The sequence below is a fragment of the Kribbella rubisoli genome, from assembly GCF_004217145.1.
Classification (GTDB): domain Bacteria; phylum Actinomycetota; class Actinomycetes; order Propionibacteriales; family Kribbellaceae; genus Kribbella; species Kribbella rubisoli.
The window spans coordinates 115,344-171,132 of sequence record NZ_SHKR01000016.1 but is presented as its reverse complement, the minus strand read 5'-3'; the positions used below and the strand labels follow the sequence as shown (position 1 = coordinate 171,132).

Below are 55,789 nucleotides of genomic sequence, written 5' to 3'. Positions count from 1 at the left end.
CCACCGCCTCGGACCGCCACGTCTCGCCCTGCCCACCCGGCAACAACACCGCCGGCTCGGTCAGCCCGAACGCGTCCATCACTTCCTCACAAGGACCACCCATCCCCGCACCCTGCCATCAACAGCGCGCGGGCTCACCAGGTTTTAGGTCCGAGAGCTATAGGGTTCTGCAGTGACTGATCTCGACCTGTTCGGCGACCTCGACAGCGCTGCTCTTCCGGAGCGGCAGCAGCGGATCCTGGTGGTGATTCGCGACTGGGTGACCCGGCACGGGTACCCGCCGAGCAGTCGGCAGATCGGTGATGCGGTCGGGCTGCGGTCCTCGTCGTCGGTGTCGAAGCACCTCGCCAGCCTCGAGGAGAAGGGCTTCCTGCGACGGAGTCCGTCGGTCTCGCGACCGATCGACGTCCGGATGTTCCTGCAGGACTCCAGCACGCAGTCCACGAGCGACGACAACGTGCCGGTCCCGGTCGTCGGTGACATCGCGGCCGGTACGCCGATCTCCGCGATCGAGCACGTCGACGACGTCATGCAACTCCCCCGCGGGCTGACCGGGCGCGGCACCGTGTTCGGGCTGCGCGTCCGCGGCGAGTCGATGATCGACGCCGCGATCTGCGACGGCGACATCGTCGTGGTCCGCCAGCAGTCCGAGGCGCACTCCGGCCAGATCGTCGCCGCGATGATGGACGAGGAGGCGACGGTGAAGGTCTACCGCCGCCGCAACGGCCACGTGTACCTCGAGCCGCGCAACCCGGCGTACGAGGTCATCGACGGTGACAACGCCTCGATCCTCGGCGTCGTCGTGTCGGTACTCCGGAGCGTCTAGCGCTCCAGGTTGGTCTTCAGGCGGGCCATGTTCCGCACCATCTCCTTGCGGGACTGCGGGACCACCATCAGCGGCACGAGTAGCTTGCCGATGCCGTGACCCTCGAAGTCGAGGTCGATCGTCACCGTGCTCGCGTCCCGGCCGGCGATCGGCTCGACCGACACCTTGACCGTCGACCGGATCGGGCCCTCGTCGCCGTGCACCGCCCACGCCCGCGGCGGGTCGAACTCGGTCAGCCGCGACGTCACGTCCCGCTCGCGGCCGCCGATCTTGCGGCGCGTCAGGCACTTCGCGCCGACGACCGGCTCGCCGCCCTCGAGGTGTCCTCCGGTGACGTTTGCCTGCCACTCGGTGAAGTGGTTCGGGTCGGTGACGTAGGCGAACACCTCGTCCGCTGTCCGCTCGACCTCGATCTTCGTGACGATCGATCCCATGGCCCCAGTCTCCTACTCAGTCGGCTGCCTTCGATCTGTTGACGAACGGGGCGGCCCCGGATTCGACACGTTTGACGCCGAACAGGACCGGGACGCCGGGGAGCGCTGACAACAACCACGCCAGGACCGCCGAGACGACAAAGGCTGACGGCAGGAGTACGGCGTACTTCGTCCAGATCGCGGCGTCCCACTGCACGACGAAGTACGCGATCGCGAGGATGACCGGCTGGTGGACGATGAAGTACGGCATCGCGGCGCGAGCGAGTGGGGTCGGGAGCGTGCGCTGGAACGCCGGCGCGCGCATGCCGAAGCCGAGGACGGCGACCAGCCAGCCCCAGACGGCGAACGTGATGAGCGGCGAGTACCAGACGTACTGCCATGAGTACCCGGGGTCCGGCCACCAGCCGTCGAGGAAGTCGATGATCCCGGTGACGACGCCGAGCAGGAAAGCGCCGATGCCGAGGATCAGCCCGGGCACAGCGTCCCGGCGTACCGCTGCCAGCAGCCGCTCGTCGGACATCACCAGATACCCGACGACGAAGAAGTCGAAGAAGAACACGAACTCGCCCCACCCGTGCTCCGGACCGGGCGCGGCGAGCAGCAGCAGATGCACCGGAACCAGCGGTACGGCGAGGAGCAGGATCGAGCCGCGGCGCTGACATCGCTGCGCGATCCAATCCGTCCGACCGCGCAGCAGCATGAACAACGGCAGCCCGAGTACGGCGAACTGGATCAGGTAGATGAGGAACCAGAGGTGGTACGTGTCCCGCAACCACAGCGGCGCATCCCCGGCGAGATCGCTGAAGAACGTTCGTGCGTCGCCGAAGAACGACTGGTTCGACCGGCCCTTGTGGTGCTCCTCGATGAAGTACTGCAGCGGTGAGAGCAGCACGTACGCGACCACGAATGGGATGAGCAGCCGGATCGACCGCTCCTTCAGGAACTGCGCCGCGGTGCGCCACCGCAGCGCCAACCAGGATGCCGATCCGGAGATCATGAAGAAGAAGGCGAGACCCCACAAGCCGAGGAACGCGATCGCGATCGAGATCCCCTCGCTCGTCTGCGCGTTCTTCACATGCCAGTCACCGTCGTCGAACGGCCGCAGGGTGTGGAACACGAACACCCCGAACACCGCCAGCACCCGCAACCAGTCGAGAAACCACAACCGTTCGCCCCGCCCCTGAGCTCCCATGAAGAAAGCATGGTGGCTCAGCGGGCCAGCCGCTCGCGCAACAGGTCGAGTTGCGCCGGATTGGCAGTCAGTTCGGCCGCACGCTTGTCTGCGACGCGTGCTTCGGCGTCGCGGCCGAGCTCACGGAGGAACTGCGCTCGAGTCGCGTGGAACAAGGGGTAGGTGTCGAGGGCGAGCAGGTCGAGCTCGGTCAGAGCGACCTCCGGTCCGTCGACGAACGAGAGTGCGACCGAGCGGTGCAGGCAGGTCACGGGACTCGGCTGGAGCGTGAGAAGCATGTCGTACAGGACGAGGATCTGGCGCCAATCGGTCTCGGCCCAGGTCGGCGCCTCGCTGTGGCAGGCGGCGATGGCGGCTTGCAGCTGGTAGGCGCCGGGCGCGTGGTGACGATAGGCCGTTCTGGTGAGCAGAGCTGTCGCTTCGCTGATCGCGGTGTGGTCCCAGAGAGTGCGGTCCTGGTCTTCGAGCAGGACGAGTTCGCCGGAGGGTGTGAAGCGCGCCGCCGTACGGGCTCGGTGGAGGCGGATCAGGGCGAGCAGGCCGGCGACCTCGGGCTCGTTGGGCAGCAGGCCGTGGAGTAGCGCGGTCAGCCATTCGGCGTCGTCGACCAGGTCGCGCGAGTGCGCGCGTTCCGCCGTACTGGAGAGGTAGCCCTCGTTGAAGAGCAGGTAGATGACGGTCAGTACTTCGGTGAGGCGCTCGGACAGCTCGTCGTCGCGCGGGATCCGGTACGGGATGCCGGCGTCGGTGATCTTGCGCTTCGCCCTCGTGATGCGTTGCGCGACCGCGGACTCGGAGGCAAGCAGGGCGGCCGCGATCTGCCCGGTCGTCAGGCCGCAGACCACGCGCAGGGTGAGCGCGACCTGCGCCTCGCGGGCCAGGGCCGGGTGGCAGCAGGTGAAGATCAGCCGCAGCCGGTCGTCCGGCGCCGGGTGGTCGTCCTGGCGCTGCAACTCCGACAGCTTGGCGCGGTAGTTCTGCTGACGACGCAGTACGTCGAGACCGCGCCGCTTGGCGACCGTGAACAGCCAGGCATCCGGCCGATCCGGGATGCCCTCGACCGGCCAGCGCCTGAGTGCGATCTCGACCGCGTCCTGGACCAGGTCCTCCGCAGCGGAGAAGTCGCCCAGCAGTGAGACCAGCGAACCGGCCAGCCGGCCTGCGTGGTCACGCACCACGCGGGCCAGCTCGTCCTCGGTACTCACATCTCTGCCACCGGACGGATCTCGACCACCGGGCAGGCGGGCCAGGTCCTGACCATCCGCAGCGCCTCGTCGAGGTCCGCGACGTCGATCTCGGTGAACCCGGACACGACCTCCTTGCCCTCGATGAAGGGACCGTCGGTCGTCATCGCCACGCCACCGTCCAGCCGGACCGTCGTCGCGGTCTCCGGACCCTGCAGCTTGTTCCCGCGGTCGGTGATCTTGTCCCGGTGGTCGTCGAACCACTGGTACACCCGCCGGTACGCCTCCTCCCGCTCGGCCGGCCCCTTCGCCTCGAACTCCTTGGCGAACTCCTCGGTCTCGATGAACATCAGCACGTACTTCACACCCGAACCTCCTTCCGGACAGTCTTGCTCAGGACGCGGCCAGGTTGGCGTAGAGATCGACACCGTTCCCGGACGGATCGGCGACGGTCGCGTAACGCATCCCCCACGGCGCGTCGAACGGCTCCTGCAACCCGGTCACACCGGCGGCCACCAGCTCGGCGTACGTCGTGTCGACGTCGGCCGGGCCGTCGTACTCGAAGGTCAGGAACGTCCTCCCCTGCTTCGGCGGCGTCCAGTGCTCGGTGGTCTTGCTCCGCAGGTCCTCGGTGTCGAGCATCAGGTGCAGCCCGTTCGGCAGGTCACAGCCGGCGTGGTTGTCCGGCATGGAGGGGTCGCGGACGAACTCGAGGCCGAGCCGGCCGTAGAACTCGATCGCGGCGCCGAGGTCCGACACGACGATGTCGATGGCTTTCACAGTCGTAGGCACTGCTGTCTCCTAGCGATGATGAACAAACTGTCATCGGGGAGACGATCGGCGGACCCGCGAATGCGACACTCTGACATCATGAAGCACCCGATCTTCGCCCGGATGTACGCGCGCGTCCGCCCCGCCGTGGATCGGGAGGGCGCGGGTGCGCACCGGCGTCGGCTGCTGGCCGGGGCGGCCGGTCGGGTGGTGGAGATCGGCGCGGGTGACGGCGGGAACTTCGCGCATTATCCGGCTGAGGTCGTCAGCGTTCTCGCAGTTGAGCCTGAGCCCTATCTGCGCGCTCAGGCGCGGGAGGCCGCAGTACGCGCGCCGGTGCCGGTCGAGGTCGTTGAGGGTACGGCGGAGCGGTTGCCGGCTGCTGATGCGTCAGCTGATGTGGTTGTGGTGTCGCTGGTGCTGTGTTCGGTGCCGGATCAGCAGGCGGCGCTGGCCGAGGCCGCTCGGGTACTGCGGCCGGGTGGGGAGCTCAGGTTCTACGAGCATGTCGCCGCGGACGGCGGGCGGCTGGAGACGGCGCAGCGTCTCGCGGATGCGACTGTCTGGTCGTTGTTCATGGGCGGCTGTCATGTGCATCGCGACACTGCGGCTGCGATCGAGGCGGCGGGGTTCGTCATCGAGGAGGTCGATCAGTTCGACTTCCCGGCGAACCAGCCCAACCCGGCGCGTCCACACATCCTCGGCCGCGCCCGACGCTGATCTCAATTGTGGTTCGGGCGGCACCATGCAGCTCGACAGGACGTATACCTCCACTATCGGCCACCTCCCGCCCGCGCACGCGTGTAACCAGGCCCGACCACCCGACACCTCCTGTCGAGCTTGCACATCCGCCGCTATCAGGGACCCCCGTGCCGACAACGGCCCTGCCCGGTTCACCGCACGGCATGGGTTAACCCCCGACATGGCCGGTTGCCCCCTGGCATACGAGGTGGACAACCGGCCAACTCAGGGGTTGACCCCTCAGACGGTCCAGCACGACCGGCAGCTGCTGGCGTGCGCGCGCCGCGCTGGCCGACGCCGCCGGCGAGCTCCGGCCGTGGCCGTCCTGGCTCAGGGCATGAGGTCCATCGCCGCCCGGCCCTCGGGGAAGTACGTCGGGACCGATACCTGGTCGTGCACGATCATCCACTGTCCGTCGATCTTCTGCCACGCCGACGTCCAGCGCAGCCAGTAGTCGATCTTGCGGCCGGTGCCCAGGCTCGCGTTCATGTGGTTGAGGCTGTAAACGACCGCCAGGCTGCCGTCGACGAGCACGGTCAGGTCGCGGGTCTCGTACTCGAGCGGCAACTGGAACATGGTGAAGATCTGCTCCCAGTTCGACATCTTCTTCTCCGCACCGAGGTGCCGCAGCGGCGCTTCGATGTCGAACGAGACGATGTTCGGGGCGAAGATCGTCCTCAACGTCTCCAGGTCCCCGGTGCGGACCGAGTCGAGCAGGCTCTCGATACGCTCACGGATATCTACTTCGGCTACTGCGTTGTCTGTGGTCATGATCGCTACGACGAGACAGCGGCCCGGACTGTCAGAGACTGTCAGGCCTCACAGTTCGCCGGGCTGTTCCGTCGTACGGGGTATGGACGAGGAGAGAACCGACATGAGCGAGCCAGGCCTGAGCGCGATCATGAGCGAGCGGCGGCAGCTGATCAACCTCGCCTACCGGCTGCTCGGGTCGCTGGCCGACGCGGAGGACGTGGTCCAGGAGACCTACGCCCGGTGGTACGCGATGACGCCGGCCGAGCAGCAGGCGATCGACAACCCGGCCGCCTGGCTGACCAAGGTCGCCAGCCGGATCTGCCTCGATCTGCTCCGCTCCGCGCGGTCCCGGCGCGAGCGGTACGTCGGTGAGTGGATCCCCGAGCCGCTTCCGGAGAGCACCGAGTGGCAAACCGGTCAGCCGGCCGGTGCCAGTGATCCAGCCGACCGCGTCACGCTGGACGAGTCGGTCAACATGGCGTTCCTCGTCGTACTCGACGCGATGACGCCCGCCGAGCGCGTCGCGTTCATCCTGCACGACGTCTTCCGGTACCCGTTCCCGGAGGTCGCCGAGATCGTCGGTCGTACGCCGGCGGCCTGCCGTCAGCTCGCCTCCTCGGCGCGGCGGCGCATCCGTGACGCGCAACTCCCGGCCGCGCCCTCCCCGCACCGGGCGGAGCTCATCCGGCAGTTCAAGCAGGCCTGGGAGGCGACCGACATCGCCAAGCTTGTCAGCCTGCTCGACCCCGAGGTCACCGCGGTCGCCGACGGCGGCGGCATCGTGACGGCCGCACTCGAGCCGGTGCACGGCGGCACGGACGTCGCGTCGTACTTCGCCGGGCTTCCGGTGTTCATGCTCGGCCGCGAGCTCGTCGAGCGCGCGGTCAACGGCCAGCCCGGTCTGGTGATCCAGTTCGAGGGTGTGATCGAGACCGTGATCGCGTTCGACGTGGACGGCGATCACATCACGAACATCTGGGCGATCAGGAACCCGGAGAAGCTGGGCCCCTGGACGAACTGACCAGCGCCATCACGGTCTCCTGCGCACAGGCCTTGTTCACGCCGATCCCGCCGCGAGCGCCGCGTTTGATCCAGCCCGCCACGTAGTGCCCGGGGTGGCCGACGACGGCGCCGCGGACGTTCGGCACGATGCCGCGGTCCGGGTCGAACGGCAGGCCGTCGATCGGCTTGCCCTCGAACCCGATCGCGGTGAACAGGTTGCCCGCGGCAATCGACGTACCGTCGTCCAACGCGAGCCCTGCGGAGGTCCAGTCCGTAGGCCGCGCGTGGTACCGCAGCTCGACGCGATCCCCGGCCGCGGTCAGCAGCTCCTGCAACGCCGGCTGCGTGTAGGCGGCCTCGTCCGGCCCGCGCCGGCCGAGCAGCACGACTTCCTTGATGCCACTCGCGGCGAGGGTCTGGCGTACCGACTGCGACACGTCCATCCGGCGGAGCCGCTCCTCGTCACTCAGCAGGATCCGGGCGACGTCCAGCGCGACGTTGCCGTTCCCGACGATCACCGCTCGCGGACCGACAAGCTCCACCGGTAGCGCCGCACCCGGCCGCCCGTTGTACCAGGCAACGAAATCTTCCGCGCTACACGCCGCATCCTCGCCATTGATCCCCAGCCGACGACTCCTACGAGCCCCGACGGCATGGATGACCGCGTCGAAACTATCCTGCAGCTCTGTCGCATCGGTGCTCGGCATCCAGCGCACTCGCCGGTGGCGGGCGATTCGCTCGAACGACTCGATTATTTGCTTGGTGCTCGGGTGATCCGGCGCAACGCCGTACCGAACCAATCCGCCGACCTGCGCGAGCCGATCGACCAGCGTCACCTCAGCCGTTGTCCGAAGCAACAACTCGCGTGTCGCATACATACCGGCAGGCCCGGCGCCGACCACCAGCACTCGCCGCGGTCCGCCACCCCAGACCTGGTACGACGGCGCCTCCCAGCTGTCGAGGTCCGTCGCATCCAGCGGCTCCTTCTCGGCGAAGTACGCCGCGTTCCGCTCGACATCCTCCGCGGCAGCCTGCTCGGCCGGCTGCGCAGCATCGACCGGACAGATGTCCGCACAGGCTCCGCAGTCGATGCACGTCCGCGGATCGATGAACAGGCTCGCCCCGGTGCCGAACCCTGGCTCGCCCGGTGACGGATGAATGCTGTTCATCGGGCACACCGAAACGCAGCTTGCGTCCGAGCAGCACTCCCCCGAGATTGCGTAGCTCACAGCAGCCCGGTCCGCCGATACACGCGGGACGCGGCCGGCGTCAGCAGCCCGAGCGACCCGAGGAAGTCCATCAAGTTCGCACAGCTCGTCCGCAGCAACGACCGGTGATGCTCGTTCCGCCGCGCCTCGCGGACCGCCCGATCCACGTCCAGACCGACGTTCGCGTAGACCGCCGGACCGACCATGCTCGACACGATCATGTCGGCCGCGATCGCGATCACCAGCGCGCCCACCCAGCGCCGTCCACGACCGGCCCCGGCAAGCCGCTCCCGAGTCTCCTCGCGAGCGAACACCATGTGCCGCGACTCCTCCACCACGTGGATGTGGTTGACCGTGCGCACCAACGGCTCGACCCGCCGGTCCCGCATCCAGTCACGCTGCATGACGTCGAGGACCTCTTCAGCCACCAGGATCGCGGCGTACGCCGACTCGCCCGTGGCGACCGTCTTGAACATCCGCCCGAGCTCGCGCGCCAGCCACCGCGGCCGGTACGCCGGCTCGACCATCCGCTCGGTCGCCCGCGCGAACATGATCGAGTGCCGGCACTCGTCGGCGATCTCGGTCAGCGCCCACTGGAACTCCGCGCTCCGGGCCGGCTTGTCGTAGACATCGCGAAGTACAAGTTGTTGCAAGATCAGCTCGAACCAGATCCCGGTGGTCGCCACCGACGCGGACTCGTGCCGGGTCAGCTCCCGCTGCTGAACCTCGGTCAGCTCGTCCCAGTACGGCGTGCCGTAGAGCGTGCTCCACTCCGGCGACATCCCGTATCCGTCGCCGATCGGCGCGTCCCAGTCGATCTCCGTCTCCGGATCCCGGGACAACCGGGTCGCCGACCCGAGCAACCGCTGAGCGGTCTCATCCATCCCACACACCTCCGATGCGATATGACATCGTCTATGTAACATAACCGCTGTCCCACCGTTCGGCAAGCCGCCCACCCAGATACCCTCGGGCCTTGTGATGCGGATGTGGCCGCTCTACGCGGCGGGCTTTACGACGGCCTTCGGAGCCCACGCGGTAGCGGCGAACCTCGGCGGATCGTCGGCCGATGCCGTCACCTCGCTGCTCACGCTCGGTGTTCTGCTGGCGTTGTACGACGGTGCCGAGGTGCTGCTGAAGCCGGTGTTCGGGACCATCGCCGACCGGATCGGCGCGCGGCCGGTGCTGCTGCTCGGGCTGGTCGGGTTTGCTGTTGCCTCAGGCGCCTATGTGTTCATCGACCGGCCCGGCTGGCTGTGGGCTGCCCGGCTCGGACAAGGAGCGGCCGCCTCGGCCTTCTCTCCGGCGGCCTCGACGCTGGTCGCGCGCTTGAACCCGGCGAGCAAGCACGGGCGCGCCTTCGGTAGCTACGGGTTCTACAAGAGCATCGGGTACACGGCCGGGCCGCTGCTCGGCGGTGGACTGGTCTGGCTGGGCGGATTCCGGCTGCTGTTCGGTGTCATGACGGTGCTTGCCGCGAGCGTGGCGGTGTGGGCGCTGGTCGCCGTACCCGTCGTACCTCCGTTGCCGCGGACGCGGCAGACCGTGCTCGATCTCGCGCGGCGGATCACGGACCCGGTGTTTCTCCGTCCGACCATGGCGTTGGCGGGCGCGACGGCGGCATTGTCGGTGGGCGTCGGATTCCTTCCGGTCACAGGCGCCTCGGACGGGCTCGGGACGATTGCCACCGGAGCAGCCGTTTCGTTGCTGGCAGCAACGGCCGCGATCGTGCAGCCCCGGACCGGTCGGGCGCTCGACGCCGGACGGCTGACGACCCGGACCGGGATCACGGTGGGCCTGGGCCTGGCGGCGCTCGGCTTCGGCTGCGCCGCACTGCCTGGCGTCGCGTTCCTGCTGATCGCCGCCGCATTGATCGGCGCAGGCACAGGCGTGATCACGCCGCTCGGGTTCGCCGGGCTGGCCGCGAGCACCCCGCCCGAGCGACTCGGACAGACCATGGGTACGGCCGAGCTAGGGCGTGAGCTCGGTGACGCGGGCGGCCCGCTCTTCGTCGCTGCTGTTGCGACGATCGCAGTACTGGACGTCGGCTACCTCGCGCTCGCTGTGCTGCTTCTCGTGGGCCTCGTCATACTCCGCCCGAAACGAAGCTGAACAGGCTCTGCCCGGTGATCAACGGCTCAGGTACGCCGGTGAAGCGGTGCACGCCGACGCCGAACCCAGCGTCGCGGTCGGACAGCCAGACGCGCTCGAAGCCGCGCCCCTCGAACCAGTCACAGATCGACGGCACCAGATCCGGGTCTTCCCGATGGCGGGTCCAGATCACCGTTCCGCCCGTACGACACAACTGCGGGCTCGCGTCGACTGTCCGTCGGATGTCCTCGGCGCTGATGTTGCCGAAGATCCCGCACAGCAGGACGAGCTCCGCCGGCACGAGGCCGACGTACTGATCGGTCAGAGATGCGTCGCCGGTGACGACCTCCACCTGGCCGAATTCCGCGGCGCGTTCCTGTGCGGAGTCGGCCAGCACAGGATCAAGCTCGACGAGTCTCGCCTGCACGTCCGTCCGACGCGGATGGTCGGTCAACACCTGGAGCAGATCCCTGCCTTGGCCGGCGCAAAGGCTCGCCACCGGCACCGGACCAGCAGGTGCTCGGTCCAGCGCCGCGCGGACCTGCTGCTTCACCGCCTCGAGGCGGCGGGACAGCTCGGACTCGGGGTCGTCGTACCGCTCGTGCCACGTCTTCCAATCCATGGCGGGAACCCTAAACGGCGCCGCCGACAGCCACGCTGCGGTCGAGCAGGTCGAAAGCGCGATTGACCAACGCGAGCACCCGCTCCCGGATCTCGTCGGCCTCGAGTCCCTCCTCGGTCCATCGCTCGACCATGCGGAGGGCGAGCGGATGGATGTTGAAGATCTGATGCGCCAGGATCCGAGCGGTCAACTCATCCACCTCTGCAGCCAGAGCATCAGCGACCGCATCCTCGTGCCACGCCCACATCTGCTGGCCCTTGGCCTGCAACAACGGACTGCCGGACAGGACCCGGCGGAAGTGCGCCGGCTGTCCGTTCGGATGGTCCGCGAACCGCCCCAGCGACCGACGCCGTAGACCCGCCAGCAGACTCTCGCCGTCTTGCCGATCGGCGACCGCCTCCAGCCAGCGCTGCTCGATCTCCTCGGCCCGGTCGAAGAACAGATCCTCCTTGGCCGGGTAGTAATTGAAGACCGTCTTCACCGACACATCCGCCGCCGCGGCGACCTCCGCGACCGTGGTCTGGTCGAAGCCGCGCTCGGCGAACAGCCGCAGCGCGACGTCCGCGATCCGTGCGCGGGTCTCCGCCTTCTTGCGTTCCCGCAAGCCAGCCATTGCGGCACCTCCTTGCGACACCAGCTTACATCGAGCTATAACTTTATAGTCGAGTGTAATTTTAGATCCGAGTGTAGGAGAACATCATGACGCGAACTTCGGTGCTGATCGTCGGAGGCGGGCTCGTCGGCCTGTCGGCAGCACTCATGTTGCAGTACCACGGGGTGGATTTCGTCCTGGTCGAACGCCGTACAGGGGCCTCGGTGCTGCCGAGATCGCGCGGGGTGCACATCCGGAGCGTCGAGATGTTCCGGCAGCTCGGCATCGAGGACCGGGTGCAGGAGGTCGCCGCGACGGCGTTGAAGGCCGGGGCCTTCGGCGGCGCCCGCCACGGCCGGAACCTGATCGACTCGGAGGCGCTCGACCTCAAGAACATCCACAAGATGGGCCTCGGTCTCGACCCCAGCCCGTCGAACTTCTGCTTCTGCCCGCAGGTGCTGCTGGAGCCGGTGCTGGCCGACATCGCGCGCGAACGCGGCGGTGATCTGCGCTTCGGCACGGAGCTCACCGAGTTCGGCGCCGGGCCTGACGGGGTGACGGCGACGATCGGCGGTGAGCAGATCGAAGTCGGCTACCTGCTCGCCGCGGACGGCTCCGGCAGCCCGATCCGGACCAAGCTCGGCATCACCGGCTGGACGTTGCCGCCGACCCACAAGTACCTGAACGCGTTCGCGCGGGCCGACCTGACCGAGCTCGTCACCGGACGCACGTTCAGCCAGTGCGATATCGCCAACGAGCTCGTCCGCGGCATGATCCTCGCGAAGAACAACACCGACGAGTGGTCGTTCCACCTCGAGTACGACGACGCTCCCCCGCAGAACGTGCTCGAGCAGATCCACGCCGCGATCGGCAAGGACGATGTCGACGTCGAGATCCTTGCCAGCAGCACCTGGGACACCCGCGTCCACGTCGCCGACGAGTACCGCCGCGGCCGCGTCTTCCTCGCCGGCGACGCCGCGCACCAGCACGCGCCGTGGGGCGGGTACGGCGCGAACACCGGGATCGCCGACGTACACAACCTGACATGGAAGCTCGCGATGGTGCTTAAAGGACACGCTGCACCGGAGCTGTTGGACACGTACGAGCCCGAGCGGCGGCCCCGGGCCGTACTCGCGGCACAGCAAGCCCGCATCCGTACGGACTTCTTCGCGCGCTACGGCATCGAGACGCCGAGCAACGCCGCTGACGTGGCGCAGCAGATCGACACCGGGTCGATCATGAGCCGCTACAACTACACAGATGAGGGGTACGTCGATGCACTGACGGGTCAGGTAGGTACGCGGCTGCCCCACGTCGAGCTGCCCGATGGTCGCTCCACGCTCGATCTCTGCGGGCCGGAGTACGTCGTCATCGCCGGGCCGGACGCACCGGACTTCGCCGACAAGGTCCCGGTCCATCGGATCAGCAACGGCATGGAGTGGGCCGGCCTGCTTGCTGATGGGGCTTTACTGGTGAGGCCGGACCAGCACGTTGCCGCTCGCTCCGATGCCGGCCTGACTCCCGGGACCATGACCTCGTATCTGCCGTAACTATGGCGATCTGTAATCTCGCGGTGACAGAAGGACAGGAACTTCCGGGACCGATGGATAGTTGTCTTTCAGGAGCCCGTGCGCGATCAGAGGAGAGTCATGGCAAGGCGTGTCGAACAGAAGGCTGCGGCCCGGGAGCGGATCGCAGCGCAGCTCGCCGCCCAGCAGGCGGCGGAGCGCCGGCGGCGCCTTCTGCTCGCGGTGGGTGCGGTCGTCCTGGTCGTCGTGATCGTCGGCGGGCTGGTGACGATCCGGCTGGTCGGCGGCGGCAAGAAGACGGCGACCGGTCCGACCGGCGCCGCCGACGCGGCCCTCATCACAGCACTCTCCTCGATCCCGGAGTCGACGTTCTCGACGGTCGGCACAGAAGGCGTGAAGGCGGTGCCGTCCGCGATCACCGCTCCGGCGCTGACCGCGAACGGCAAGCCGAAGGTGCTCTACATCGGCGCCGAGTTCTGCCCGTTCTGCGCGGCCGAGCGCTGGCCGGTGACGGTCGCGCTGTCCCGGTTCGGCACGTTCAGCAACCTGGGTACGACGCACTCGGCGTCCGCGGACGAGTTCCCGAACACGCCGACGCTGTCGTTCCACGGCGCGACGTTCACGAGTCAGTACCTCGCCTTCACCGGCGTCGAGACGACGACGAACGAGCAGGAGGGGAACGGGTACAAGCCGCTCGACACCCCGGCCGCCGACGACGAGAAGACGTTCGAGACCTACAACAAGCCGCCGTACGTCTCGAGTGAAGGGTCGATCCCGTTCATCGACATCGGCGGGAAGTTCGTGTCGTCCGGGGCGACGTACAGCCCGCAACTGCTGGCCGGCAAGACCCAGTCGCAGGTCGCGGACGCGCTGAAGGACCCGAACAACGACATCTCCAAGGCCGTCATCGCGTCGGCCAACGTGTACACGGCGGCGATCTGCAAGATCACCAACAACCAGCCGGCCAACGTGTGCACCAGCTCCGCCGTCACCGCCGCGGCCTCGAAGCTCGGCAGTGGCAGCTGACCGTGAGCGACACAGCACAGCGGTCCTCCCAGACGTCAGTGGGCTGGATCCCATGGGCCACGTTGGTGGTGTCGATCGCCGGCCTGGCGGTCGCCGGGTACCTGACCTATGAACACTTCACGGCGGGGACGACGCTCGCGTGCCCGGACACCGGTGTGGTGAACTGCGCGAAGGTCACCAGCAGTCAGTACTCGAAGGTGTTCGGCATCCCGGTCGCCCTGCTCGGTCTCGGCTTCTTCGTCGGCATGACGGCGCTCTCGGTGCCGCCGCTGTGGCGTACGTCGTCACCGTGGCCGGCTCGGCTGCGCCTGGCCGCCGTACTCGTCGGTGTCGTCTTCATCTGCTACCTGATCTGGGCCGAGCTGTTCCAGATCAACGCCATCTGCTTGTGGTGCACGGTGGTCCACGGCCTGACGCTGATCCTGTTCGCGCTCGTGATCATCCGTCAGGCATTGATCCCGCCGACGTCATGATTTAGCGCCGCCCCGGGTACAAGTGGGTTATGCAAACTGCCGGGGCTGAGAAGTGGGTGCCCCGCGACGGTGGGATGCGGAAGGTTCGCGCCACGCTTGGGGACTGTCGTGGGTGTGAGTTGTGGGAGGACGCCGAGCGGGCCGTCGCGGGTGAAGGGCCGGTCCGCTCGCGGATGATGCTGGTCGGCGAGACGCCCGGTGATCACGAGGACAAGGAAGGCCACGTCTTCGTCGGTCCGGCGGGGCGGCTGCTCGACCGCGCGCTGGAGGAGGCGGGGATCGACCGGTCGGACGTCTACCTGACCAACGCGGTCAAGCACTTCCGGTTCGAGCGCGACGGTAAGCGGCGGATCCACAAGACGCCGTCCGCCGGGCAGATCACCGCCTGCCACCCGTGGCTTGCGCGTGAGCTCGAGCTCGTGAAGCCCGCGCTGGTCGTGATCATGGGCGCCGTCGCCGCACGGTCGTTGCTGGGCCCGAGTTTCAAGGTGACACAGCATCGCGGCGAGAAGGTCGAGCTCGCCGACGGCGGCACCGCGATCGCGACCGTCCACCCCTCCGCGGTCGTTCGCTCACAGGACTTCACCCGCGATCTCGGGCTCTTCGTCGACGACCTCCGCGCCGCGGTCGCGCTACTCGACTAGCGCGGGGTCCACCGCCAGTCCCTGACCTCCGGCAGGTCCTCGCCGTACGTCGTGACGTACTCGTGGTGACGGGCGCGCTGATCGGCGAAGTACTGCCGCGTCGACACCGCCCGGCTGCCCAGCGATGGCACACGGTCGATGACGTCCATCGCCAGGTGGTACCGATCGAGGTTGTTGCGGACGACCATGTCGAACGGCGTGGTCGTCGTACCCTCCTCGAGGTAGCCGCGGACGTGCAGATTGTCGTGCCCATGCCGGCGGTACGTGAGCCGGTGGATCAGCCAGGGATAGCCGTGGTACGCGAAGATCACCGGCTTGTCGGTCGTGAACAGCGCGTCGAACTCGGCGTCCGGCAGCCCGTGCGGATGCTCGCCCTCGGACTGCAGCCGCATCAGGTCCACGATGTTGATGACACGGATCCGCAGGTCGGGCAGATGTTCGCGGAGCAGGTCGACCGCAGCGAGCGTCTCCATCGTCGGTACGTCGCCGGCGCAGGCCATCACGACATCCGGCTCGCCCTCGTCGTTGCTCGCGAACTCCCAGACGCCGACGCCCCGCGCGCAGTGCAGCGCGGCCGCCTCCCAGTCGAGCCAGTTGGGCTGCGGTTGCTTGCCTGCGACAACGACGTTGATGTAGTTCCGGGTCCGCAGGCAGTGGTCCATCGTCGACAGCAGCGTGTTGGTGTCCGGCGGCAGATAGACGCGGACGACCTCGGCCTTCTTGTTCACGACATGGTCGATGAAGCCCGGGTCCTGGTGCGAGAAGCCGTTGTGATCCTGGCGCCAGACGTGCGAGGTGAGCAGGTAGTTGAGCGACGGGATCGGCCGGCGCCACTCCAGCCGATTGATCGTCTTCAGCCACTTCGCGTGCTGGTTCACCATCGAGTCGACGATGTGGACGAAGGCTTCGTACGACGAGAACAGCCCGTGCCGGCCGGTCAGCAGATAACCCTCCAACCAGCCCTGACAGGTGTGCTCGCTCAGGATCTCCAGCACGCGACCGTCGCGGGCGAGATGGTTGTCGGTGTCGAGCAGCTCGGCCTGCCACTGCTTCCCGGTCGTCTCGTAGACAGCGGTCAACCGGTTCGACTCGGTCTCGTCCGGGCCGAACAGACGCAGGTTGTCACGGTTGAGGCGGAAGGCATCTCGCAGAAACGCCCCGAAGACCTTCGTCGGCTCACCATCTTCGGCACCGGGCGACTTCACCGGTACGGCGTACTCGCCGACCGCCGGCAGCTCGAGATCGCGGCTCAGCACACCACCGTTGGCGTGCGGGTTCGACCCCATCCTCAGCTCCGGGCCCGGCGCGAGCTCGACGAGCGCCGCGACCGGACGGCCGTAGTCGTCGAACAGCTCCTCGGGCCGGTAGCTGCGCATCCACGATTCCAGCTGGCGGAGATGGTCGTCGTTCGTCCGTACGCCGGACAGCGGGACCTGATGCGCCCGCCACGTGTTCTCGACCGGCTCCCCGTCGACGACCTGCGGGCCGGTCCAGCCCTTCGGCGTACGGAGCACGATCATCGGCCACGCGGGTCGCGGCGGCGGCTCGGGCGCAGATCGTGCCTCCACCTGGATCTCGTCGATCCGGTCCAGGCACCTGTCCAGCGTCGCGGCCAGCGCCTGGTGCACCTCGGCCGGCTCGGAGCCTTCGACCAGATAGGGCTCGTATCCGTACCCATGCAGCAAGGCAGACAGCTCTTCGTCGCCGATCCGCGCCAGCACTGCCGGGTTCGCGATCTTGTATCCGTTCAGATGCAGGATCGGCAGTACGGCGCCGTCACGTGCCGGGTCGAGGAACTTGTTCGAGTGCCAGGACGCCGCGAGCGGACCCGTCTCCGCCTCACCGTCGCCGACGACACAGGCCACGACGAGCTCGGGATTGTCCGCGGCAGCGCCGTACGCGTGGCTCAGTGAGTAGCCCAGCTCGCCGCCCTCGTTGATCGACCCGGGGACGTCCGCGGCCACATGGCTCGGGATGCCGCCCGGGAAGGAGAACTGCTTGAACAGCCGGCCCATGCCGACCTCGTCCCGCGTGGTGTTCGGGTACTCCGCGGTCCAGCTGCCCTCGAGCCACGTGTTCGCGACGAGCGCCGGGCCGCCGTGGCCGGGTCCGGTGACGAACAGGACCTCGCGGTCACGCTGCCTGATCACGCGGTTGAGGTGCGCGTAGATCAGGTTGAGCCCGGGCGTCGTACCCCAGTGGCCGAGCAGGCGGGGCTTGATGTGCTCGGGCCGCAGAGGCTCACGGAGAAGTGGATTGGCGAGTAGATAGATCTGCCCGATGGACAGGTAGTTCGCTGCGCGCCAGTAGGCGTCGATTCCTCGCAGTTCGTCGTCGGTCAGTGGCGTGGCGTCGGTCTGCTGCACGGGCTGGCTCCCCCAGCTAGCGGCCGACCGCCTTCGCGAGTTCGGCCTTCGTCATCTTCGAGCGACCCTTGACGTTCTTCTGCTTCGCCTCATTGTAGAGCTGCTCCTTGGTGCGCCCCTCGGAGCCGCTGTGCGACCGCAGACCCCCACGCCGGCTCGACGAGATGTCGTGCGTCGACGTACGACTCTTCTCCTTCGCCTCGCCCGACCGCGCGCGCTCCTTGTTCACCGTCCGCGCCGCGATCTCCTCAGCGGTGCTCTCGCTGCGCCCCCGCTTCTTCAGCCCATCCTTGATGTGCTCGTACTGCCTTTCCCGCTTCGGACTCGATCCTGCAGGCATGTCGTTGCTCCTTTCACCCAGTCCGCCAGTACCCGGAGTCGGCCCGGCCAATCGCCGGGTTTCGCAGGCGTTCAGGCGGACACCGGAACCCATGCCGACTGAGCTGCCTACCGCCTCGCCACTCGACACCGGACGTGCGATCGGAGGTCGAGCGCGAGTTCACCAGGTTTGAGTGGTGAGGTTCTTGGGCACCCGTAGGCGGCCGCGCTCATCTGAGCGCACCGGGGTGGGAGGGGTCGATCATGTCTGTCGGCGGCGTTGACACGTATTACGACTACGACGAACGCCAATGGAAGTACAGACGCCTCGGCGGCGGTCCGGTCCGCAAGGCCGCTGTCTGTCCCGAACCTCTGTCAGTAGACGTCGATCAGCAGACACCACCTCGCCGTACGACGCGCACGTCCGCGTCAGCACGGGCGAGGGTCGAGTCGGCGGGCCGGTAGAAGGCCGGCCTACAAGCGCTTCGCGCTGGGCAAGCACAAGGCCAGGCCGAGTGCAGCCAAGCTCGAAAGCCGGGTCTCGTCCTGGCACCCGGGGTTGGGCCCGGCGCGAAGCCCACGAACTCCCCACTGACGGTCGCTCGGACTTCTTCCAGGGCGGCCGGGAACCTCGGACCTCAGGAGCGCTTCTCTGCCAGAAGTTTCAGGCGGCGGAGGGCCTCGGCGTTGCGGGGATGGAGCATCAAGTCGGCCACCGCGTCCGGCAGGAGGGAGATCGGACCGCTGGTGGCCTTCTCGGTCATCACCAGCCGGCAACCGGTAGGGGTCTCGGTGGCCCGGAACTCCACCTCACCGAGTCCCGCCGGCCACACCCGGAGCTGCAGCCGGAGCCGATGCAAGGGCTCGTACTCCAGGACAGTCGTCCGGTCGTCCAGCAAGAACGGCCACGCGCCCACCGAGTGATGGATTCTGCCGCCCGGCTCCGGCCACGGCGGGTCGACATCGCGGATCCTCGATGCCCCCACCACCCACGCGGCGTACGACCACCCGTCGGTGAGAATCGCGAACACGTCCTCGACGCTCGCCTCGATCAGACACTCGTTTTCACTCACGCGCCACCCGGTACCCGATCCCCCATCCCGTCACGCCGGCCTGACCCCATCTCCGCGTGTCGACGGTCTGATTCGGCTCCGGCCGGCGACCACGCTTGAGCAGATCAGGATGACTTGCCGGGCAGGAACTCCTGGACCTTTGATTTCACGCCTTCCTTGACGATGCTGACACGGTCGCTGTCGCCGCGCACGATCGACTCCAGCGCCTTCTCCAACTGGTCCCAGGTCGCGTGCGGAGGGATCGGCGGTACGGCGGGATCGGTCCGGAACTCGACCACGCACGGACGGTCAGCGCGCAGCGCCTCGTCCCAGGCGGGCCCGACCTCCTCCGGCTTCTCGGCGGTCACGCCGTGGAGCCCGAGCAGCCGGGCATACCCGGCGTACGGAAACTCCGGCAGTTCCTGAGAGGGCAGGAATTGGGGCGAGCCTCCCATCGCCCGCAGTTCCCACGTCACCTGGTTCAGATCGTTGTTGTGCAGTACGGCGACCACCAGCCGCGGATCCGCCCACTCCTGCCAGTACTTCGCGATCGTGATCAGCTCGTTGATCCCGTTCATCTGCATCGCGCCGTCGCCCACCAGCGCGTACGCCGGCCGGTCCGGCAGCCCGAACTTCGCGCCGATCACGTACGGCACTCCAGGCCCCATCGTCGCCAGCGTCCCGGACAGCGAGCCCCTCATATCGTCGCGGAACTTGATGTGCCGCGCGTACCAGTTCGCGGCCGAACCCGAGTCCGCCGCCAGAATCGCGTTCGACGGCAGTCGTCCCGACAACTCGTGGAACACCAGCTCCGGGTTGATCGGATCCGCCGACGTATGCGCCCGCCGCTCCATGACCTCCCACCAGCGGGCGACGTTCGACTCGATCCCCGACCGCCAGGACCGGTCGTTCTTGCGCTGGACCAGCGGGATCAGCTCGCGCAGCGTCCGTGCCGCGTCGCCGACCAGGTTCACCTCGAACGGGTACCGCATCCCGATCATCGTCGGATCCAGGTCGATCTGGATCGCCCGCGCCTGGTCGAACTCCGGCAGGAACTGCGAGTACGGGAAGTTCGATCCGACCACCAGCAGCGTGTCGCAATCCATCATCATTTCGTACGACGGCCTGGTGCCGAGCAGCCCGATCGAGCCGGTCACCCAGGGCAGGTCGTCGCTGAGAACATCCTTGCCCAGCAGGGCTTTCGCGACACCGGCGCCGGTCATCTCGGCGAGCGCAGTGACCTCGTCGACCGCACCGCGCGCGCCCTGACCGACGAGGATCGCGAGCTTCTCCCCCGCGTTCAGGATCTCTGCGGCCCGGTCGAGCTGGTCCGCGGCCGGGACCGGCGCCGACCAGCTCAGATCCAGGCTCGACGGCACCATCTTGAACGCGTGCGACGGTGCCGTGTACTCGAGCTCCTGCAGGTCCGACGGGATGATGAGCGCGGTGACGGTACGCCGGGACGCGGCAATCCGCATCGCCCGGTCGAGCACGTTCGGCAGCTGCTCCGGCACCATGACCGTCTCGCAGTAGTCGGACGCGACATCCTTGTACAGCGTGTGCAGGTCGACCTCCTGCTGGTAGCTGCCGCCCATCGCACTCCGCGCCGTCTGTCCGACGATCGCGACCACGGGCACATGGTCGAGCTTCGCGTCGTACAAGCCGTTCAGCAGGTGGATCGCGCCCGGGCCGCTGGTCGCCGTACAGACCCCGACCCGGCCGGTGAACTTCGCATAGCCGACCGCCTCGAACGCTGCCATCTCCTCGTGCCGGGCCTGCACGAACCGCGGCTCGTTGCCCGCCTTCTCCCAGGCGGAGAGCAGACCGTTGATCCCGTCACCGGCGTACCCGAAGACGTGGTCGACACCCCAGTCACGCAGGCGCTGAAGTACGTAGTCGCCAACTGTCGTGCTCATCTCAACCCTCCTGAAGACCCGAAGCCGCCAGTACCCGAGGCATGCCTGGACAAACCGGGTTTCGGCTGCGCCGCCGTGGTCACCGGGAAGGGACACTCCGCGCGCGATCACAGAGGGAGAATCAGGTGGGACAGGTCGTCGTAGTGACCGGGGCAAGCGGTGGGATCGGGCGGGCGAGTGCGGTCGCGTTCGCTCGTCGCGGGGCAAAGGTCGCGCTGCTGGCGCGTGGCGAGACAGGGCTCGCGGCCGCCGTACAAGATGTCGAGAGAGCCGGCGGTACGGCGCTGCCGATCGAGGTCGACGTCGCCGACCACGAGCAGGTGGACCTCGCCGCCGAACAGGTCGAGAGGGACCTCGGCCCGATCGACGTCTGGGTGAACGTCGCCTTCAGTTCGGTCTTCGCGCCGTTCCTGGAGATCGAGCCGGAGGAGTTCCAGCGGACCACGGACGTGACGTACCTCGGGTACGTGTACGGCACCCGCGCCGCGCTGCAGCGGATGAAGCCGCGTGACCACGGCACGATCGTCCAGGTCGGATCGGCGCTGGCCTACCGCGGGATCCCGCTGCAGTCGGCGTACTGCGGGGCGAAGCACGCGATCCAGGGCTTCCACGACTCGTTGCGTTGCGAACTCATGCACGACAAGTCGAACGTGCACGTGACGATGGTGCAGATGCCTGCAGTCAACACGCCGCAGTTCTCCTGGGTGCTCTCCCGCCTGCCCAAGCACCCGCAGCCGGTCCCGCCGATCTTCCAGCCCGAGGTCGCCGCGGACGCCGTCGTGTACGCCGCGGATCATCCGGCCCGGCGCGAATACTGGGTCGGCGCCCCGACGGCCGCCACCATCATCGCGAACAAGTTCGCCGCCGGACTGCTGGACCGTTACCTGGCCCGGACCGGGTACAAGGCGCAGCAGACCGATGAGCCGGCCGAGAAGCCGGCGAATCTGTGGGCTCCTGCCGACGAGGACCGCGATTACGGCGCGCACGGCGTGTTCGACGACCGCTCGACCAGCCGGAGCTACCAGGTCTGGGCCTCCCGCCACCGTGGCATGGTCGGCACGGTCGGCGCACTCGCTGCCGGCGCCGCCGCCGCGACCGTCTACTTCACCCGCAGCCGGCGATAGCCAGCTGCAACGTCCGGGGTGATTGGAGAGCGCGGCATCGGGCACCCGATGAGTAGCGAGTCATCGGAGGTGCGCGTGAAGATCGGATATTTCCTCTCCAGCGAGGAGTACACGCCGGCGGAGCTGATCGAGCAGGCCCGGATGGCCGAGGAGGCCGGGTTCGACGGGTTGTGGATCAGTGACCATTTCCATCCGTGGAACGACGAGCAGGGCCAGAGCGCGTTCGTCTGGTCGACGATCGGCGCGATCTCGCAGGTGTGCGAGCTGCCGGTGACGACGGCGGTGACGTGTCCGACGGTGCGGATCCATCCGGCCGTGATCGCGCAGGCGGCCGCGACCAGCGCCGTACTGCTGAATGGGCGGTTCACGCTCGGGGTCGGGACCGGTGAGGCGTTGAACGAGCATGTGCTCGGGTCGGTCTGGCCGACGGTCGACGTACGGCTGGAGATGCTCGAGGAAGCGGTCGAGATCATGCGCCGGCTGTGGACCGAGGACGGATTCGTCACCCATCACGGCAAGCACTACACCGTCGACACCGCCCGGATCTACACCCGGCCGCAGCAGCCGCTGCCGATCTACATGTCCGGATTCGGGCCTGAGGCAACCGATGTCGCGGCCCGGATCGCGGACGGGTACATCACCACGACCCCGGACCGGGAGCTGCTGCAGCGGTTCCGCGACCACGGCGGCGGGAGCAAACCGACACAAGCCGGTTTCAAGGTCAGCTACGCGCCGACCGAGGCCGAAGGCGTCGACCAGGCCCACCGGATCTGGGGCAACTCGGGCCTACCCGGTGAGCTCTCCCAGGTGCTCCCCTCACCCCGGCACTTCGAGCAGGCCAGCCAACTGGTGACGAAGGAAGCGACGGCACAGTCCGTCGCCTGCGGCCCGAAGGGGGATGTCCACGTCGACGCGTTCACGCCGTACGTCGAGGCCGGCTTCGACGAGGTGTACGTCGCCAACATGGGACCGCACATCGTCGACATGATGAACCTCTACCGCACCGAGATCCTCCCCGAACTCCGCCTCCGCAAGGAGCACTCTCATGAATAACCATGAAGCCTGGACCGTCTGCCCGGCTACCTGCCGTGGCTGACCGAGCTGCACCCGACGGCGGCACGCCCGGTAGAGGCTCATCGTCCGCCTCCGGACCAGCCACGACGACGGCGTCGACGCCGAGCTCGGACAGGTGCTGACGGAGCTCAAGACCACCCTGGAGCATGAGAGCGCGAGGCCGGAGAGCGGCCCGGAAGCCTGATCGCGGAATCGGGTGGGGGCCCAATAGCGGTCGTTGGTGCTGACAGAGGGTAGGATGGATTCTCGATCGCGCATTCAGGAGCGGTGAATTCTGAGCCGTGTTCCTGGGGGACCTTCTGGGCGGCCCACCGCATGTCACTGCGTGGCGTCTCGCCGGCGGTTCGGGTCCTGGTGCGGTCTGGCGTTCCGCCACGGCTCCGTCGTGGCATGACACAGGAGGAAAGTTGGCCCGACGAGGTCAGCGCCAGCCCGGCGCTACCCGTTCCGCTCCCCGTCGCCGGCGTCGTGTCCGCGACGGTGAGTCAGACGGTCTGATCCAGGTCCTCGCACAGGCGGTGCGCGAGGTCGAGGGCGCCGTCACCCGCGGCGCGATGCAGGGTAAGACCGGTCTGGCGTCGACCCGGACGAAGTTCCAGGTCGTCGCTCTGCTGGTCCGCGAGGAGCGGTCCCGGGTGAACGGCGCGGAGTCCGCCACCGAGGCGTACCGCACCGAGCAGCTCCGGCGGCTCGACGGCATCGCGACGATCCTGGCGAAGACTGCCGCGCTCGACCCCACGCTCCTCGGTCTGCTGGCCGAGGACGCGGTGATCTCGGAGGCTGCGGGCGCACTCCGGCGGCAGATGCTCGAGGACGCCGGCATGGAGCTGCCGGAGGAGCCGGAGCCGGTGCAGCCGGTCGCTCCCCCGGACACCCAGACCCGGCGGGTGGTGCCGCAGGCAGTCGTGTCCCGGCAGCTCGCCAACCCGTTCCTGGCCCCGGACTTCTCCAGCGCTCCGTCGCGCCCGGTGCGGACCAGCCGGCTGGCGGGCTGGGAGCTCATCGGGCCGCTGCTGCGATCGTTCGAGCACGCCGGCGCCTCGGCGAGCATGAAGCTGCCCGACCCGACCTCGCTCCAGCTGTCCGGCGGCATCGACGCACTGCGCCTGCGCGGTCTCGAGCTGATGCCGCACCAGGCCGGCGTGATCGCTGCCGCGGCGGCCGGGCACCGGACCTTCCTCCTCGCGGACGAGCCGGGTCTCGGCAAGACCGCCCAGGCCCTGCTCGCCGCCCAGGCTGCCGAGGCCTACCCGCTGCTCGCCGTCGTCCCGAACGTCGTGAAGACGAACTGGGCGCGCGAGGCCAACCTGTGGACCCCCCGCCGTACGCCGACCGTCATCCACGGCGACGGTGACACGATCGACGGCTTCGCCGACATCGTCGTGGTGAACTACGAGGTCCTCGACCGGCACGTCGGCTGGCTCGGCGACCTCGGCTTCCGCGGCATGGTCGTCGACGAGGCGCACTTCATCAAGAACAAGAAGTCGCAGCGGTCACGCAACGTGCTCGACCTGTCGAACCGGATCCGCAACCGCACGGTCCGCCCGCTGCTGATGGCCCTGACCGGTACGCCGCTGATCAACTCGATCGAGGACTTCACCGCGATCTGGGAGTACCTCGGCTGGGTCGACGAGAAGGCGCCGCGCGCCGAGCTCATGGAGAAGCTCGACGACACCGATCTGACCCCGGCCGACCCGGGCTTCTCCGCCGCCGCGCGGGCCAGCGTGATCGACATGGGCATCGTCCGCCGCCGCAAGGTGGACGTGGCCGCGGACATCCCGGCCCGCCGGATCGCCGACCTGCCGGTCGAGCTGGACGGTGCTGTCGGCCGTTCGATCCGGGCCGCCGAGCGTGAGCTCGCCGACCGGCTCGTCGCCCGGTACAACACCGCGCTCGAGACCCGCCGTTCGGGCATCGTCGTGGACGGTATCGACCACGACCTGGTCCGCCAGGTGGCCGGCTGGGAGCGGACCGAGATGGCGGCCAAGAAGACCGGCGAGAACGTATTCAGCCTGTTCCGCCGGATCGGTCAGGCCAAGGCCGGCCTGGCCGCCGACTACGCGGCCCAACTGGCGCAGAACGTCGGCAAGGTCGTGTTCTTCGCCCGGCACATCGAGGTGATGGACGCCGCCGAGGAGCTGTTCGCCGAGCGCGGCATCCAGTTCTCGTCGATCCGCGGCGACCAGACCACGCGGACCCGGCAGAAGAACATCGATGCCTTCGTCAAGGATCCCGACGTGTCGATCGCGGTCTGCTCGCTGCTGACCGCGGGTGTCGGCCTGAACCTGCAGGTCGCCTCGAACGTCGTCCTCGCCGAGCTGTCCTGGACGAATGCCGAGCAGACGCAGGCGATCGACCGGGTGCACCGGATCGGCCAGGACGAGCCGGTCACCGCGTGGCGGATCATCGCCGCGCAGACGATCGACACCCGTATCGCCGACCTGATCGACGCCAAGGCCGGCCTGGCCGCCAAGGCGCTGGACGGGTCCGACGAGGAGGTAGGCGCCTCCGCCGACTTCCAGCTCGAGGCCCTCGCCGCCCTCCTCACCCAGGCCCTGGAAGCTGCTGCCTGATCTAGCCTGACAGCTCGCCCACCGGCAACTCGACGTCCACCTTGTTGGTTGCCGGGGCGAGCGGGCAGGTCCATTCGGGGCTGTAGGCGCACGACGGGTTGTACGCGAAGTTCAGGTCGACGACGAGCCTGCCGGCGCGCAGGTCACCGCCGAGGTCGGCTCCCTTGACGGAGTCGATCAGGTAGCGACCGCCGCCGTACGTCGACCTGCCGGCGAGCGCGTCCTTGAGCGGGACGAAGATGCCACCGCCGTACGACTCGAGCCACCACACGTCGAGATCCCCGACCGCCGGCAGGTGCAGTACGCCGATCAGCGAGAACGGGATCACGCCGTCGGTGGCCGACACGAACTCCCATCGATCCGGTTTCACGTCCGTGTCGATCACCGCGTCGAACCGCAGCTCCGGGCGGTAGTCCCCCACCCGGGCGCCGCCGTACGCCGCGCGTTCGTCCTCCGGCACCGGTGAGGCGGGATGATGCATCAGCAGGTCGTCCCGTCCGGCCTGCCACAGTGCGTGTCCGGCGGCCGGATCGCTTTCCGCGCGGACGGACCGGTACAGCGCAAACACGCGCCGGCGCCAGTCGGCGACAGCCAGTGCGGGTGCTGCGAATTCCACGATGTCTCCTGTTAGCTCTTGAGGGCTTCGGCGGACTTGGCCCAGTTGCTGTGCAGGCGGTCCAGGTACGACTGGGCTTGCGACCCGGCCTTCCGGCCGCGGGCGAAGATCCGCATGTTGCCGCCGCCGGCGTTGTAGCCGAGGGCAAGCAATTCGTCTTTGGTGTACAGGGCCGCGCGCTTGCTGGGCAGGCGCTCGGCCAGGTCGTGCAGGTGCCAGGCGGCGGCCTCGATCGCCAGCGCTGGGTTGTCCGGCAGCTCCTCCCACTTCCGCTTGGCGAAGTCCCGCCCGCGTTTGGTCTCGTCGAACGCGGGCTTGTGCATGTTGGCGATCCCGAACGCCGGGTCGGAGTCGACCTCGGCCCATTGCCGCTCGAACTTCGGGTCGTGCGGCTTGTAGTCCTCGTTGTACAAGATTGCCATCAGCAACTGTGGGTTGATCCCCGCCTGCTTGGCGTACCCACGGACCTCGGGGGCGAAACGGGCCGGGTCGTAGTCGTCGTACCACGGCTTGGTGGTCGTCACGGCCGGAGTCGGCCTCGGATCGGCGGCCGTCGGCTGGGTCTTCGGCGCGGAGGTGGGCTTGGTGTCGTGGTCCGAGCACGCCGCCCAGACCCCCACCAGAAGGACCCCGACCGCCACCCATGACCAGCGTTTCGCCACCTGCACGCCTCCAACTTAGCCGTACGGCGAAGCCCGCCTGTCCAAGGAACGCAACTTTTGCATCAACTGGGACAGATCGGTGCCGGGGCGGGCACAGGGGCCGCATGATGTGTCCACGGCAGCCGGGTGGTCCGGAGGGGGGCCACCCTCTGCCGTTCAGTAGAGGAACACGCAGATGACCCTCATCGACCCGACCCAGGACAGCGCCGCCTCGGCGTTCGCCCACCTCGCGGTCGAGTTGCACGACGCGACCGGGGTCGAGGAGACCGTCGACGCCGTCGTCCAGTTCGCTCTCCAGGCGCTCAGGTGTACGTACGCCGGTATCGCGCTGACTGCGCGTGGTTCGCGCCCGGAGATCGCCGCGGTCACCGACCCCGTCGTGGCCGAGGTCTACCAACTCCAGCTCGGCAACGAGGACGGTCCGCTGGTGACCGCGATGCGGGAACGGCACCCCGTGCTCATCCGGGACACGCTCGCGGACGACCGCTGGCCGGAGTGGGCGGCGCGGGTCGCGGCGCTCGGGGTCCGCAGCGTTCTCGACGTACCACTGGCCACCAGCAGGTCGGTCGGCGTGCTCGGACTGTACAGCCCGGAACCGGACGCGTTCGCGGCCGATGACCAGGCGGTCGCGCACATCCTCGCCCGGCACGCGTCGGTCGCGCTGGCGTCCGCACGGCACGAGGCGACGATGGCGCAGGCGATCGACGCCCGCAAGCTCGTCGGTCAGGCGATGGGCATCCTGATGGAACGCTTCGACATCGACGGCGACCGGGCCTTCGCCGTACTGAAGCGGTACTCGCAGGACACCAACACCAAGCTGCGTGACGTCGCTCAGCAGCTCATCGACACCCGCAAGCTGCCCTAGCGGGTCAGCGTGGTGCTCGGCAGCTCGCCGTACTGCTCGAGGTACGCCGCCGCCATCCGGCCGTGATGATGGAAGCCCCAACGAACCGCGATCTCCGCGACGGTGCGATCGGCCGGATCGGCGACCAGCAACTCCGAGCGGACCTCGGCCAGCCGGAGCCGGCGGAGCTCACCGAGCGGCGTCGCGCCGACATGCCGCTGGAACGCCGTCTGCACAGCCCGCACGGTGACGCCGGCCGCGGCTGCGATATCGGCGATCGTGATGGCCTGATCGAGGTTCGACTCCATGAAGGCCAGCGCCCGCCGGACCGTGCTGGGCCGCGGGTCGGCGCTGCCCCGCTCGGCCATCGCGGTGTTCGGGAAGGCGGCGAGCACGCTCGAGGCGAGCAACTGCGAGACGGACGCCCGCACCAACGGCGAGGCCTGTACGGCGGGATTGGACAGCTGATCACTCAGGTACGCGATCGTCCTGGACAGCTGGCGCGCCGCCGGACGTGAGTACGGCCGGTGGGACAGGAGCCGGACCGGCGAATCGTCCTTACGGCCGGCGCCCGCGACCCGGGTGAGCAGCGCCGGATCGAACATCGTGATGGTGTAACCCGATCGGCAGACCTTGCCCGCGTACGGCCGGTCCGGCGGCGCGAAGTTCACCAGGTCCCCCGGCCGGAAGTCGTCCTGCCACCCGTCGGTGGCGTGACCCTCGATGCTGCCGGAGACCACTTCGCACAGGCAGATCTTGCCGAGCGGATCGGCGTCGTAGCTCATCTCGAAGCCGATCTCGAGCCGGTCGATGCTGATCGAGTCCGCGGCGGCCCGCGAGATCCGCGTGCTCACGTCCTTCGCGCTGCCGCCGATCTGCATCTTGGTGTAGGCGCGATTGAGGAACTCCTCCGTCCTGGCGAGGTCCCGGCTCTCGAAAAGCATCGACTCCATCGGCCCATAGTGCATGCCGTCCGGGCACTTCACCACACGCGTGTGGCCTCCGTTTCAGCACGAAACGGAGGCCACACGTTTGCTTCAAACAGGTGTTACTGGCCCTGGAGGACGTCGAACAGGTGCGTGTGGTCGTTGGTGCCGAGAACCGCGTCGGCGCCCGGGCCGTTGGCCCAGACCGGAACGACCGCACCGGTGTGCTGCTGGCTCGGCGGCACGGCCACCGGGGCCTTGCCGTCGCCGCCGAAACCGGCGGTGCCGTAGGTCAGGGTCAGCGTCTGGCCGTCCTTGGTGGTCAGGTTGGTCGACCAGCCGGTCGGCAGACCGGAGCCGGAGGCGTCCTCGCCGACGATCTGGCTGGTGTGCGCGTGGTCGGCGGTGACGACGACCAGCGTGTCCGGGTGCGTCTTCTGGTAGTTCAGCGCGACGCCGATCGCCCGGTCGAACGCGACCGTCTCACCGATCTGGCCGCAGGCGTTGGTGGCGTGGTCCTGCTTGTCGATCGAGGCGCCCTCGACCTGCAGGAAGAAGCCCTTCTTGTTCTCCAGCAGGCTGATCGCCTTCGACGTCATGTCCGACAGGCTCGGCTCGTTCGACGGTCGCTGGTTCTCCTTGCAGGACTGCGCCGCGGTGCCCTTGCCGAGGGCGGCGGTCGGACCGCTCCACTCCAGCGACATGTTGCTGCTGTTGAACAGGCCGAGCACCGGCTTGTTGTCCTTGGCCGACTTCAGTCCGGCGGCGTCCGTGACGTACTGGATGCCCTTGGCCTTGGCCTGGTCGACGACCGTCTTGCCGGCGTACGGACCACCGGTGAGCTTCTGCTCGAAGCGGGCGCGGCCGCCGCCGAGCAGCACGTCGATCTTGTGGTCGACCTCCTGCTCCGCGATCGAGCCGAGACCGCCGGCCGCCTTGGTCTCCTTCGGGCAGGCGGCCATGTCGGCCGGGCCCTGGCAACCGCGCAGCGACATGTGCGAGGCGAGCACCGCCGGAGTGGCGTCGGTGATCTCCGCGGTGGAGACGTTGCCCACCTTCAGGCCGCGCTTCTGCGCCAGCTCCAGGACGGTCTGGTAGTTCGTGCCCGGGACGTTGTCGGCGCTGCTCGGACCCTGCGAGATCCGCTCGTCGATCGTCTTCTTGCCGGTCGCCCAGCTCGACCCGGTCGAGGCCGAGTCTGGGTCGTAGTCCGGCTTGTACGGCGGCTTGGCGGCGGGCTTCACCGACCACGTCGTGTCGAAGCCGGTGTAGCGGGCCCGGTCGACGTTGAGCTTGTTCTGGACGCCCTGGTAGTAGCGCGCCGCGGTGATCTCCTGGGTGCCCATGCCGTCACCGAGGAAGAAGATCACGTTCTTCGGCCCACGCTGCGGCTGGTGCGACGCGGACCCGGCAGCCGAGTCGTCGCCGCGGGCCGTGTCGAACGCTCCGCTGGCGGCGGCCGAGGCCATCCCTGCGGCGGCAATCACCGAGGCCGCTGCGAAGGCAGCCACAAAAGCCTTTTTCCTGATCATTCCGGGCCTTTCTCGTAGGTCAAGACAGCTGGAACCTAGGGGCTGCCGCCGGACGTGAGGTGACCAGGACGTGGCCGCCAGGTGACGCCACGTGCCGTGAAGCTGAGAAGACACTGAGTGGCGACGAGATCGGAAAGCGCTTGCTAGAGTGGCTGGGTGATCTACGAGCTGAACCACGTCGGCGGCCGGGTGCAGGATCTCGAGGCGAGCCTGTCGTTCTACGACGGTCTCGGTGCGGAGGTGGTCGACCGGTTGTTCATGTCCAACTCCCGCGTTCATCGGGTGCATGTCCAGATCGCCACCGGGCTGGTCGAGCTGCTCCACCCCGAGGAGTCCGACCCGCAAGCGACGTACGGACTGAACCATGTCGGCTTCATGACCGACGATCTCGACGACGACTACGCGCGGCTGATGGCGCTCGGGTACGGCGAGATCTCGTCGCCCCGGGTCGCGGGCAGCGGTCAGGGCCGGCTCGCGTTCCTGTCCGATCCGAACGGCGTACGCGTGGAGCTGCTGCAGCGCTCGGAGGAGTTCCGCGTCCCGCCGATCACCGCCGGCCCGGTGCACGGTCTGTCGTACGTCGCCTTGGCCGCGCCCGACCTCGACGCGGCGATCGAGTTCTACGGCACGCAGCTCGGCATGGAACGCGTCGCCGATGACACGTTCCGGATCGGCGCCGACGCGGTCAAGCTGGTGCCTGACGCCGCGTCGTCCATCGACCACCTCGGCCTCGCCGCTGCGGAGCCAGGCGCCGACGTACAAGATCCGGACGGCAACCGCGTGGTGTTCGTGCCCGCCGCCTAACCGCGCGCGACTCGCTCGACGACGGGCCGCCACGACTTGAGCGACGCGACCTCGAGTCCGACGACCTTGCCGGCATCATCGGCTCGCCGCAACGCGACCGCCGCGGCGAACTCGGGATCACGTTCGAACACGACGACTTCTTCTGCGGTCATCGGCCCGCCCTGAGCGATCAAGGTACGGCGACTCGACGCAGACAACTGCGCCGCATGAACCGCCACCAGATACCGCTTCGCGACCACGTGCAACTCGACGAGTCGGGCGACCCGCTCCCCCAGCAACCGTCGTACCGCGTCCGCGCCGTGGCGGCCGTGACCTGCGTCGTCACCGGGCCGCAGGAAGTGCCCGATGTCGTGCACCAGTCCCGCGACCTGGAGCTGCTCGTCGTCCGGGAAGTCACGGCGCAGCAGCTCGGCGCATTGGCGGTCGTGGTCGAGGATGTCGACCGGATCGCCGCTGCGGTCAGGCATGTCCCACGCGTCCTCGCAGTCCGCGAGCAGGTTCATCAGGTCATCGACGGTTCTGATCGACATGCCGTGGAGCGTAAGCAGCCCAGGTGAACGGTCGCCTTTAGCCTTGGGCAATGTTCGACTACGACGCCGAGATGCGGTTCTATCGCCCGCGGTTGCGCGAGGCCTGCGGCGTACGCGACGGGGATCGGGTGCTCGACGTCGGTTGCGGCAGTGGGCAGACGACGCGGGACGCGGCAGTTGATGCTGGGCATGTGCTCGGGGTCGATGTTTCCGAGCGGATGCTCGAGCACGCTCGACGTCAGCCGACGCCGAACGTGGACTACTTGCTGGCCGATGCTGCGACGTACGAATTCGAGCCGGTCGACCTGATCATCAGCCGGTTCGGTGTGATGTTCTTCGATGATCTGCTCGGGGCGTTCACCAATCTGCGGCGTGCGTTGCGTCCGGGTGGACGGCTGGTCGTGCTCGTCTGGCAGCCGCGGAGGGAGAACGAGTGGGCGCGGGTGATTCCGGAAGCCATCGGCGGGACGTACCGCGACGAGTCGGCGTTCACGCTCGGGTCGCAGGACGTGACGCGGGACATCCTGACGTCGGCGGGGTTCGCCGATCCGACGTTCACGGCCGTCCACGAACCGCTCTACTACGGCGCGGACGTTGAGTCGGCGTACGCGAATGTCCTCCGGCTCCGGGAGCCGCAGGCGCTCCTGGCAGAGCTCGACCCGGCGGCTGCCGAGCGTGCGGAGGCGGCTCTACGCGCCATGCTCGCAGCGCACGACACCGGCAACGGCGTCCTTTTCGATTCGGCTGCGTGGATCATCACCGCGGAGTGACGTGCGTCACATCATGACGTGTCGCATCCGCCGGGCCCTGCTCGACGCACAGGCATAACCAACCGAACAAGGAGCATCAGATGCGTACCCTCATCACCACCGCGTTCATCTCTCTCGATGGCGTCGTCGAGGGTCCAGGCGGCGAGCCGGGCTACCGGAACTCGGGCTGGACGTTCAAGGACATCCCGTTCGACGAGGCGGCGTACGAGATCAAGGGCAGCGAGCAGTCCGAGGCGAGCGCGCTGCTGCTCGGCCGGGTCAGCTACCAGTCCTTCGCGCCGGTCTGGCCGGGGATGACGGTGGAGTTCGCCGGCTACAACGCGATGCCGAAGTACGTCGTGTCGACCACGCTGCAGGACAGCGACCTGGTGACGAACTGGGGCGAGACCACCATCCTGCGCTCCCTCGACGACGTCGCCGCGCTGAAGGAGACCGAAGGCGGCCCGATCATCATCAACGGCAGCGCCACCCTCAACCGCAACCTCTCCGACGCCGGCCTCATCGACCGCTACCACCTGCTCGTCTTCCCGGTCCTCCTCGGCGCCGGCAAACGCCTCTTCAGCGACGCCGACCGCGACAAGCTGCCGCTCACCCTCACCGACAGCGCCTCCTACCCCAACGGCATCCAGAAACTCGTCTACACCGTGAACCACTGACCCCTGTGCTGACCCCTGTACTACGGTTCGGGCATGGGTGTTCTGGGGAGACGCGGGGACGACCACTACCTGCCCGACTCGGGCATCCTCGTGGCGCTGGACGTACGGGATTCGATGGACCACGAGGAGACGTCCGACAACGAGGCGCATCCGGTCGGCTCGCTCGGTCGCTCGGGGCACGGATGGCTGTACGTCGCCGGCGGGGACGGCCCTTGCGTCGTACAACTGCAAGCGCACGATGACCTGCTGGGTGACGAAGTCCCGGACGCGTGGACAGACGTCGTCGAGCTGCCGTACCGGAGTCCGTCCGGCGTCGTCGCGCTGAGCGACCTCATGGGCGGCCCTGGCGAAGATCACCTGAAGCTCGGCGATCCGGGTCTGTACCGCGTCCGGCTTGCACACCGGCCGTTGCCGCCGACTCCCCTGCCCGACAACGAGGACGACCTTCAGCCCACCGACGTCTGGCACTTGGACTTCTGACCGGTCACCGGCGTGGTGGAGCCGCCGCGGTGGAGTCGCCGGGCCAGGCCGCCGGTCTGGGCGCCTGATCCGGGCTGGGGTTCGGTGCTCGGGTTCCAGGAGATCGAGGTCGCGAACGTGATCGAGTGGTTCGGGAAGCCCGACGGCGTGAGCGCCGACGAGATCGACGCGTGGGGCGCCGATCACCATCGCGGCCCCGACTGGCTCGACCAGCCGCTCCGCCAAGGTCCTCCGTCCCGGCCGGACTGGCCGAGCCTCGCGGAGCTCGCCGGCCAGGTCGACGTACCCGAGGCGACCACCCGCCGCGAGCTGCTACCGCTCTACCTCGCACTCCACATGATCAGCTTCGACGGCTTGCGCTACCGCGCGGTTGAGCACCCGCCATCTGCTGAGGACGTCGTCCAGCTCCCGGCACAGGCAGTGACGTTCCTCAAGAGTTCCCGGGCGGTGAAGCAGTACACCGGCTATGCCGCCGACATCGTGTCAGTGGCGCTCTGGGGCGGCACCGAACAGACCGTCGCATCGCTCGCCGAGCGGACGTGCGCGTCGGAGGACGAAGTACGAGCGACTCTCGAGTACGCCGAATCGCGCGGCCTGCTGCAGATCGACCGGACCGGCGACAACCTGTCCTTGACGGTACGGAGCCGGCGCCATGCCCGCTGAAACCCCGGAGGACTACTTGCGGCGGGTCGACTCCGTGCTTGGTCGGGTGATTGATGATGTGGTTGAGGCCGTGGGGGTGCCGTTGTCGGAGAGCCGGGACACCGGCGTTCCGGATCTGCCGGCTGAGCACTACGGGGTGCTGGCGCGGGCGATTGTCGGGCAGAACATCTCGAATGTTGCCGCTCAGGCCATCTTCGGGCGGATTCTCGAGCGGTACGGCGGGCGCACGCCGACACCGCAGGAGTTGCTGGCCGACGAACCGGACGCGCTGCGGACCGCGGTGGGGTTGTCGCACGCGAAGACGGCCTCGTTGCGATCGCTCGCGGAACATGTGATCTCGGGTGAATTGGAGCTGGAACGGCTGCCGGACCTTCCGGATGACGAGGTGGTCGCTCAGCTCACCGCGATCAAGGGGATCGGGCGCTGGACGGCGGAGATCTTCCTGATCTTCCACCTGCTCCGGCCGGATGTGCTGGCGGTCGGCGACCTCGAGATCCGCCGGACGGTCGAGGCGGTATACAAGCTGCCGGAGCTGCCCAAGCCCGCCGAGGTCGAGAAGCTGGGGCAGGCGTGGCGGCCGCAGCGGACGCTGGCTGGGATGTACCTCTGGCGCTGGCGGGCGGTACAGCGCGGCGAGGCATGATGTGACCGTGAGGGACATCGTCGCGCTTGCTCGCGAGTGGCTGGGGTACGAGTCGTTGCGGCCGGGGCAGGAGGACGCCGTTCGAGCGGTGCTCGACGGGCGGGACACGTTGGCCGTGCTCGCAACCGGGACCGGCAAGACGGCGATCTACCAGCTCGCGGGTCTGGCTCTCGGCGGCGTGACAGTGGTGGTCAGTCCGCTGGTGGCCTTGCAGCGGGACCAGTTGCGGGCGTTGGCGAAGCATCCGGCCGGTGTCGAGGTTGCCGAGCTGAATGCGACCGATCGCGCCGGCGGGCGTGCGGCTCGCGAGCTGCTCATGGACGGGCGGCCGGGGTTCGTGCTGATGTCGCCGGAGCAGCTGACGCATGCCGACGTACTCGAACTGCTGGCGAAGTCACGGCCGCGGTTGCTCGCCGTGGACGAGGCGCATCTGGTGAGCGAGTGGGGCGAGGACTTCCGGCCCGACTACCTCCGGCTGGCGGCCGCGATCAAGGCGATGGGACGGCCGCCGGTGCTCGCGCTGACCGCGACGGCCGCCCCGCCGGTACGCAAGCAGATCGCGCATCGCCTCGAGCTGGACGATCCGGCAGTCGTCGTCGGCGGCTTCGACCGGCCGAACCTCAACCTCGCGGTGTTCACCTTCGCCGACGACGACACCAAGAACCGCCGCCTGCTCAGCCATGTCCGGTCGTCCCGCGGCCCGGGCATCGTGTACGTCGCCACGCACCGCCACGCCGAGGACCTGGCGTCCGATCTCAACACCGCGGGCGTGTCCGCGCAGGCGTACCACGCCGGGCTGTCGGCCAAGCAGCGCCGCGAGGTCCAGGACACCTTCCTCGCGGGCGACTGCCGTGTCGTCGTGGCGACGATCGCGTTCGGGATGGGGATCGACAAGCCCGACATCCGCTGGGTCAGTCACGCCGAGGCGCCGTCCTCGATCGACGCGTACTACCAGGAGATCGGCCGCGCGGGCCGCGACGGCGAACCGGCCGATATCGAGCTCTTCTTCCGGCACGCCGACCTCGGCCTGAACCGCTTCTTCGCCTCTGGCGGCGTGACCGACGAGGACCTCGTCGCCGTCGCGACCGCCATCGACGAGCACCGGCCCGCGAGCATCGCCGAGCTCACCGCCGCGACCCACCTCGGTACGGCCCGCGTCGAACGCGCGCTAGGTCGGCTGACCGACGCCCGAGTCGTTGCCATCGGCCACCAGTTCCACCTGGCCCGCCGGGTCGACGTCGACAAAGCCGTCGCGGCTGCTTCGGCGGTCGAGCACGATCGGCGCGAGGTCGCCAAGTCCCGGGTCGAGATGATGTCGACGTACGCGGAGTACGGCGGCTGCCGGCGTGAGTGGCTGCTGAGCTACTTCGGCGAGCACTACGAAGGCCCGTGCGGCAACTGCGACAACGACCTGGCCGGCCGTACGGCGGCTCCGCCCGAGGAGGAGCCGTTCCCGATCGGCAGCCGGGTGAAGCACCGCAAGTTCGGCGCCGGTCTGGTCGAGCACTACGACGGTACGACGATGACGGTCCTGTTCGATCGCGTCGGCTACAAGGAACTCCGTACTGCGTTCATGATCCACAACCAACTGCTGGAGGCCGAATGATCGACGTACGTCCGGCCACCGTCTTCGAGGACGTCCGCGCGGTTATCGGGCCCAAGGCACCGACCTCCACTGTGTGCTTCTGCCTGAGCTACCGCATCCCGTCCAAGCTCAACAACGAGCTCAAGGGTCCGGCGCGCGCTGACTACGTCGCCGAACTCTGCAAGGAGAAGCCAGCGCCTGGAGTCCTCGCGTACGACGGAGACACGCCGGTCGGCTGGGCCGCGATCGCACCGCGCGCGGCAACGAACTTCGCCCGAAACCGGAAGATCCCGCACGTCGACGACCTTCCGGTGTGGTCGCTCTGGTGCATCCGCGTCCGTCCGGGCCATCGCGGTCAGGGCATCTCGCACGCGCTGATCGCCGGCGCGGTCGACTTCGCCCGCACGAACGGCGCACCGGTCGTGGAGGCCTATCCCCTGGACAACGGCGACAGCAAGGTCGACCTGACGATGGCGTACGCCGGCCTCCGCAAGAACTTCGAACAGGCCGGCTTCACCAAGTCCGCCGACACCACCTCGACCCTGGCCGGCCACCCCCGCATCCTGATGCGCCTCGTCATCCACTGACGGCGAACGACAGCAGCGTGATGCTGCGCGCCGGGAACTCGTAGCTCGGCTCGGGGAGATCGAGTACGCCGAGGTCGCGGAGTACGACGGCGTCCGGATGGCTGAGTGTGTTGGAAGCCAGTACGTCGTCTGCGCCCAACTGCTTAACCATGGCCCGCGGCGGCAGCGAGTCTCGACGGCTCGCATGAAGCGGGCGTGCTCGGCGGCGTCGGCGGCGTACGCCTCGGCGGTCCGGTGACCCATCTGCCAGTCGCCGTACACTTCGTTGCCCAGACCCCAGTACTTCACGCCGTACGGCGCACGCCCGCGCTTGCGGGTGTACTCCGTGTCGCCGCCGTAGTTCGTGTACTCGACCCAGCGCACCGCCTCGTCGACATCCCGGCAGCTGTGCGCGAGGTACGGTTCCGTGGCGACCTCGGCGCACCAGGTCAGGAACTCGTCGGTGCCGAAGTGGTTGTCCTCCTCCGAGCCCCACGCCAGCTCGAGCCGCCGCGGACGCGCCTCGCGCGGGCCGATCCCGTCCTCCCAGTGGTACGCCGAGGTGAAGTTTCCGCCGGGCCAGCGCACGACCGGGAGCCCGAGCTCCTGGCAGAGCTTGATCACGTCCGTCCGCAGTCCGCTGCGTACGTCGTCCCCGCCGTACGCCAGCGGTGAGCCCTCGTCGAAGACACCGCCCTGGATGTTGCCGAAGAAGGCCGACTCCAGGAAATGGCCGTAGATCATCGGGTCGATGGAGTGGCGCCGGTCGCGGCGGATGTTGATCTCGGCAGGCTGGGTCACGGGCGTGCTGCCTCCTGATCGAGTGCGCTGAGCGCGGTGTCGTAGCTCTTGCCGCCGACCTCGAACATCGACGTCATCCAGTGGTAGAAGTTGTCGCCCCGGTCCCGGAGTACGTCGTACAGGCGGGTCGTCAGCTCACGGCGTACTTCAGCAAGCTCGGGATGCTGGTTGCGGTTGTGGAGCTCGTCCGGATCGGTCGAGAGGTCGTACAGCTCGTTGACGTCGGCCGGGTTGACGACGAGCTTGTAGCGGTCGGTGCGGATCATCCGCTGCGGGTACGGGAAGTGGTGGCCGTGGAACTCGGCGATAACCTCCGTCGGCCAGTCGTCCGGCCGCTCGCCCTTGATCAAAGGCATCAGCGAGCGGCCCTGATAGTGCTCAGGCGGCTCGACATCGGCCAACTCGAGGAACGTCGGCGTCAGGTCGGTCAGAGTCGCAAAGGAGTCCTCCACGCGGGCCGGTAGACCGGGGACCTTGGCGATCAGCGGGACACGATAGATGTCGTCGTACATCGCTGGGCCTTTGTCGTGCAGGCGATGTGCGCCGGTGAACTCCCCGTGGTCGGCGGTGAACAGTACGGCGGTGTCGTCGGTGAGGCCGAGCTCGTCGACGACGGCGAGGATGCGGCCGATCTGCTCGTCGATGAGCGTGACATAACCCCAGTACGCCGCGACGAGTTCACGCCAGCGGTCCGGGCCGATGCTGTCGTAGGTCCAGTGCGACGAGTAGTGCTGCTGGACGCGCGGTTTGCCGGCGAACGTCTCCGCGACGGATGCGGGGAGCTCGACCTGCGCGGCGTCGTACCGGAAGTAGTAGTCCTCGGGCAACAGGTACGGGAGGTGGGGGCCGAACCAGTTGCAGGTGAGGTAGAACGGGCGGCCGTCGGCGGCGAAGCGGCGGAGTTGCTCGATGGTGCGCTCGGCAAGGAAGTACTCGAACGTCGCCTCGACGGGCTGCTCGAGGATGCCGGCGAGAAGGTTGCCCGGTTCACCGTTGGCAAAGGTGCCGCGGACCGAGTCGCGGACGCTGAACGGCGGGTAGCCGTGCTTGGCCAGGTAGCTGAGGTAGTCGGGGTGATCGACGGCATTGCCCCAGCCCGGGTAGTGCTCGCCGTCGTACCCGAAGTCGCGCGGGCCCTTGTCCTTGCCGACGTGCCACTTGCCGACATGGCCCAGTTGGTAGCCGGTGAGGTAGTGGGAGAAGACGGGGAAGGTGTCGTCGAGTTCCTCGCGGTAGCCGACGTTGCGTTCGTAGTTCGCGAGGAGAGTGTGGCGATACGGGAGTACGCCGGTTTGCAGGGTCGCGCGGGCCGGCGTACAGATCGCCGTCGGGGTGAAGCCGTTGGTGAAGCGGGTGCCGGATGCGGCGAGAGCGTCGAGGTTCGGGGTCTCGCAGATTTGGTTGCCGTAGCACCCTAATGTGTCGACGCGGTGCTGGTCGGTCATCAGGAACAGGATGTTCTTCGCCACTCGGCCTCCTCGGGTGGGTTGGTGAGCACGAGAGCGATCCCGCCGCGGGCGGCCGCGTCGTACCCGAGCTCTGCTTGCGTGACGCGCAGGCTGCGGTGGACCTGCGTGTGGGTGTGTCCGCGGAGGGCGGCGCGGAGCGGGCGGAACAGGTCCTCCCCTGCGCCGGTCAGCTCGCCGCCGATCACGACCACCTCGGGGTTGACGGTGTTGCAGGCAGCGGCCAGGACCTCGCCGACGCACGTGCCGGCCGCCTTCATCGCGCCGGCTGCCTGGATGAGCTCGTCGAAGCCGCCGTACTCGTCGAGCAGGCTTGCCAGATACCGCTCCAGGCAGCCGCGCCCGCCGCACGAACACCGCGGTCCGTCCCGGTCGACGCTGATATGCCCCAACTCCCCCGCCGCTCCGCCGGCCCCCGCCAGCAGCCGCCCGCCGAGCACCAGCCCGCCACCGACGCCGTACGAGAGCCGCAGGTAAAGCACACTCTCAACCCCGGCCGCCGCGCCCCAGGTCGCCTCCGCGAGCGCAGCAAGCCGGGTGTTGTTGTCCACAAACACCGGTACGCCGAACCGCCCGGCCAGCGCATCACGCACCAACCCGGCTCGGTCCGATGGGACTGGGCCGACGATGCCCACTCCAAGTCCGGCCAGCGAAGACAGCGAGATGGCGTGGCGGGTGGTCAGCCCGTCGACCAGGTCGATCGCGAGCTGCACTCGACGTACCCAAGGCGTACGTTCCGCGCAGGCGATCCCATCGGACGCGACGATCTCGTGCGCAACGTTCGCGACCGTCACCTGAATCCGACGGTGTCCCAGATCCATCCCCACCGCGAGCCCGCCCGCCGGGTTCAGCGTCAGCACCGAGACCGGTCGCCCCCTCCCACGGATCGCGGCAGCTTCGCTCGGACCCGCCTCGGTGACCGCCTGGTTCGCGAGGAGGGTTTGGACGATCGAGGACAGGGTCGCGCGGGACAGGCCCGTCTGGTCGGCCAACTGGGCGCGAGTGAGCGGGCCCTGGGTCCGCAGGGCAGTGAGGACCCGGCCTTCGTGTGTTTCTCGGAGAAGCCGGAGCGGGCCGAAGGACTTGGTTGCCACAGGATCTGACTTTGGCCGGTGTGGCATATTTTTGTCAACAGTCCGAATTTAATAGACTGAGCTGCATGCCGCCCAACGTCCTGCTCATCTGCACCGACCAGCAACGGTTCTCGGCATTGGGTGCCTACGGCAACGACGAGATCGAGACGCCGAACCTTGACCGCCTCGCCGCGCAAGGCGTGCTCTTCGAGAACTGCTACGTCCAGAGCCCGGTCTGCGCCCCCTCCCGCGCGAGCCTGATGACCGGCCGGTATGTCCACGCCCACGGCCTCTGGGCGAACGGTGTCGGCCTGCCCGACCACGAGCGCCTGTTCACCAAGGATCTGGCCGACGCCGGCTACGACTGCGGCCTCGTCGGCAAGTTCCACCTGAACGCCTGCTTCGGCGGCAGGTCCGAGAAGCGCCTCGACGACGGCTTCCGCGTCTTCCGCTGGGCGCACGACCCGTACCCGGGCTCCTCCGAGAACGAATACCACCGCTGGCTCCATACGCTCCGCCCCGACCTCGCCGGCGCCGAGGGTATGGCCATCGACTACGACTCCCTCCCGACCGACCTGCACTACAGCCGGTGGATCGGCGACCAGACCGTCGATTTCCTCACCCACTCCCGCGATCGCGACAAGCCCTTCCTGTTCATCGCGAACTTCTTCGACCCGCACCACGGCTTCGGCGCCCCCGACGACTACGTACGCCGCTACCGCGAGAAGCAGCTGTCCCGCCCCATCCCCGACGACCTCGCGAGCAAGCCCCCGATCCAGTCCGAGGCCTCAGAGGCGTCGTACGCCGGACACGCGCGCGGCTACACGTCGTACTCCCCCGAGGAACTCCAAGAGGTCAAGGCCGCGTACTACGCGATGGTCACGCTCGTGGACGACGAAGTCGGCCGCATCCTCGACGCCCTCGACGCCCAAGGGCTGAGTGACGACACGCTCGTGATCTTCACCAGCGACCACGGCGAAATGCTCGGCGACCACCAGCTGATGCTCAAGGGCCCGATGATGTACGAGCAGGCGGTCCGCGTCCCGCTCATCCTCCGCTGGCCGTCCCACGTGAAGTCCGGCACGCGCTGCGCCGAGCTGGTCCAATGGATCGACCTGGCCCCGACCATCCTCACCGCCGCCGGACTGCAGCCTCGCGGCCAGGGCCAAGACCTGTTGTCCTTGGCCACTAATCAGCAGACCGGTCGCGGCTGGGCGTTGAGCGAGTACCGCAACAGCGGCCACCCGTACGATCCACCCGTCCACCTCACCATGCTCCGCCGCGACCAGTGGAAGCTCGTCGTCCAGCACGCGACCTCCCACGAGCGCACCGGCGAGCTGTACGACCTGACCGCCGACCCCGACGAGCTGCAGAACCTCTGGGACGATCCGCTCCACCGCGACATCCGCACCGACCTGCAGGAGTTCCTGCTGGACGTGCTGGTCGCCACCGAGGACCGAAGTCAGGAACGCGTCGCCGACTGGTAATTCAATGGCGGCGGCACCCGCCCGACCTGTACCGTTCCCGGCGAACGTGACTTCACACGAGGAGGTGAGCACCATGCGCGAGGTATCGAGATGGGTGCTCCCTCTCACCGTCACGGAGCGGCGACCGACGTAGGTGTCGCCAGGAGCGCCAACACGCAGGCACTCCTGGAAAGGCACGATCATGACTACTTCTTTGCAGTTGATCAGCACCGCCACCACGAACGGCGTCCTCGAACGCGAGTTCACCCTCGGCGACGTCCACGGCATGCTCTGGTCACCCGCGGACGTCGACCAAGCTCCTGTGGTGCTCCTCGGCCACGGCGGCGGGCGCGACAGCAAGGCTGCCCCGATGGTCGGGCGGGCTCAGCTGCTCACAGCGGCCGGATTCCACGCCGTTTCGATCGACGCTCCCGGCCACGGCGACCGGCCGTGTACGGCGCGGGACGAGCGCGAAACCGTCGCGATGCAGCACGCGATGGAGGTCGGCGAACCGGTCGGCCCGATCGTGGTCCCGTACAACCTCCACCTGGCCGAGCGCGCCGTACCCGAATGGCAGGCAACCCTCGACGCACTCGAGCAGCTCCCCGGGATCGCCGGTCCGTTCGGGTACTTCGGGCTCAACATGGGCACGGCCATCGGCATACCGCTGACGGCCGTCGATCCGCGGATCACCGCAGCGGTGTTCGGCATCTTCTGGTACGACGAGACGCTCGCCGAGCATGCCCGTCGGATCAAGGTGCCGGTCGAGTTCGCGCTGCAATGGGACGACCAGCACATCCCGCGGCAATCCGGGATGGCGTTGTTCGATGCGTTCGCATCAACGGAGAAGAGCCTGCACGCCAACGCGGGCGCTCACAAAGACGTGCCGCGCTTCGAGGCCGACAGCATGGTGCGGTTCTTCACACGTCACCTGCGTTAGGCGGTGAAGCGTTGCTCGAACGTGTCGAGGAAGCCTTCGACGAAGCGGTAGGCGTCTGAGCTGTAGGCGCCGACACTCCGCTCCGCCTCGAGGGCCTCCCGCATCGCGTCCAGATACCGCCGCTGCAGGACGGCCATCTGTTCGCGCGTGTCCGGCTTGGTGTCCCGGAGCTGCCGGCTCCCGGACACCAGCCGAGGCACGATCCGTTCCTTCAGCGCGCTGACCGCTTCGGGATCGAGCGGTTCGCCGTCGACGGTCTGCTCCTCCAGCGGGCCGAGCGCGTCGATCGCGGCCTCTCCGATCTGCCGCATCAGCGCCGTCACGGAGTCGCGCTTCTCCTCGGCGCTCTCCGGGCGGAACCGCATCCGCGCGATCACCGCGGGCAGCGACAGACCGAAGCCCACGAGCGTGATCAGCGCGACGATGAACGCTGCGAGTACGACGGTCGCGCGGTGCGGCGTACCGGCCGGAATGGTCTGGGCTGCCGCGACCGTGACGACTCCACGCATCCCGGCCCAGGCGAGCACGAGCATCCCACGGGCCGTGATCGGTTCGCGCTCCTCGAAATCCGCGTCCGCCTGACCGCGGGCCAGCCGTTTGCGAGCCCAAGCGAGGCGGCTCTCCTCCCGCTCCCCCGACGGCTCCATCGCGTCGAGGTGTTCCTCGAACTGGCTCAGCCTGGCCCGGGTCTGCTCGGTGCGATTGCTCGAGCCGAACCGGAACTGCAGGGCGGGCCACGCCAACCCAAGGAACCGCAGCGCAATCAGCAGGCCGACCACCAGCAGCACGAGCGCCGTGATCTCACCGACCGTCGTCTCCGCGCGGGCGTCGTTGACGAGCTCCGGCAGCTGGTAACCCATCGCGAGGAAGACGCCGCTCTCCAGGATGAAGCTGATCGTCGTCCACGTGGTCGCCTGCGTCTGCCGGTCCCGCGCACTGAACCTCCGGCTCCCCACCGCGCCCGTCAGCAGACCGGCCATCACTACGGCGAGTACGCCGGAAGCGCCCACCTCCTCGGCCGGGAAGTACGCAAGGAACGGTACGGCGAACGAGATCGTCGTGTTCAGCACCGGATCGTCGAGCCGCTGGCGCAACAGAGCCGTGAGCACACCGACAACCAGCCCGATCAGCACTGCGCCGACGACCGCCCAGGCGAAGTCGAGGATCGTGTCGCCGAGGCTGAAGTGCGTCGTCACGGCGAGCGCGGCGACCGCCGTACGGAGAACGACGAGCGCCGACGCGTCGTTGACGAGACTCTCACCTTCGAGCACGGTCATCAGCCGTGGCGGCAGCCCGACCCGGTGCCCGATCGCCGTCGCCGCGACCGCGTCGGTCGGGCTCACCACGGCGCCGAGCGCGGTCGCCAGCGCGAACGAGATGCTCGGGAACAGCGCGTGCACCAGCGCCCCGATCGCCAGCGCCGACACGATCACCATCACGACCGACAACCACGAGATCAGCGCCACGTTCCGCCGTACGTCGAGAACCGGCAGCTGGACCGCCGACGCGTACAGCAGCGGCGGGAGGACGCCCGCGAGGATGATCTCGGGCTCGATGTGGATCGCCGGCGTACTCGGCAGGTAGCTCGCGCCGATCCCCAGCGCGACCAGCAGCAACGGCGCCGCCACCCCGGTCCGCCGCGCGAACACCGACGCGGCGATCATGATCGCGAGCCCCGCACCGGCAATCAGAACGAACTGGTGGTCCACGCGACGGCAGTCTAGATCCCGCTATCAGCTCGCCAGGGTAATGACCAGTGATTCTCCCTGGTGTCATTGCGGTCCTCAGGCGGCAGATTAGGCGTCAACGGATCAAGAACATCTCTGGAGGAAGACATGAGCAACACCGACCTGAAGCTCGAGGCCGTCGTCATCCCGGTTGCGGACACCGACCGGTCGAAGGAGTTCTACACCGGGCTCGGGTGGCGGCTCGACGCCGACTTCGCGTTCGACAACGGGTTCCGCGTCGTCCAGTTCACGCCGCCGGGCTCGCCGGCCTCGGTCCAGTTCGGCACGAACATCACCTCGGCTGCTCCGGGTACGGCGCAGGGGCTCTACCTGGTCGTCACCGATGTCGAGGCGGCACGGTCGGAGCTGCTCGCGCACGGCGCCAAGGTCAGCGAGGTCTTCCACCCGGGCGCGCCCGGTGCGCAGTTCGAAGTCGCCGACGGGAACGGGCGGGTGGACGGGCCGGCCGACGAGAGTGCGAGCTACAGCTCGTTCGCGACGTTCAGCGACCCCGACGGCAACACCTGGCTGCTGCAGGAGGTCACCACGCGGCTGCCTGGGCGCGTCGAGGAGACGACGTACATGACGGTCCAGGACCTCGAGGCCGCGCTGACGCGCGCAGCCGCCGCCCACGGCGAGCACGAGGCCCGCACCGGTGAAGCGGACGCGAACTGGCCGGCCTGGTACGCCGCCTACATGTTCGCGGAAGGCACCGGCACCGAGCTTCCCCAGTAACTGACACAGTAACTGTCCGTGGAGGTCCTTAGCCTGCCTGTATGAACCGGATCGATCGGCTGTACGCCCTCGCCGAGGAACTGCGGGCAGCGGGGCCGAGAGGACGTACGGCGCGGCAGTTGGCGGCCCGTTTCGAGGTCAGCGTCAGGACGATCGAGCGCGATCTGAGCGCGCTCGGTCAGGCCGGAGTGCCGCTGGCAACGAAGCAGGGCCGCACGGGCGGGTACAGCGTGGACCGGGCGATGAGCCTGCCACCGCTCAACTTCACCGCCCGTGAGGCAATGGCTGTCGCTGTCGCCCTGAGCGGCAGCGATCAGGTGCTGTTCGCCCGAGACTCCCGGACCGCGCTGCAGAAGATCGTCGCCGCCATGCCGAAGCACGCCCTCGACGAGGCGCGCACCGCGGCAGCGAAGATCCGGCTGCTGATCCGGCCGACGCCTGATCCGGACGGCGACGTCGCCGAGCAGATCTGGCGCGCCGTCCGCGACAACCAGGTACTGCGGATCTTCTACACCGATGGCGACGGTGTAGAAACCGTCCGCGACGTCGAGCCTCAACACTGGGTCGTCGGCCCGAAGGGCTCCTACCTGACGGCCTGGTGCCATCTGCGCCGGGAGGACCGGGTCTTCCGGATGGACCGCATCACCAAGGCCGAGCGCACGCCGATACTGCCGCACCGACCGCAGGCCACCGGTGACCTGCACGTCGACGGCTTCGAGACCAAACTGCCGGCCGTCGCCTTGCATCCCGAGGATCTTTTTCCAACTCCGACATAGGGCTGTCGCGAACCGCTGAAACCGTGGGCTCTACCGAAACAGTTCGACGAAGGAGAGATCCCATGACGAATCCCGCCGCCGGCACGCTGGCCTGGTTCGAGGTCGCGAGCGACGACCCGGACGGTGCGCAGAAGTTCTACGGCAACCTGTTCGACTGGACGTTCGAGTCGTCCGGCAGCCTCACCTCGGGCGGCCTGGACTACCGCAACATCACCGCCTCCGGCGCCCAGCAACCGATGGGCGGCATCTTCGGCACCGGCGGCCAGCTGCCCAACCACGCCGTCTTCTACATCCTCGTCGCCGACCTCGAAGCCACCTGCGCTCAGGCGGAACAACTCGGCGGCACGCTCATCAGCAAGAACACCGACCCCGCCCCCGGCACCCCGGCGTTCGCCTACCTCCGCGACCCGTCCGGCAACCAGTTCGGCATCTTCACCCCGCCGGCCGCATAGCCCTAGGTCCGGAGGAGCCAGGCCCGCCGGTCATCGGGGCGTGGCCGGTAGGTGCAGTCGGTGCCGGTGCGGATCGCGTCACGGAGGTGAGCGCCCACACCCGGATCGACTGCATCGATCCGGGTGATGGCGGCGGCGATGGCTTTGGTGGCTGCGACTCGGGCTCGTTCGGCGGTCGAGCCGGTAGCGCGAGCGCGGCCGCCGAGGCCTTCGGCGGAGCTCAGTTCGGCGAGGAGCGCTTCTCGCTCCGCGGTGAGCGATTCGACGCGGGACAGGTCCGCCCAATCGCCCGCCTCCGCGAGTTCGGCGGCAAGGTCGGCGAGGCGCTGCCGGTACGCCGCCGCAGCCTGCCGATCGATCCGCGGCCCGCTGTCGGACTGGATGACCGTACCCTTGCCACCGGTGACCAGCTCGACGGCCGAGACGTTCTCGCCGGGCCGATCAAGAAGCAAGTGGAGATAGTCAAAGCCCCGCAGGCCTCGCACCGGTCGACCGGCACCGGCCCCGATCACCCAAACGCCGCCATCGGCCGGATGAAAATGGACCGCCTCCGTGCAGCCCACAGCGCCGCCGGACTGGAGGCGGTCGTACCACCAGGTCGCGCCGAGTCTCGAGTAGGTAGCCAGCGCTCGGCTGCGTAGTTGATCGGCGCGATCGAGGTCGCCGACGAGAGCGGCTGCACGGGACAGTGTGTCGTCCGTGACGCCGTGGAAGTAGACAGCGCCGCCGTTCACGACAGCCCGGTTCTCGTACGGCGACAGCAGCGCGGCCGCCGTCCGGACGAGCTGCTCGTCTCCGACTGCCAGCGCGGCCTCGAGCACGCACTGGAGGTTGAGCAGGAAGTTCACGTCGCGCGGGAGTGTGTCCAGCACATCTGCTCCGAGCTGTTCCAGCAAGAGCCGGGCGCGATCGGCCCTGCCGGCCAACGCCCAGACTACGGCGGCCTCCGCCGCGACTTCCGTGATGCCTTCGGTGCGGGCGAAATCCTCCATCCTCTCGCTGACCTCAGCCACGGTCTCCGCATCGCCGGCATGCAGGGCGCTGTATCCGCGCATCAAGCTCGTCACCATCCACGCATCGGCAAGCCCGGCCTCCGCCGCAGCCCCCTCCGCGACGTCGATCAGCTCCGGACGGGAAACGCCGCGCACGTGGTCGTACATCCACCGCCGGGACGCCGCGAAGAACCGGGCCCGCGGCGATTCCTCGGCCAGCAACTCCAACGCCCGCAGCTGACGCTGGATCACCGGCACCCGCAAGGTCTCCCATCCGACCTGCAAGCCCCACAGCTGACCGCGGAGCCGCGCCCCGGGATCGAGCACATGGGCGGATACTTCGTCCAGCCGGCCGGCGGTCTGCTGCCGGAGCGCCAACTCGTCCGGTCCCCAATGCGCAGCAAGCACCGCGTCGAGGCAGTCCGCGATCAGCTCGGCGTCCGCCGTCTTCTCCGCGCGTGCCAACGCCTCGTCCGCGAACGGCGCAGCCCGGTCCGCATGCCCGCCGTACACCCAGCAACGCGCCAGGGCCGCAGCAACCCTGGCCCTGGCCGCGTCGTCGGTCGTCCGCGCGAGTACGTCGTACAGCTCCGCCGCGAGCCGGCCGGGTTCGGTGCCGAAGACATGACCGGCCGCAGCATCGAGAACCGCCCGGGTCCGCGCCGCCAGCTCGGTGTCACGCCGACTGCTCGTCACACCGCTCACGGTACTGCGAATCCGGGCGGTCGAAGCCGGGCGCTGCTTATGGTCGAAGCAACGTAATCTCAGCCGCGTGCTGCGCCTGCAGGGCCTCGTCCCAGTCGCCGGTGCAGTAGATCCGCAGCTCGGTGATCGCGCCGGCATCGTTGACGTCGGCAGCGATCTGCTCCCGGCAGTACCAGTGCTGCCCTTCGTGCGGCCAGCGCTCCTCGAACGCGATCACGAACCCACGCTCGGTCCGATCAACCCGCTCGACCCGGACCTCGCCCGGATACGGATGCAGCTCTCGCCGGCCCGCCAGCGTCTCTGCACCTGTCCCGAACTGGCGCCGCCAGTGCGGCAGGCTCAGATCGGTAAAGCAGTCCACCGCGAACATTCCGTCCGGCGCCACCCCGGTCTCGAGCCACTCGACCAGCCGCGCCACCGCGGCATCGGCCCGGACCGCGACGGTGGTCATACCTTCTCCAGGTTGGCGCCGACGACCGCCATCGTCTTGTCCAGCTCGGCGGTCGGGCTGAACTCGACGACGGCGGTCCCGGCGATCATCATCGGCAGGTGTCCCGGACCGGCGTAGTACGCGTCGCCGGCCCGGAACGTCTCGCTGTGATCGGCCCACCGGAACGTGATCTCGCCCGTTTGCACGACACCCCAGTGCGGACACTGGCACCGGTCGTCGGGCAGCCCGACGAAGTACGGCGCCGGGTCGACGTCCTGCGGGAAGCTCTCGAACGCGACGGTGTAGTCACCCACCGCGGCGTACCGCCCGATCAGCTCGGGAATCTCGACGGCCACCGGTGTAGCGGCCAGGCTCGCACTCGGCATGATGCCCTCCTCAGGTAGTAGTTACCCGTACTGCGTAACTCCCGGGGGAACGATCGTGACGCTCGTCAGACCGCCAGGCGTCCGCCGTCGACCGGCAGCGTCGCGCCGTGGATCAGCGATGCGTCGTCGGACGCCAGGAACACGATGCCGGCGGCAACCTCCTCCGGCCGGCCCACTCGCTGCAGCGGGGTCGTCCCGGCCAGACCGTCGAGATTCTCACCCATCACCGCGGTGCCCTCGGTACGCGTCGGTCCGGGGCTGACGGCGTTCACCCGGACCCCGGCCGCGCCGAACTCGGCCGCCCAGGCCCTCGTCAGCAGCTCCACGGCCGCCTTGCTCGAGCCGTACGCCGCCATGCCCGCCATCCCGAAGTACGCGACCATCGTGGTGACGTTGACGATCGCGCCGGATCCCCGGGCCGCCATCAACGGAGCGAGCTCGGCGACCAGGTAGAACGGCGCGCGCACGTTCACGGCGTACACCGCGTCGAAGTCGCTGTCCGCCACCTCGGCCGTCGGCCCGAACGGGAAGATCCCCGCGTTGTTGACCAGTACGTCGACGTGCCCGCCGCCGAGCTCGATCGCCTGCTTCGCCAGCGACCGCACCTCGTCCAGCTGGGCCAGATCGGCCCGGACGAAGTCCGCCGTACCGCCCTCGCCCCGGATCTCCTCGACCGCCTTCGTACCGCGCGCGACGTCCCGCCCGCTGATCACGACGTGCGCGCCGCGTCGTGCGAGCTGGTCGGCCACGGCCCGGCCGATCCCACTGTTGCCACCGGTCACGAGCGCTGTCCGGCCGGCGAAGTCCTGCGTCATATCCGTTCCCCATCCAGGTCGTTGGAGTGATTGCTCCAATAGTTCGCCGGGCAAATTGGAGTATCAACTCCAAAATCGGTACCGTCGAGGCGTGACGACACAGCGACTGACGAGGAAAGGCCAGGCGACCCGCGACCGGATCGTCACGGCCGCGGCACGGCTGATGATCGAGCAGGGCGTCGCCCGCACGACGATCGAGGACATCCAGGCCGCCGCCGGCGTCAGCCCGTCGCAGCTCTACCACTACTTCCCCGGCAAGGACGCCCTGGTGTCGGCCGTCATCGAGCAGCAGACCGCGCAGGTCCTGGAGATCCAGCACAGCGGCCTGGGCAGCCTCGACACCATCGACTCGCTGACGAACTGGCGGGACCTGATGGTCGGCATCCTGACCGGCATGCAGTGCGCCGGAGGCTGCCCCCTCGGTTCGCTGGCCAGCGATCTGTCCGAGAGCGACCCGGTCGCCCGGGTCCAGCTCGCCGGCGCTTTCGAGCAGTGGGAGGGGCTGATCCGCGACGGCCTCGTCCGGATGCGGGAGCGTGGCGAGCTCGCCGCGGACGCGGATCCGGCCGACCTCGCCGTCGCGATGCTGGCGGCCGTGCAAGGCGGCCTGCTGCTGAGCCAGGTACGCCGTGATCCCGCGCCGCTGCGGATCGCTGTCGACACCATGATCGACCATCTGCACGCCTTGACCCGTTAGTAGGGTTCACCCATGGGCAGCAGCGTGTACGTCGCATCGGTCGAGGGCACGACCGGGAAGTCGACGGTGGCTCTCGGAGTGCTTCATCAGCTGTCGCGGCGGGTCGGGCGGGTGGCGGTGTTCCGGCCTATCGTCCGCGCGGACACCGCGACCCACGGCGGTCGCGACTACGTGCTCGACCTGCTGATCTCACAGGACGCGGTCACGCATTCGTACGACGACGGCGTCGGGGTCACGTACGAAGAGGTGCACAGCGACCCGGATGCCGCGCTCGACACCATCGTGCAGCGGTACCACGCGCTCGCCGAGCGGGCCGATGCTGTCGTTGTCGTCGGCAGCGACTACACCGATGTCGGCACCCCGACCGAGTTCTCGTTCAACGCCAAGATCGCGGCAAACCTCGGCGCGCCGGTCCTGCTGGTGCTCAACGGCTTCGCCCGGACGCCGCACGACGTACGCACGATCGCCGATCTGGCGGCGGCCGAGCTCGCCGCGAATCACGGCTCGCTGTTCGCGGTGATCGTCAACCGCTCCAGCGACGGAGGACCGCTCGTCGCCGCGCTGGACGGCGTCGGCGCTCCGGCGTTCGCGATTCCGGAGGAGCCGCTGCTCAACCAGCCGCTGGTCGCCGACCTGCTGGCCCCGATCGACGGCCGGCTCGTGAGCGGTGACCCGCAACTGCTGAATCGCGAGGTCACCGGCCTGATGATCGCCGGCATGACCATGCCGAACGTGCTCGACCGGCTGTTCGAGGGCGCCGCGGTCGTGACGGCGGGCGACCGGCCGGAGGTCGTCCTCGGCGTACTGATGGCGCATGCGTCCCGCAACTTCCCGCAGATCTCGACCGTCGTCCTCAACGGCGGGTTCGAGCTGCCGCCGCAAGTGCAACGCCTGATCGAGGGGCTCGGCGTCACGCTGCCGATCATCGAGACCGACCTCGGTACGCAGGCCGTCTCGACCAAGCTCACCGCGGTCCGCGGCCGGCTGACCAAGGACGCGCCGCGCAAGATCGACACCGCACTCGCGCTCTTCGACCGGTACGTCGACGGGCAGGCGCTGCTCGACCAGCTCGCCCTCGCGCGGAGCAGTGCGGTGACGCCGCTGATGTTCGAGCATCAACTGGTCGATCGCGCCGTCTCCGACCGCCGGCACATCGTGCTGCCGGAGGGCAAGGAGGAGCGGATCCTGCGGGCGGCCGACGTACTGCTGCGGCGGGGCGTCGCCGACCTGACGCTGCTCGGCGATGCGACCACGATCAGCGCGAAGGCCGCGTCGCTCGGTGTCGACGTGTCCGCGGCGACCGTCGTCAATCCGGAGCACAGCGAGCTGACCGAGCGGTTCGCGGCGGAGTACCACCGGCTGCGGCAGCATCGTGGCGTCGACCTCGACCGCGCGCGAGAGCTGGTCCGCGACGTGTCGTACTTCGGCACGATGATGGTCCAGCTGGGACTCGCGGACGGGATGGTGTCGGGCGCCGTCCACACCACCGCGCACACGATCCGGCCGGCGCTCGAGGTGGTCAAGACCGTCCCGGACACGTCGGTCGTCTCGTCGGTCTTCTTCATGTGCCTGCAGGACCGCGTCCTCGTGTACGGCGATTGCGCGGTGAACCCGGATCCGAACGCCGAGCAGCTCGCGGATATCGCGATCTCGTCCGCCGAGACCGCGGTCGCGTTCGGGGTCGAGGCGCGGGTCGCGATGCTGTCGTACTCCACCGGCAGCTCCGGCACCGGGACCGACGTCGAAAAGGTGTCGAAGGCAACGAACATCGTCCGTGAACGGATGCCGCAACTGCCGGTCGAGGGACCGATCCAGTACGACGCCGCGATCGACAGCGCGGTGGCCCGCACCAAGCTGCCGGACTCCCCCGTCGCCGGGCGCGCGACGGTCTTCATCTTCCCGGACCTCAACACCGGCAACAACACGTACAAGGCGGTGCAGCGCTCGGCCAACGCGGTCGCGGTCGGCCCGGTCCTCCAAGGCTTGCGCAAACCGGTCAACGACTTGTCGCGAGGGGCAACCGTGCGGGACATCATCAACACGGTCGCGATCACTGCGATCCAGGCTCAGCAGGGCGGCGCCGCATGACCGAGCACGTGCTGGTCGTCAACGCCGGATCGTCCTCGCTCAAGTACAGCCTCATCGACTCTGCATCGGGCGAGGCCGCTGCGACCGGGCTCGTCGAGCAGATCGGTGAGGAACGCAGCCACCACGTGCATCACGGGCCGCAGGGTGAGTGGAACGACGAGCAGCCGATCGCCAACCACGAGGCTGCGCTCGAGGCCGCCGTACGGGCGTTCGAAACCCAAGGGCCGGCGCTTGCCGACGTGGACATCGTGGCGGTCGGGCATCGGGTCGTGCATGGTGGCGATCGGTTCGCGGCGCCGGCGCTGGTCGACGACGAGCTGATCGCGGCCGTGACGGACCTCGTGCCGCTCGCTCCGCTGCACAATCCGGCCAACCTCGAGGGCATCGAGGTTGCGCGCCGACTGCTGCCGGATCTGCCGCATGTCGCCGTGTTCGACACCGCGTTCCACCAAACGCTGCCGCCGTACGCCTACACCTACGCGGTGCCCTATGAGTGGCAGGAGAAGTACGGGATCCGCCGGTACGGGTTCCACGGTACGTCGCACTCGTTCGTGTCGGCCGAGGCCGCCCGCCTGCTCGGCCACTCGCCGGACGAGGTCAACGTGATCGTGCTGCACCTGGGCAACGGTTGCTCCGCCGCAGCGATCCGCGGCGGGCGGTCCGTGGACACGTCGATGGGTCTCACGCCGCTGGAAGGGCTGGTGATGGGCACCCGCTCGGGCGACCTCGATCCGGCGATCCACGGACTCCTCGCCCGGGTCGCGGGACGATCGGCCGAGGAGACCGATCACACGCTCAACTCGGCGTCCGGCCTCAAGGGCCTCACCGGCGCGAACGACTTCCGCGAGATCTCGCGACGACGGGCAGCCGGCGACGAGCGGGCGCAACTCGCGTTCGACATCTATTGCCAGCGGATCAAGAAGTACATCGGCGCGTACTACGCCGTACTGGGGACCGTCGACGCGATCGTCTTCACCGCCGGCGTCGGCCAGCATTCCGCCGAAGTCCGCGCCGCCGCTCTGAGCGGATTGGACGCCTTCGGCATCCACCTCGACCCGGACCGCAATGCCGGGTCCGAGACCGTTGCCTCCACCGACGAGAGTCCGGTCGCGGTCCTCGTCATCCCGACCAACGAGGAATGGCAGATCGCCCGCGAAGCCCTCACCGTCGTCCAGCGAGGCTGACGCCCAAGCCGCAGCCGCCGTGCAAACTCGACAGGACGTATATGTCCAATGCCAGCAGGCTCCCGCCTGCGCATACGGCAAATCGGGCCTGACAACCCGACACATCCTGTCGAGCTGCAGAAACTAGCGCCCGGCGGGTGCGATCGTGAGGGCCGCCTCAGCGAGCTCGGCCAGGCGGTGTGCGCGAGCCGACTCGGCCGGCGTGAAGGGCTCGCCTGGCCGGTGGAAGGCGAACAGACCCGTCCAGGGTGACGGCACCTTCAGGATGTCGCCCGCGAGTTGTCCCGCCAAGGTTGCGCGGTCCGTGACGAGCTGAGCGCCGAGCAGTTCGGCGACCGCGTGCGGGAGTTCGGCGGGATCTGCGACGACGCGTGCCGACAGGCTCAGCGCTTTGGTCTGGCCGTCGACGAGCGCCAGCGCGGTCGTCGGCCAGACGTGAGTACTGCGTCCACCGCCCTTGGCGAAGGCGGTCTCGAGATCGGTCGCGGTGATGGTGTCGGGCGTCGAGACGACCAGCTCGTCCCGTACGCCGTCGTCGATCGGGTGAACGTGGAGGCCGAGGATGTTGGCATCCAGCTCGGCGAGCCGGCGGGTGATGTTCTCCAGCGAACCCGCTCGATCGTTGAGCGTCACGCGGATCCGCCACAACGTACCGATCCCCTGCCGGGGACGAACTTTCGGAGCATGCAGCCACGACCTGAGCAGCCTCATCGTGGACGGCTCCACCACCCAGATCACGAGCGCCGTCGTCACACTCGCCAGCACCGCAACCGACACGAGGTACGGCGGATGCGTGGCGAGCACCACCGCATGCAGGGCCAGCTCCACGGGCGCGATCGCCACGAGCTTCGCCAACGTCAACCGCAGCCGCCGGGGATGAGGCAGCCGCCCACATACGTCACAGGCTGTCCCGCCGGTGAGCGTCGTACGCAACGAATCCATGCCACCCAGCGTGACCGCTCAACGTTGCCCCGCTGTTGCCCCGACGTGACGTTCAGGCTCGGTCGGCGGACAGCTCCTCGGCGATGCGGTTGCCGATGACGAGGCATGCCGTCGCCGCGGGTGAGGGTGCGTTGAGGACGTGCAGCGCGCGGCCGTCGCGGAGGAACAGGAAGTCGTCGACGAGTTTGCCGTCGCGCGTGACGGCCTGGGCGCGGACGCCGGCGCCGGAGCGGCGTACGTCCTTGACCTCGAGCTCGGGGAGCATGCGGCGGGCCTCGCGGACGAGGGCGCGGCCGGTGAGCGAGCGGACGATCTCCTTCGCGCCGGTACGCGCGTACCGGCGGGCCAGGCGCCAGGTGCCGCGGTACGTCGCGGCCTCCCACACGTCCTTCGGAGCGATCTTCGACCACTTGTAGCCCTCGCGGGACAGCGCGGGTACGGCGTTGGGGCCGACGTGGACGCCGCCGTCGATGCCGCGGGTCAGGTGGACGCCGAGGAACGGCAGGTCGGGGTCGGGCACCGGGTAGACCAGGCCCTTCACCAGGAAGTCGCGCTCGGGAACGATCTCGCTGAACTCGCCGCGGAACGGCAGGATGCGCACGCCCGGCTCGAGCCCGGAGGCGCGCGCGAGGCGGTCGCTGTGCAGACCGGCGCAGACGGCGACCCGATCGGCCTCGATCACCTCGTCCGTCGTCCGCACGCGGGCGACGGAGCCGGCGTTCTCGACGGAGGTCACGGAGATCCCGGTACGGATCTCGCCTCCGGCGGCCCTGATGTCGTCGGCCAAGGCTGCGGCGACCAGCTTGAAGTCCACGCGGCCGGTGGAGTCGACAGCAAGCGCGCCCTTCACGCGGAGGTGCGGTTCACGCTCGGCGACCTCTTCGAGGGTCAGCCGCCGGACCGGTACGCCGTTCTCCTGGCCGATCCCGAACAGGCGATCGAGCTGCGGCAGCTCCGCCTCGGTCGTGGCCACGACCAGCTTCCCGGGTACGTCGAGCGGGATGCCCTTCTCCTCGCAGTACTCCTTCAGCGCCGCCCCGCCTGCCACGGCGAACCGCGCCTTGAGCGAGCCGGGCCGGTAGTACAGGCCGGAGTGCACGACACCCGAGTTGTTCCCGGTCTGATGCGCGGCGACGGACGGCTCCTTCTCGAGCACGACTACCGGCGTACCGGGGTCACGCTGCTGCAGGGCACGCGCCACCGCCAGTCCGACAATGCCGCCACCGACCACCACCGCTGATCTCGTCACGTTCTAGAGAGCCCTTCCAGCCGCCAGAAATACATCGACTCCACGTTCACGTTCAGCCGGTGCGGGCGATCTGTTCC

Annotated in this window: 59 protein-coding genes and 1 pseudogene (2 of these 60 only partly in view); 28 read left to right on the top strand and 32 right to left on the bottom strand. The window is 68.5% G+C overall.

The window, feature by feature from the left end; genetic code table 11:
- On the bottom strand, nt 1-103 hold the 5' portion of the coding sequence (locus EV645_RS33440) for a TIGR02569 family protein (RefSeq protein WP_130448076.1). The gene continues 695 nt to the left of window position 1, outside the view; only the first 103 of its 798 coding nucleotides appear in the window; its start codon is at nt 101-103; its stop codon lies beyond the left edge, outside the window.
- 69 nt (nt 104-172) lie between these two features.
- Here EV645_RS33440 and lexA point away from each other — a divergent pair, with 69 nt between their 5' ends.
- Nucleotides 173-826, top strand: a complete 654-nt coding sequence (lexA, locus tag EV645_RS33435) for a transcriptional repressor LexA (protein ID WP_130448075.1) — start codon at nt 173-175, stop codon at nt 824-826.
- On the opposite strand, the gene EV645_RS33430 is transcribed toward lexA, so the two are convergent.
- From EV645_RS33430 to EV645_RS33410, 5 genes are read right to left on the bottom strand one after another with little or no spacing between them, the layout of a single operon-like run.
- On the bottom strand, nt 823-1,260 hold the full coding sequence (locus EV645_RS33430; protein WP_130448074.1) for an SRPBCC family protein: 438 nt from the start codon (nt 1,258-1,260) through the stop codon (nt 823-825). The two genes, lexA and EV645_RS33430, sit on opposite strands and share 4 nt — an antisense overlap.
- 16 nt (nt 1,261-1,276) lie before the next feature.
- A complete protein-coding gene (locus tag EV645_RS33425; RefSeq protein WP_130448073.1) occupies nt 1,277-2,452 on the bottom strand; it encodes an acyltransferase family protein in 1,176 nt (391 codons plus the stop codon).
- A gap of 17 nt (nt 2,453-2,469) precedes the next feature.
- The gene (locus EV645_RS33420; RefSeq protein ID WP_130448072.1) at nt 2,470-3,657 is read right to left on the bottom strand and encodes an RNA polymerase sigma factor; all 1,188 of its coding nucleotides are present in this window, start codon (nt 3,655-3,657) and stop codon (nt 2,470-2,472) included.
- The gene (locus EV645_RS33415; protein ID WP_130448071.1) at nt 3,654-4,001 is read right to left on the bottom strand and encodes a YciI family protein; all 348 of its coding nucleotides are present in this window, start codon (nt 3,999-4,001) and stop codon (nt 3,654-3,656) included. Before EV645_RS33415 ends, EV645_RS33420 begins: the two co-directional genes overlap by 4 nt.
- 28 nt (nt 4,002-4,029) lie before the next feature.
- Complete coding sequence (locus EV645_RS33410; RefSeq protein ID WP_130448070.1) at nt 4,030-4,428, bottom strand: VOC family protein; 399 nt, start codon at nt 4,426-4,428, stop codon at nt 4,030-4,032.
- 78 nt (nt 4,429-4,506) lie between these two features.
- Here EV645_RS33410 and EV645_RS33405 point away from each other — a divergent pair, with 78 nt between their 5' ends.
- Complete coding sequence (locus EV645_RS33405; protein WP_198682038.1) at nt 4,507-5,127, top strand: class I SAM-dependent methyltransferase; 621 nt, start codon at nt 4,507-4,509, stop codon at nt 5,125-5,127.
- Nucleotides 5,128-5,478: 351 nt separating this feature from the next.
- Here the strand turns inward: EV645_RS33405 and EV645_RS33400 are convergent, their stop codons facing one another.
- On the bottom strand, nt 5,479-5,919 hold the full coding sequence (locus EV645_RS33400; protein WP_130448068.1) for a YybH family protein: 441 nt from the start codon (nt 5,917-5,919) through the stop codon (nt 5,479-5,481).
- Between the two features lie 103 nt (nt 5,920-6,022).
- Here EV645_RS33400 and sigJ point away from each other — a divergent pair, with 103 nt between their 5' ends.
- Nucleotides 6,023-6,922 carry an RNA polymerase sigma factor SigJ gene (sigJ, locus tag EV645_RS33395; protein ID WP_130448067.1) on the top strand — a complete coding sequence of 300 codons (900 nt, stop codon included), beginning with the start codon at nt 6,023-6,025 and terminating at the stop codon, nt 6,920-6,922.
- Here sigJ and EV645_RS33390 read toward each other — a convergent pair.
- On the bottom strand, nt 6,885-8,081 hold the full coding sequence (locus EV645_RS33390; RefSeq protein ID WP_338419167.1) for an FAD-dependent oxidoreductase: 1,197 nt from the start codon (nt 8,079-8,081) through the stop codon (nt 6,885-6,887). The two genes, sigJ and EV645_RS33390, sit on opposite strands and share 38 nt — an antisense overlap.
- Before the next feature lie 47 nt (nt 8,082-8,128).
- Complete coding sequence (locus EV645_RS33385) at nt 8,129-8,995, bottom strand: AurF N-oxygenase family protein (protein WP_242000815.1); 867 nt, start codon at nt 8,993-8,995, stop codon at nt 8,129-8,131.
- A gap of 97 nt (nt 8,996-9,092) precedes the next feature.
- Here EV645_RS33385 and EV645_RS33380 point away from each other — a divergent pair, with 97 nt between their 5' ends.
- Complete coding sequence (locus tag EV645_RS33380; RefSeq protein ID WP_198682072.1) at nt 9,093-10,223, top strand: MFS transporter; 1,131 nt, start codon at nt 9,093-9,095, stop codon at nt 10,221-10,223.
- On the opposite strand, the gene EV645_RS33375 is transcribed toward EV645_RS33380, so the two are convergent.
- On the bottom strand, nt 10,198-10,824 hold the full coding sequence (locus EV645_RS33375) for an SAM-dependent methyltransferase (protein ID WP_130448064.1): 627 nt from the start codon (nt 10,822-10,824) through the stop codon (nt 10,198-10,200). The two genes, EV645_RS33380 and EV645_RS33375, sit on opposite strands and share 26 nt — an antisense overlap.
- A gap of 10 nt (nt 10,825-10,834) precedes the next feature.
- Entirely contained in the window at nt 10,835-11,437 is a 603-nt protein-coding gene (locus EV645_RS33370; protein ID WP_130448063.1) for a TetR/AcrR family transcriptional regulator, read from the bottom strand.
- Nucleotides 11,438-11,523: 86 nt separating this feature from the next.
- On the opposite strand from EV645_RS33370, the gene EV645_RS33365 reads away from it, so the two are divergent.
- The 4 genes from EV645_RS33365 to EV645_RS33350 all read left to right on the top strand — a co-directional run bounded on the left by EV645_RS33365 (nt 11,524) and on the right by EV645_RS33350 (nt 15,088).
- A complete protein-coding gene (locus EV645_RS33365; RefSeq protein WP_130448062.1) occupies nt 11,524-12,966 on the top strand; it encodes an FAD-dependent monooxygenase in 1,443 nt (480 codons plus the stop codon).
- Between the two features lie 99 nt (nt 12,967-13,065).
- Nucleotides 13,066-13,971, top strand: a complete 906-nt coding sequence (locus EV645_RS33360) for a DUF929 family protein (RefSeq protein ID WP_130448061.1) — start codon at nt 13,066-13,068, stop codon at nt 13,969-13,971.
- Nucleotides 13,972-13,973: 2 nt separating this feature from the next.
- Nucleotides 13,974-14,444: a vitamin K epoxide reductase family protein gene (locus EV645_RS33355; RefSeq protein ID WP_242000814.1), complete on the top strand. Its 471-nt coding sequence runs from the start codon at nt 13,974-13,976 to the stop codon at nt 14,442-14,444.
- A 29-nt stretch (nt 14,445-14,473) separates the two neighbouring features.
- Nucleotides 14,474-15,088 carry a UdgX family uracil-DNA binding protein gene (locus EV645_RS33350; protein WP_130448060.1) on the top strand — a complete coding sequence of 205 codons (615 nt, stop codon included), beginning with the start codon at nt 14,474-14,476 and terminating at the stop codon, nt 15,086-15,088.
- On the opposite strand, the gene EV645_RS33345 is transcribed toward EV645_RS33350, so the two are convergent.
- The 4 genes from EV645_RS33345 to EV645_RS33325 form a co-directional block, all read right to left on the bottom strand.
- The gene (locus tag EV645_RS33345; protein WP_130448059.1) at nt 15,085-17,454 is read right to left on the bottom strand and encodes a phosphoketolase family protein; all 2,370 of its coding nucleotides are present in this window, start codon (nt 17,452-17,454) and stop codon (nt 15,085-15,087) included. The two genes, EV645_RS33350 and EV645_RS33345, sit on opposite strands and share 4 nt — an antisense overlap.
- 16 nt (nt 17,455-17,470) lie before the next feature.
- Complete coding sequence (locus EV645_RS33340; RefSeq protein WP_130448058.1) at nt 17,471-17,794, bottom strand: plasmid stabilization protein; 324 nt, start codon at nt 17,792-17,794, stop codon at nt 17,471-17,473.
- 616 nt (nt 17,795-18,410) lie between these two features.
- Nucleotides 18,411-18,845 (bottom strand): SRPBCC family protein, encoded by a 435-nt coding sequence (locus EV645_RS33330; protein WP_130448056.1) that lies wholly within the window; start codon nt 18,843-18,845, stop codon nt 18,411-18,413.
- 104 nt (nt 18,846-18,949) lie between these two features.
- Nucleotides 18,950-20,740 (bottom strand): thiamine pyrophosphate-requiring protein, encoded by a 1,791-nt coding sequence (locus tag EV645_RS33325; RefSeq protein ID WP_130448055.1) that lies wholly within the window; start codon nt 20,738-20,740, stop codon nt 18,950-18,952.
- A gap of 125 nt (nt 20,741-20,865) precedes the next feature.
- On the opposite strand from EV645_RS33325, the gene EV645_RS33320 reads away from it, so the two are divergent.
- The 3 genes from EV645_RS33320 (at nt 20,866) to EV645_RS33310 (ending at nt 25,511) form a co-directional block, all read left to right on the top strand.
- A complete protein-coding gene (locus tag EV645_RS33320; RefSeq protein WP_198682037.1) occupies nt 20,866-21,864 on the top strand; it encodes an SDR family oxidoreductase in 999 nt (332 codons plus the stop codon).
- 75 nt (nt 21,865-21,939) lie between these two features.
- Nucleotides 21,940-22,917, top strand: coding sequence for a TIGR03557 family F420-dependent LLM class oxidoreductase (locus EV645_RS33315; RefSeq protein ID WP_130448053.1), 978 nt, complete (start codon nt 21,940-21,942; stop codon nt 22,915-22,917).
- Between the two features lie 428 nt (nt 22,918-23,345).
- Nucleotides 23,346-25,511, top strand: coding sequence for a DEAD/DEAH box helicase (locus tag EV645_RS33310; RefSeq protein ID WP_130448052.1), 2,166 nt, complete (start codon nt 23,346-23,348; stop codon nt 25,509-25,511).
- Nucleotide 25,512: 1 nt separating this feature from the next.
- Here EV645_RS33310 and EV645_RS33305 read toward each other — a convergent pair whose 3' ends face one another.
- Both EV645_RS33305 and EV645_RS33300 read right to left on the bottom strand, forming a co-directional pair.
- On the bottom strand, nt 25,513-26,127 hold the full coding sequence (locus EV645_RS33305) for a DUF1684 domain-containing protein (RefSeq protein WP_198682036.1): 615 nt from the start codon (nt 26,125-26,127) through the stop codon (nt 25,513-25,515).
- 11 nt (nt 26,128-26,138) lie between these two features.
- Nucleotides 26,139-26,795, bottom strand: coding sequence for a transglycosylase SLT domain-containing protein (locus EV645_RS33300; RefSeq protein WP_198682035.1), 657 nt, complete (start codon nt 26,793-26,795; stop codon nt 26,139-26,141).
- A 169-nt stretch (nt 26,796-26,964) separates the two neighbouring features.
- Here EV645_RS33300 and EV645_RS33295 point away from each other — a divergent pair, with 169 nt between their 5' ends.
- Nucleotides 26,965-27,654 carry a GAF and ANTAR domain-containing protein gene (locus tag EV645_RS33295; protein WP_130448051.1) on the top strand — a complete coding sequence of 230 codons (690 nt, stop codon included), beginning with the start codon at nt 26,965-26,967 and terminating at the stop codon, nt 27,652-27,654.
- On the opposite strand, the gene EV645_RS33290 is transcribed toward EV645_RS33295, so the two are convergent.
- Both EV645_RS33290 and EV645_RS33285 read right to left on the bottom strand, forming a co-directional pair.
- Nucleotides 27,651-28,586: a helix-turn-helix domain-containing protein gene (locus EV645_RS33290; protein WP_130448050.1), complete on the bottom strand. Its 936-nt coding sequence runs from the start codon at nt 28,584-28,586 to the stop codon at nt 27,651-27,653. The two genes, EV645_RS33295 and EV645_RS33290, sit on opposite strands and share 4 nt — an antisense overlap.
- Nucleotides 28,587-28,681: 95 nt before the next feature.
- On the bottom strand, nt 28,682-30,070 hold the full coding sequence (locus EV645_RS33285) for an alkaline phosphatase (RefSeq protein ID WP_198682034.1): 1,389 nt from the start codon (nt 30,068-30,070) through the stop codon (nt 28,682-28,684).
- A 177-nt stretch (nt 30,071-30,247) separates the two neighbouring features.
- Between EV645_RS33285 and EV645_RS33280 the strand changes: the two genes are divergently transcribed.
- Nucleotides 30,248-30,895 carry a VOC family protein gene (locus EV645_RS33280; protein WP_130448048.1) on the top strand — a complete coding sequence of 216 codons (648 nt, stop codon included), beginning with the start codon at nt 30,248-30,250 and terminating at the stop codon, nt 30,893-30,895.
- Here EV645_RS33280 and EV645_RS33275 read toward each other — a convergent pair.
- Nucleotides 30,892-31,425 (bottom strand): HD domain-containing protein, encoded by a 534-nt coding sequence (locus EV645_RS33275; RefSeq protein ID WP_130448047.1) that lies wholly within the window; start codon nt 31,423-31,425, stop codon nt 30,892-30,894. The two genes, EV645_RS33280 and EV645_RS33275, sit on opposite strands and share 4 nt — an antisense overlap.
- A 50-nt stretch (nt 31,426-31,475) precedes the next feature.
- On the opposite strand from EV645_RS33275, the gene EV645_RS33270 reads away from it, so the two are divergent.
- From EV645_RS33270 to EV645_RS33240, 7 genes are all read left to right on the top strand, one after another.
- Entirely contained in the window at nt 31,476-32,195 is a 720-nt protein-coding gene (locus tag EV645_RS33270) for a class I SAM-dependent methyltransferase (RefSeq protein ID WP_130448046.1), read from the top strand.
- A gap of 80 nt (nt 32,196-32,275) precedes the next feature.
- Nucleotides 32,276-32,851: a dihydrofolate reductase family protein gene (locus EV645_RS33265; protein ID WP_130448045.1), complete on the top strand. Its 576-nt coding sequence runs from the start codon at nt 32,276-32,278 to the stop codon at nt 32,849-32,851.
- 33 nt (nt 32,852-32,884) lie between these two features.
- Nucleotides 32,885-33,331 carry a hypothetical protein gene (locus EV645_RS33260; RefSeq protein WP_130448044.1) on the top strand — a complete coding sequence of 149 codons (447 nt, stop codon included), beginning with the start codon at nt 32,885-32,887 and terminating at the stop codon, nt 33,329-33,331.
- Nucleotides 33,332-33,343: 12 nt separating this feature from the next.
- Nucleotides 33,344-33,994, top strand: coding sequence for a DUF6042 family protein (locus EV645_RS33255; RefSeq protein ID WP_130448043.1), 651 nt, complete (start codon nt 33,344-33,346; stop codon nt 33,992-33,994).
- A complete protein-coding gene (locus EV645_RS33250) occupies nt 33,984-34,637 on the top strand; it encodes a DNA-3-methyladenine glycosylase family protein (protein ID WP_130448042.1) in 654 nt (217 codons plus the stop codon). Before EV645_RS33255 ends, EV645_RS33250 begins: the two co-directional genes overlap by 11 nt.
- A gap of 7 nt (nt 34,638-34,644) precedes the next feature.
- Nucleotides 34,645-36,243 carry a RecQ family ATP-dependent DNA helicase gene (locus EV645_RS33245; RefSeq protein WP_198682033.1) on the top strand — a complete coding sequence of 533 codons (1,599 nt, stop codon included), beginning with the start codon at nt 34,645-34,647 and terminating at the stop codon, nt 36,241-36,243.
- Complete coding sequence (locus EV645_RS33240; RefSeq protein WP_130448040.1) at nt 36,240-36,809, top strand: GNAT family N-acetyltransferase; 570 nt, start codon at nt 36,240-36,242, stop codon at nt 36,807-36,809. Before EV645_RS33245 ends, EV645_RS33240 begins: the two co-directional genes overlap by 4 nt.
- Here EV645_RS33240 and EV645_RS42010 read toward each other — a convergent pair.
- The 4 genes and pseudogenes from EV645_RS42010 to EV645_RS33225 form a co-directional block, all read right to left on the bottom strand.
- Nucleotides 36,799-36,960: a hypothetical protein gene (locus EV645_RS42010; protein WP_157997221.1), complete on the bottom strand. Its 162-nt coding sequence runs from the start codon at nt 36,958-36,960 to the stop codon at nt 36,799-36,801. The two genes, EV645_RS33240 and EV645_RS42010, sit on opposite strands and share 11 nt — an antisense overlap.
- A gap of 158 nt (nt 36,961-37,118) precedes the next feature.
- A pseudogene (locus tag EV645_RS43565) lies at nt 37,119-37,532 on the bottom strand (alpha-L-arabinofuranosidase C-terminal domain-containing protein); the annotation flags it as partial.
- A gap of 53 nt (nt 37,533-37,585) precedes the next feature.
- A complete protein-coding gene (locus tag EV645_RS33230) occupies nt 37,586-39,058 on the bottom strand; it encodes a sulfatase family protein (RefSeq protein WP_242000813.1) in 1,473 nt (490 codons plus the stop codon).
- Nucleotides 39,034-40,149, bottom strand: a complete 1,116-nt coding sequence (locus EV645_RS33225; protein WP_198682032.1) for an ROK family protein — start codon at nt 40,147-40,149, stop codon at nt 39,034-39,036. The genes EV645_RS33230 and EV645_RS33225 overlap by 25 nt, the downstream gene beginning before the upstream one ends.
- A gap of 65 nt (nt 40,150-40,214) precedes the next feature.
- Here EV645_RS33225 and EV645_RS33220 point away from each other — a divergent pair, with 65 nt between their 5' ends.
- Complete coding sequence (locus tag EV645_RS33220) at nt 40,215-41,615, top strand: sulfatase family protein (protein ID WP_130448038.1); 1,401 nt, start codon at nt 40,215-40,217, stop codon at nt 41,613-41,615.
- A 181-nt stretch (nt 41,616-41,796) separates the two neighbouring features.
- A complete protein-coding gene (locus tag EV645_RS33215) occupies nt 41,797-42,534 on the top strand; it encodes an alpha/beta hydrolase family protein (RefSeq protein WP_130448037.1) in 738 nt (245 codons plus the stop codon).
- On the opposite strand, the gene EV645_RS33210 is transcribed toward EV645_RS33215, so the two are convergent.
- A complete protein-coding gene (locus EV645_RS33210) occupies nt 42,531-44,243 on the bottom strand; it encodes a cation:proton antiporter (protein ID WP_130448036.1) in 1,713 nt (570 codons plus the stop codon). The two genes, EV645_RS33215 and EV645_RS33210, sit on opposite strands and share 4 nt — an antisense overlap.
- Before the next feature lie 126 nt (nt 44,244-44,369).
- Here EV645_RS33210 and EV645_RS33205 point away from each other — a divergent pair, with 126 nt between their 5' ends.
- The 3 genes from EV645_RS33205 to EV645_RS33195 all read left to right on the top strand — a co-directional run bounded on the left by EV645_RS33205 (nt 44,370) and on the right by EV645_RS33195 (nt 46,224).
- Nucleotides 44,370-44,996: a VOC family protein gene (locus EV645_RS33205; RefSeq protein WP_130448035.1), complete on the top strand. Its 627-nt coding sequence runs from the start codon at nt 44,370-44,372 to the stop codon at nt 44,994-44,996.
- 41 nt (nt 44,997-45,037) lie between these two features.
- Nucleotides 45,038-45,772, top strand: a complete 735-nt coding sequence (locus tag EV645_RS33200; RefSeq protein WP_130448034.1) for a helix-turn-helix transcriptional regulator — start codon at nt 45,038-45,040, stop codon at nt 45,770-45,772.
- A gap of 62 nt (nt 45,773-45,834) precedes the next feature.
- Nucleotides 45,835-46,224: a VOC family protein gene (locus tag EV645_RS33195; RefSeq protein ID WP_130448033.1), complete on the top strand. Its 390-nt coding sequence runs from the start codon at nt 45,835-45,837 to the stop codon at nt 46,222-46,224.
- A 2-nt stretch (nt 46,225-46,226) separates the two neighbouring features.
- On the opposite strand, the gene EV645_RS33190 is transcribed toward EV645_RS33195, so the two are convergent.
- The 4 genes from EV645_RS33190 to EV645_RS33175 form a co-directional block, all read right to left on the bottom strand.
- Nucleotides 46,227-47,912, bottom strand: a complete 1,686-nt coding sequence (locus EV645_RS33190) for a hypothetical protein (RefSeq protein ID WP_130448032.1) — start codon at nt 47,910-47,912, stop codon at nt 46,227-46,229.
- Nucleotides 47,913-47,958: 46 nt separating this feature from the next.
- A complete protein-coding gene (locus EV645_RS33185; protein WP_130448031.1) occupies nt 47,959-48,372 on the bottom strand; it encodes a hypothetical protein in 414 nt (137 codons plus the stop codon).
- Nucleotides 48,369-48,737 (bottom strand): cupin domain-containing protein, encoded by a 369-nt coding sequence (locus EV645_RS33180; RefSeq protein WP_130448030.1) that lies wholly within the window; start codon nt 48,735-48,737, stop codon nt 48,369-48,371. The genes EV645_RS33185 and EV645_RS33180 overlap by 4 nt, the downstream gene beginning before the upstream one ends.
- Nucleotides 48,738-48,802: 65 nt before the next feature.
- The gene (locus EV645_RS33175) at nt 48,803-49,552 is read right to left on the bottom strand and encodes an SDR family NAD(P)-dependent oxidoreductase (protein ID WP_130448029.1); all 750 of its coding nucleotides are present in this window, start codon (nt 49,550-49,552) and stop codon (nt 48,803-48,805) included.
- A gap of 91 nt (nt 49,553-49,643) precedes the next feature.
- Between EV645_RS33175 and EV645_RS33170 the strand changes: the two genes are divergently transcribed.
- The 3 genes from EV645_RS33170 to EV645_RS33160 are packed head-to-tail and all read left to right on the top strand — an operon-like array spanning nt 49,644 to nt 53,521.
- Nucleotides 49,644-50,249 carry a TetR/AcrR family transcriptional regulator gene (locus EV645_RS33170; protein ID WP_242000812.1) on the top strand — a complete coding sequence of 202 codons (606 nt, stop codon included), beginning with the start codon at nt 49,644-49,646 and terminating at the stop codon, nt 50,247-50,249.
- 12 nt (nt 50,250-50,261) lie between these two features.
- Complete coding sequence (gene pta / locus EV645_RS33165) at nt 50,262-52,337, top strand: phosphate acetyltransferase (protein WP_130448028.1); 2,076 nt, start codon at nt 50,262-50,264, stop codon at nt 52,335-52,337.
- A complete protein-coding gene (locus EV645_RS33160) occupies nt 52,334-53,521 on the top strand; it encodes an acetate/propionate family kinase (RefSeq protein WP_130448027.1) in 1,188 nt (395 codons plus the stop codon). Before pta ends, EV645_RS33160 begins: the two co-directional genes overlap by 4 nt.
- 123 nt (nt 53,522-53,644) lie before the next feature.
- On the opposite strand, the gene EV645_RS33155 is transcribed toward EV645_RS33160, so the two are convergent.
- The 3 genes in view from EV645_RS33155 to EV645_RS33145 are tightly spaced (at most 52 nt apart) and all read right to left on the bottom strand, a layout consistent with a single transcriptional unit that may run on beyond the window.
- On the bottom strand, nt 53,645-54,463 hold the full coding sequence (locus EV645_RS33155; RefSeq protein ID WP_242000811.1) for a putative antibiotic biosynthesis monooxygenase: 819 nt from the start codon (nt 54,461-54,463) through the stop codon (nt 53,645-53,647).
- Between the two features lie 52 nt (nt 54,464-54,515).
- Nucleotides 54,516-55,712 carry an L-2-hydroxyglutarate oxidase gene (gene lhgO, locus EV645_RS33150; protein WP_130448026.1) on the bottom strand — a complete coding sequence of 399 codons (1,197 nt, stop codon included), beginning with the start codon at nt 55,710-55,712 and terminating at the stop codon, nt 54,516-54,518.
- A gap of 52 nt (nt 55,713-55,764) precedes the next feature.
- Nucleotides 55,765-55,789: the 3' end of a substrate-binding domain-containing protein gene (locus EV645_RS33145; RefSeq protein WP_130448025.1), read on the bottom strand. Its footprint extends 1,022 nt past the window's final position; 25 of the gene's 1,047 nt are visible here — the last part of the coding sequence; its start codon lies off the right edge, out of view; its stop codon occupies nt 55,765-55,767.

Excerpts from the sequence above, each read along its gene's own strand:
- EV645_RS33430 (WP_130448074.1), bottom strand. The coding sequence starts at position 1,260 with ATGGGATCGATCGTCACGAAGATCGAGGTCGAGCGGACAGCGGACGAG.
- EV645_RS33425 (WP_130448073.1), bottom strand. The coding sequence starts at position 2,452 with ATGGGAGCTCAGGGGCGGGGCGAACGGTTGTGGTTTCTCGACTGGTTG.
- EV645_RS33405 (WP_198682038.1), top strand. The coding sequence starts at position 4,507 with ATGAAGCACCCGATCTTCGCCCGGATGTACGCGCGCGTCCGCCCCGCC.
- EV645_RS33400 (WP_130448068.1), bottom strand. The coding sequence starts at position 5,919 with ATGACCACAGACAACGCAGTAGCCGAAGTAGATATCCGTGAGCGTATC.
- sigJ (WP_130448067.1), top strand. The coding sequence starts at position 6,023 with ATGAGCGAGCCAGGCCTGAGCGCGATCATGAGCGAGCGGCGGCAGCTG.
- EV645_RS33385 (WP_242000815.1), bottom strand. The coding sequence starts at position 8,995 with ATGGATGAGACCGCTCAGCGGTTGCTCGGGTCGGCGACCCGGTTGTCC.
- EV645_RS33380 (WP_198682072.1), top strand. The coding sequence starts at position 9,093 with ATGCGGATGTGGCCGCTCTACGCGGCGGGCTTTACGACGGCCTTCGGA.
- EV645_RS33375 (WP_130448064.1), bottom strand. The coding sequence starts at position 10,824 with ATGGATTGGAAGACGTGGCACGAGCGGTACGACGACCCCGAGTCCGAG.
- EV645_RS33370 (WP_130448063.1), bottom strand. The coding sequence starts at position 11,437 with ATGGCTGGCTTGCGGGAACGCAAGAAGGCGGAGACCCGCGCACGGATC.
- EV645_RS33365 (WP_130448062.1), top strand. The coding sequence starts at position 11,524 with ATGACGCGAACTTCGGTGCTGATCGTCGGAGGCGGGCTCGTCGGCCTG.
- EV645_RS33360 (WP_130448061.1), top strand. The coding sequence starts at position 13,066 with ATGGCAAGGCGTGTCGAACAGAAGGCTGCGGCCCGGGAGCGGATCGCA.
- EV645_RS33350 (WP_130448060.1), top strand. The coding sequence starts at position 14,474 with ATGCAAACTGCCGGGGCTGAGAAGTGGGTGCCCCGCGACGGTGGGATG.
- EV645_RS33340 (WP_130448058.1), bottom strand. The coding sequence starts at position 17,794 with ATGCCTGCAGGATCGAGTCCGAAGCGGGAAAGGCAGTACGAGCACATC.
- EV645_RS33325 (WP_130448055.1), bottom strand. The coding sequence starts at position 20,740 with ATGAGCACGACAGTTGGCGACTACGTACTTCAGCGCCTGCGTGACTGG.
- EV645_RS33295 (WP_130448051.1), top strand. The coding sequence starts at position 26,965 with ATGACCCTCATCGACCCGACCCAGGACAGCGCCGCCTCGGCGTTCGCC.
- EV645_RS33290 (WP_130448050.1), bottom strand. The coding sequence starts at position 28,586 with ATGGAGTCGATGCTTTTCGAGAGCCGGGACCTCGCCAGGACGGAGGAG.
- EV645_RS33275 (WP_130448047.1), bottom strand. The coding sequence starts at position 31,425 with ATGTCGATCAGAACCGTCGATGACCTGATGAACCTGCTCGCGGACTGC.
- EV645_RS33270 (WP_130448046.1), top strand. The coding sequence starts at position 31,476 with ATGTTCGACTACGACGCCGAGATGCGGTTCTATCGCCCGCGGTTGCGC.
- EV645_RS33265 (WP_130448045.1), top strand. The coding sequence starts at position 32,276 with ATGCGTACCCTCATCACCACCGCGTTCATCTCTCTCGATGGCGTCGTC.
- EV645_RS33260 (WP_130448044.1), top strand. The coding sequence starts at position 32,885 with ATGGGTGTTCTGGGGAGACGCGGGGACGACCACTACCTGCCCGACTCG.
- EV645_RS33250 (WP_130448042.1), top strand. The coding sequence starts at position 33,984 with ATGCCCGCTGAAACCCCGGAGGACTACTTGCGGCGGGTCGACTCCGTG.
- EV645_RS33240 (WP_130448040.1), top strand. The coding sequence starts at position 36,240 with ATGATCGACGTACGTCCGGCCACCGTCTTCGAGGACGTCCGCGCGGTT.
- EV645_RS42010 (WP_157997221.1), bottom strand. The coding sequence starts at position 36,960 with ATGGTTAAGCAGTTGGGCGCAGACGACGTACTGGCTTCCAACACACTC.
- EV645_RS33220 (WP_130448038.1), top strand. The coding sequence starts at position 40,215 with ATGCCGCCCAACGTCCTGCTCATCTGCACCGACCAGCAACGGTTCTCG.
- EV645_RS33215 (WP_130448037.1), top strand. The coding sequence starts at position 41,797 with ATGACTACTTCTTTGCAGTTGATCAGCACCGCCACCACGAACGGCGTC.
- EV645_RS33205 (WP_130448035.1), top strand. The coding sequence starts at position 44,370 with ATGAGCAACACCGACCTGAAGCTCGAGGCCGTCGTCATCCCGGTTGCG.
- EV645_RS33200 (WP_130448034.1), top strand. The coding sequence starts at position 45,038 with ATGAACCGGATCGATCGGCTGTACGCCCTCGCCGAGGAACTGCGGGCA.
- EV645_RS33195 (WP_130448033.1), top strand. The coding sequence starts at position 45,835 with ATGACGAATCCCGCCGCCGGCACGCTGGCCTGGTTCGAGGTCGCGAGC.
- EV645_RS33185 (WP_130448031.1), bottom strand. The coding sequence starts at position 48,372 with ATGACCACCGTCGCGGTCCGGGCCGATGCCGCGGTGGCGCGGCTGGTC.
- EV645_RS33180 (WP_130448030.1), bottom strand. The coding sequence starts at position 48,737 with ATGCCGAGTGCGAGCCTGGCCGCTACACCGGTGGCCGTCGAGATTCCC.
- EV645_RS33175 (WP_130448029.1), bottom strand. The coding sequence starts at position 49,552 with ATGACGCAGGACTTCGCCGGCCGGACAGCGCTCGTGACCGGTGGCAAC.
- pta (WP_130448028.1), top strand. The coding sequence starts at position 50,262 with ATGGGCAGCAGCGTGTACGTCGCATCGGTCGAGGGCACGACCGGGAAG.
- EV645_RS33160 (WP_130448027.1), top strand. The coding sequence starts at position 52,334 with ATGACCGAGCACGTGCTGGTCGTCAACGCCGGATCGTCCTCGCTCAAG.
- EV645_RS33155 (WP_242000811.1), bottom strand. The coding sequence starts at position 54,463 with ATGGATTCGTTGCGTACGACGCTCACCGGCGGGACAGCCTGTGACGTA.